We start from the raw sequence: 57671 nt of genomic DNA, 5'->3' as shown, positions 1-57671 counted from the left end.
ACAGCTCCGACGGCACGATGTCGCAGGTGCTGGCCGCCGACGGCCAGCCCATCCAGCCGCTCGAACCGCACACCTGGCTCGCGCGCGACTTCTCGCTGGCCATCGACCGGCGCCCCGAGCAGCTGGTGATCAATAACGACTATCGCGCCACCCCCGGCGATCGCCCGATCCTCCAGGCGCTCGGCGCGGCCGGAATACGCGCCTGCATCCATACGCCGCTGTGGGTCAAGGGCCAGCTGATCGGCGGCTTCAACCTGTTCGCCAGCAGCCCATGCGACTTCACCCACGAGCACGCCGCCATCGCGCAGGAGATCGGCAACATGCTGGCGATCGCGCTCGATAACGCGCGGCTGGTTGCCTCGCTGCAGCAAGAGCTGGCGGCGCGCGCGCGCGCCGAGGCGGCGCTGGTGGCCGAGCACACGCGCGTGCTCCAGCTCAAGAATGAGTTCATGGCGACCATGAGCCACGAGCTGCGCACGCCGCTGGCGGCGGTGCTCGGCTACGCGCAGATGCTGCGCGAGGGTATCTACGGGCCGCTGCGCGTGAACCAGCAGGCTGCGCTCGAGCGCGTCGAGCAGAGTGGGCAGCATTTGCTGGCGCTGATCAACGACATTCTCGATTACAGCAACTTCGAGGCCGGCGTCGCCGGCCTGAGCCGCGCGCTCAGCGCCGTGCGGCCGCTCTGCCTGGCGAGCGTCCAGGCGGTCGCCGCCGCAGCCCAGCATAAGCAGATCGCTATCAGCACCGCGCTCGACGATGCCGTCGCGACGATCGATGCCGACCCCAGGCGCGTGCAGCAGCTCCTGGTGAACCTGCTCTCGAACGCTGTGAAGTTCACGCCGGCCGGCGGCGCGATCGTGCTGGAGCTGCGCGGCGACGCGGCCCGCCAGTGCGCGACATTCAGCGTCGCCGATACTGGCATCGGCATTGCCGCCAACGATCTGCCGAAGCTTTTTCAGCCGTTCATGCAGCTCGACGGGCGGCTGAACCGTATGTACGAGGGCGCGGGGCTGGGGCTGGCGCTGGTGCGTCGGCTGGCCGAGGCCCACGGCGGCAGCGTGGCGGTGGAGAGTACGCCGGGCAAGGGCAGCCGCTTCAGCGTGACGCTGCCGTGGGCGCCAGAGGCTGCAGCGCGCTTGCCGGCGCCGACCGTGGCCGCGCCGGCCACATTGGGGCCTGCGATCGCAGCGCAGCTGCCGCCGCTGATTCTGCTAGTGGAGGATCGCGCCAGCAGCGCCGATATGCTGGCCGACGCGCTGCCGAGTTACGGCTTCGCGCTGAATGTGGCCGCAGATGCCGCCGAGGCGCTTGCGGCGCTGCACAGGCTGCCGCCGGCGCTGATCGTGATGGACATCCAGCTGCCGGGCATGAGCGGGATCGACCTGATCCGGCATATCCGCGCCGACACAAACTTCAGCGCGATTCCGATCATCGCGCTGACGGCGCTGGCAATGCCGGGCGACCGCGAGCGCTGCCTGGCGGCCGGCGCCGACGAGTACCTGGCCAAGCCTGCGCCAATGCCGGCGCTGCTCGCGGCAATCGCCCGGCTGATCGGCCGGCCGTAGGGCGTGCGAGGCTGAAGGTATGCACCTGGCTTACAGTGTCTCGGCCCAGGTAAAGTCTATTCTTCCACAGGCTCGGCCACCAAAACCGGGATGATGCGGTCGGTTTTGGCCTGGTACTCCTGGTACGGCGGGTAGGCTGCCACTGCGAGCGCCCACAGGCGCTGTCGCTCATCCGGATCGCTGACCTCGCGAACCCGCATCGCGTAGACTTCGGTCTTGTCGCGAATTTCAACATTGGGGTCAGCCTTCAGATTGTGGTACCACAAGGGGTGCGTGGGTGCGCCGCCCTGCGAGGCCACCAGAATATAGCTGCGCCCGTCAGTCACCCGCATCAGCGGCGTTTTGCGGATGGCCCCGGTCTTCCAGCCTCGATTGGTCACAATAATCACCGGCAGGCCGGTATCGCGCAGGGTCAGCGCTTCGGTGCCGCCGCTGCTCTCGTAGCGCTCCACCTGTTCCGCCACCCAGGCGCGCGGGCTAGGTTTGTAGTCGCTCACAGTTGTCTCCTTATGCCGTTGGGTTTTTTGACGATCTGCGTAATATCTGCACTGCTGCTGTCAGCCAGTATAACACACCATTTTCTACGCTCATACGCTCTTCGCTTGATCGCTTATAGATTTAGGAGTTACGCACTTGCGTGCTTCGGCTTCCTCTCTGCCGAAGGCTGAGGGCGCCAAGTAAGCCCTAAGAGCCTGTTTGAAAAGGGTGGTTTGGAGGACGAAGTCCTCCAGTATCCACTTTTTCTGGCGGGTGGCGGCCACGAATGTGGCCGCCACCACGCCAGAAGGAAAGTGCGAGGGGCTATGCCCCTCGCGCACCCCCTTTTCAAACAGCTTCTAAGATTGTAATGCCCTACCTGGCGAAGCCGGGCAGGGCATCACAAGAGAAACCGATCAAACAGAGTTGGTATCAATCGCTCTGCGCCCTACTAATAGCGCGGCCTGGCGTGGAGGCTTAGCCGCACTATGGCCTGCCGCATGGAGTATGCGAGCCCCGCAACCCGGCCCTGCACCGCAGCTGGAATGTTCCGGCCAGGCTTCGCGTGCGCGCCGACGCGCAGAGCCGGCTCGGCCAGCTGTACAACTGTGAACGCTTCCGCCAGGGCACACTGCACCCCATTTGCCCGTGCCAGCTGCGCGGCCTGCGACATAGCGGCATACGCCGCTTCCGAGGCATCCCATCCGATCAGCTGGCTTCTGTGAGCTTCCAGCGCCGCCAGCTTGCGCTCGACATCGCGCTGCGCCAGGGGCATCCAGGCCGTCGCGGCGGCCGGGTCGAACAGGTAGACGGTTCCAACATCGTGTGGCGCAAGCCCCTCTGCGGCCAATGCCGGGGCAGCCAGCAGGGTGTTCGCCAGCGGCATAACTGCAGCCAGCGTGCTCGCGCCTACCGCCAGGTGGTCGGGGTGGTTGATGCCGGTGCTATGGTAGTAGCGTTGCGGATCGAACGTCAACACCGCTTCGGGCCGCACCTGCCGAATAGCGCGGGCGATTGCCAGCCGCAGCTCCAGCGACGCCTCGACCTCGGCGTCGCGGTAGCCGAGAAATCTGACCGATGCGACGCCAAGGATCTCGGCTGCCGCGCGCTGCTCGCGCCGCCGCTGGCTACCGAGCGACTCGGCGGTCTGATTGGGATCGCGGCTCCCGCCGCCGCCATCGGTCACGAGCAGGTAGTGCACTTGGGTTCCCTGCTCGATCCAGCTCGCCAGGGTGCCGCCGGCCATAAACTCAATGTCGTCGGGATGCGCTGCCACCACGAGCACACTGTGCGGCGGCGGAGCATGGCGAAGTGATCGCATAACGCTTCTACCTTTCAGGCGGTGGCTAGTTCGGCAGTGCGCCGGCCGCTTCAGGCGCTGCGGCCTCAAGCAGGTCGGCGTGATGGCGGCGCGCCACGTCTGGGTGCGAACGCAGCCGGCTCTTGAGGAAGTTTTTGCCGATCTCGCGGAACATGGGATTGAGCGGATCTTGCGTCACGTTGCGGCCGGCGCTCGCCAGCTCCGGCGGGAGCTTGAGCAGCGGCACGGTCGCGTCAAGTCTTGCGCTAAAGAACGAGGCCACCGACAGGCGATCGGTGTCGGCCGGCGGCGTAACCACGCGGTGCACATTTGCGCGCAGGTAGCCGTTCGAGGCCATTTCAAGCACCTCGCCGACATTGATCACGAATGTGCCGGGAATCGGCGGCGCGCTGATCCAGGCGCCGTCGTACTCAACCTGCAGGCCCTCCTGCACGTCCTGGAGCAGCACGGTCACGAAGCCGCCATCCTTGTGCGCCCCTACGCCCTGGTCGCCCTCGGTGGCATCGCGGCCAGGGTAGCGGATGATCTTAAGCAGCTGATTCGGCGCCGGCGTATAGATCCCCTCGAACACCGCTTCGTCCTGCCCAAGCGCGGCCGCAAAGGCGCGAACCAGCCGGATCGCCAGCTCGGTGGTGGCGGCCTGGTAGCGCAGAATAGTGTCGCGCAGCTCGGGCAGCGCGGCAGGCCACTGGTTCGGCCCCTGGAGGCGCGCCCACGCCGGCGCGGTCGGGTCGGGCGGGAGCGCAGGCCGCTCGGCGCCAATGTCGAGCTGCTCGCGCCAGTCGCGCTGGCCGCGAGTATACTCCATCCCCTTGCGGTTGTAGCCGCGGAAGTGCGGCGAGTTGACCATCTCGATTGCCAGCTTGTCGGCTTCGGGCAGTGCGAAGAAGCGCCGTGCCTGCGCGAGCACCTCGCGCGTCAGCTCGGGGTCAACCCCGTGGCCTGTGACGTAGAAAAACCCCAGCTCGTAGGCTGTGGCCCGCAGCTCTTCCAGAAACGCTGCGCGCTCGGCCGGCTCGCCGTCGAGCCGCGTGAGTTCGAGAACCGGGAGTGCAGTCCACTGCTTTGCGTATGCCACAATCGCTCCTTGTTCGAACGCTAGCCCTGCCTTTTCAGATAGCTAATACTATATATTATTGATGAGAATTGTCAACTACCGGATACGCGCAGCCGCGCTTGGCTGCACGATCTCCGCGCCAGAAACACCCTACATATGGTACGATACGGCCATGATTGAAGCCGATATCGAAACACAGATCGGCGCCATCCACGGCTCGGCGCACAAGCTCGTGCTCGAGTTCGCCGGCGCCGGCAGCATGGCGCTGTTCTGGCTCCACGCCGTGCCGGGCTCATCGCGCACCGTGCTCGAAGCCACCGACCGCTACGCCGCCACGTCGATGGCCGACCTGCTTGGCGCCCCGCCTGGCCAGGCGGTGTCGGAGCCGACGGCCGCCGCGATGGCCGCAGCGGCCTACCGCCGCGCGCGGCGCCTGGCCGAGCCCGGCGTGGCCTGCCTAGGCGTCGGCTGCACCGCCGCGCTAGTGACCGACCGAGCTCGCCGTGGCGAGGATCGCGTGTGGCTGGCGGTGCGCGATGAGCAGAGCATCGCGACCTACGGCCTGGTGCTCGCCAGGGGCCAGCGCGATCGCCTGGGCGAAGAGGCGGTTGTCAGCCGCCTGCTGATCCACGCGATCGCCGAGGCCAGCGGCTGCGCCGCGCCGCTGGCGCTGGGCCTGCTGCCCGGCGAGCAGGTGGCCAGCGCGCGCGCGCCACTGCCCGACCCGATCGGGATGCTGCTGGCCGGCGCCGCGCGCACTGTCGGCGTCGCGCCCGGCGGCGCGCTCGTCGCCGACGCCGCGCCGCCGGGCGCGCTCCTGTCGGGCTCGTTCAACCCGCTGCACGCCGGCCACGAGCGGCTGGCGCAGGCCGCCGGCGCCGCGCTGGGCATACCGATCACATTCGAGCTGCCCATCCTGAACGCCGACAAGGCGCCGCTGAGCTACGCCGAGATCGAGCGCAGGCTCGCGCAGTTCCGCTGGCGCTACCCGGTGGTGCTCTCGCGCGCGGCGCTGTTCGTCGAGAAGGCCGGCCTATACCCTGGCTGCGTGTTTGTGGTGGGCTACGACACCGCCGAGCGCCTGGTCGAGCCGCGCTACTACGGCGGCGAGGCGGCGCGCGACGCCGCGCTGGCGCGCATCCGCGCCCAGGGCTGCCGCTTTCTGGTGGCCGGCCGGCTGGAAGATGGAACGTTTCGCACGCTGCGCGACATCGCCGTGCCGCCCGGCGCGCGCGATTTGTTTGCCGAGCTGCCCGAGGCGGCCTTTCGCGTCGACCTTTCGTCGACCGCCATTCGGCAGGCGCAGGCCAGCTAAAAAAGAAGCACGCCCCGAGCATCATAAGAAGAATGCCGCTCTGCCGAAGGCAAAAAAGGAAACACCATGCTCGAAGCCTACGCCGCGCGCTACCGCCGCGACCTGACCGAGTCGGTCGTTCCGTTCTGGCTGAAGCACTCGCTCGACCGCGAGTACGGTGGCTATTTCACATGCCTCGGCCGCGACGGCAGCGTCTACGACACGCGCAAATATGTCTGGCTGCAGGGCCGCGCGGTGTGGATGTTCGCGCGGCTGTACAATCAGCTCGAGCGCCGGCCCGAGTTTCTCGACGCGGCCCGCCTCGGCGTCGATTTCTTGCGCCGCCACGCGCGCGACGCGCAGGGCCGCGTGTACTTCAGCCTGGCGCGCGAGGGCCAGCCGTTGTTCTTCCAGCGCAAGCCCTACGCCGCCGTGTTCTACCAGATGGGCCTGCTCGAGTACAGCCGCGCCACCGGCGACGCGGGCTGCCTGGCCGAGGCCACCGAGGTGTTCTGGCGGATCGTCGAGTGGATCGCCAACCCGGCGCTGCTCGACCGGCCGGCCTACGCCGGGCAGGTGCCCAGCAGCAGCCTGGCCAACCACCTGGTGCTCGGGCTGCTCGCCGCCGACCTGGCCGAAACCACCGGCGACGCGCGCTACCGCCAGGTGATGCGCGACACGATCGCCGGCGCGCTGCGCCACTACGACCCGGCGCGCCGCGTGTTCCTCGAGCATGTGGCGCTCGACGGCCGCGACTTGCGCGCATGGCCCGAGGGCCGGCTGTTCAACCCCGGCCACTCGATCGAGACCGCCTGGATCCTGCTGCACCTGCTGCGCGATCTGCCCGACCCGGCGGCCCGCCAGATCGCGCTCGATGCGATCGAGGGCTCGCTCGAGCACGGCTGGGACGCCGAGTACGGCGGGATCTTCTACTTCATGGACATCGCCGGCCAGCCCACGCTTCAGCTTGAGGCGACCATGAAGCTGTGGTGGCCGCACGCCGAGGCGATCTACGCGCTTGTGCTGGCCTACACGCTCACCGGCGAAACGCGCTGGCTCGAGTGGCTCGACCGCGTCGACCGTTATGTCTATACGCACTTTGCCGACCCCGAGCACGGCGAGTGGTTCGGCTACTGCGACCGCCGCGGCGACCTGGCGCTCGCGAGCAAGGGCGGCAACTACAAAGGCTTTTTCCACGTGCCGCGCGCGCTGCTGTTCAGCATCCAGGCGATCGAGGGCGCCCGGCAGCCCTAGCCACGGCGCCGGCGCGCCTTAGCCCCAAGAGGCACTTGTGCGCATTGGTCTTCTGCCGCTCGACGAGCGGCCTGTCAACACACGCTACCCGGCAATGATCGCCGCGATCGCCGGGGCGCAGCTAGCCCTGCCGCCCGCGCACCTGCTGAGCGCGCGCCGCCGGCCGGCCAGCTGCGAAGGGCTGATCGCCTGGCTGGGCCAGGCCGCCCCGCAACTCGACGCGCTGATCGTCTCGTGCGAGATGCTGGGCTACGGCGGGCTGATCGCCGCGCGCACCAGCGCCGAGCCGCTAGCGGCGATCGTGGCGCGGCTCGACACACTGCGCGACATCAGGCGCGCCTGCCCGCGCCTGCCGATTCTCGGCTTCAACGTGATCACGCGCGTGTCGAATGCCGACGACAGTGTCGAGGAGCCCGAGTACTGGGCCGAGCACGGCACACGCCTATATCTGCTATCGCAGCTGCTCGACCGCCACGCGCAGGGCCAGGCGGTCGAGGCCGAGCTTGCGCGGATCGAGGCGGCGGTGCCCGCGCGGCTGCGCCACGATTTCCTCGGCCGCCGGCTGCGCAACCACGCCGCCAACCTGGCCGCGCTGCAGCTGCTGGCCGACGGCGCACTCGACCTGCTGGTGCTCAGCTCCGACGACACCAGCCCGTTCGGGCTGCCCTCGCGCGAGAAGCGCTGGCTGGCGGAGTGGGCGCGGCAGCTTGGCTTCGCCGCCGGCGCTGAAGCCTTGCCCGCGCCAACAGCCGCGTATCGCGGCGCGGCGCAGCTGCTGATGTACCCCGGCGCCGACGAGGTGGGCTGCGCGCTGCTGGCGCGGCTGCTGAATGCGCGTTCCGGCGCCGCGCCGCGCGTCGTGGCGAGCTATGCGCCGCCGGCGGGCGCCGCGCAGGTGGCCGCCTACGAAGACGGCCCGGTCGGCGTCACGGTCGAGCGGCAGATCCGCGCGATCGGCGGCACGCTGGCGGGCGATAGTGGCGATGCGAGCGACATCTGGCTTGGCGTGAACGCGCCGCTGGCGCGGCGCGGCGAGTGGCTGCCCGAGCTGGCGGCCGCCGAGCGTGCCGAGCGCTGGCCCGCGCTCCAGGCGCTGGTGGCCGAGGCGCGCCAGCGCCTAGCACGCGGCCAGCCGGTGGCGATCGCCGACGTGGCCTACCCCAACGGCGCCGACCCGGCGCTGATCGAGATCATGCTTGGCGAGATCGAGCTGCCCGCGCTGGCGGCCTACGGCGCCTGGAACACCGCCGGCAACAGCATTGGCGCGGCGCTGGCCCAGGCCAGCGCCGCGCGCCTGATCGACGGCACGGTCGGGCGCGCCGCCCACGAGCTGTTTCTGCTGCACCGCCTGCTTGAAGATTGGGGCTACCAGCAGCTGGCGCGCGCCGAGGTTCGCACCTGGCTGCGCGCCGCCCACGGCCTGGCCGAGCCGGGCCCAGCGCTGCAGAGCGAAACCCGCACGCGCGTCGAGCGGCGATTGGCCGAGCTGATCGAGCAGCTGCCGGGCTTTGCCGGGCGCTACGGCATTGTGCCAGGCAGTGTGCAGCTGCCGTGGGGTCGCACCTTCGAGATCGACTTCGCGCTGGAGCGCCGCTAGGCCGCGCCCGGCGCGTAGTAGCGCTGCACCGCATCCAGCAGATCGGCCAGGTCAAACGGCTTGGCCACCACCGCCGCCGCGTCGATCTCGCGCGCCCAGCGGTGCGCATCGTGCGCCGCCGTAACCACCACAATCGGCACTTTGGCGCCGCGCTCGCGTAGCGCCTTGGCAAAGCCCCAGCCATCGAGAATTGGCATACGCATATCGAGCAGCACCAGCGCGGGGTGCACCTGCTCGAGCACATGCAGCCCATCCGCGCCGTTGGTTGCCGTCGCTACAGAGTAGCCCTCCGACTCCAGCACATCTACCACGGTCAACCGTATCGCATCATCGTCATCGATCACCAGAATCGGCCGTTCAGGCATGCACCGCCTCCATCTCCAACACGAGCGGCAACTCGATCAAAAACGTACTACCCTGGTCGGGCTGGCTGGTGGCCCAGATCCGCCCACCGTGCTGCTCGACAATGCCCCGGCAGATGAACAGGCCCAGGCCCATGCCCGCGAAGCGCCGGTCGTCGACGCGCGTGCCCCGGTAGAAGCGCTCGAAGATATGCGGCAGATCGTCGGGGGTGATGCCGATGCCGTGGTCGGCTATACTCAGCAGCGCGCGGTCGCCCGCGCGGCGCACCTGTACCTCCACCGTGCCGCCGCGTGGGCTGTAGGTGATCGCATTCTCGAGCAAGTTCTCGAGCAGCTGAACCATGCGCACCCGGTCGTACTGCCCGATCACGTGCGCATCGCCGGTGATGCTGCAGGGGTGGCGCTCGTTGCGCAAACGCCCGCAGACTTCGCGCGCCAGCTCGGCCAGATCCACATCGCTCAGGGCGCCCACCAGCCGGCCTTGCTCGACGCGCGCGGCGTCGAGCAGCTCGAGCACCAGCCGGCGCAGGCGCTGGCCCTCCTGCACGATCTGCTGCAGGCTGACGATATCGGCGGGCGCGGAGGGGTGCCGCTGGGCCGTACGCTCCAGCAGCTGGGCGCGCGCGATCAGCGTGGTGAGCGGGGTTTTCAGATCGTGCGCTGCGGCCGAAAGAAAATCCTCCTTGAGCCGCGTCGCCTCGGCCTGCGCCTGCGCGCGCGCCAGCTCGTCGATCAGCGAGCGGATCTCGAGCAGCACCGCGGCCTGGTCGGCCAGCAGCTGGATCAGCGCGAGGTCGTCGTCGGCGAACACCAGCGCGTGCGGCGCATAGACAATGAGCACGCCGAAGCGCCGGTTCACCGCAGTGATCGGCGCGGCCATGATCGCCAGCAGGCCGTACTGGCGGCTCAGCTCGGCGTAGTCGGGCAGGGCGCGCGGCACGTTGTCGGTGAACAGTGCGCGCTGCTCGCGAAATGCCCGCGCCGACGGCACCGGCTCGTTGAGGCTCAGGCGATAGTCCGGGTCGCCGAGCGGAAAAATCAGCGCCTGCTCGGCCTCATTCCACAGCCCGATCCGCGCGACCCGCGCGCCGAGCGAGGTCGAGGCGCCGTGTTCGATCTCGCGCAACATGGCGTTCAGGTCGGTCAGGCGCGGCAGATTGGCGGCGCGCGTCAGAAACGCACGTAGCTCAGGCTCCTGCCAGGCGCGCCGCAGCCAGCGCGGCGGCGCAAAGCCGACCAGGTACATGATCCCAGCCGCCAGCCCGGCCAGGTCGGCGCTGATCTGCCATACATTGCTGAGCGTCGGCGCGAACAGGTTCAGGCTTACCAGCAGAAACAACAGCATCAGCAGCAGCGAGCCGGCCGCCGCCGCCTGCAGGCGCCGCCGCGTCACCCCGCGCGCCACCACCGCCTCGCGCCCGAACGCGAATGCCGAGTAGAACAACGACACCACCAGGTACAGCAGCATCAGCAGCGTCAGCCATAGGGGCAGCTGCGGCGCAAACACAAACGCGCCAACAACCAGCAGCGCCAGGCCAGGCGCCGCCGCCAGCCGCACCCAGCGCGCCACCACCGCAAGATCGTTGGCGAGGCGCAGCAGCACATAGCCCAGCGACAAAAACAGCCCGATCACGATGGCGCTGAGCAGCTGGTTCGGCGCGAGCAGCCCTGCGCTCGTGAGGCCATTGGCCAGAATAATCAATGCCGGGATGCTGAAAAACAGCGCGATATCGAAGGTAACCGGCCGAGGATCGCGCAGCGCATGCGATAGCGCCGTGACAAACAGCACACTGAATACCGCCCAGCTCAGGTATTGAATGAACCGGTCAGCGGTCACAACGTTCTCCAGGCTTTGCACAGTATCGGTAATTTCAGGCAGGCATAATCAGGCGCACGCTGTGCACTGCGCCTATCAGCAGCAAGAAACGTGCCCGCGCTGCTCGGCGCCCGCCTCGGACGCATACTTGACAAACCCTGTGCAGCATGGTAGGATACACGCAGGTTGGGGAGTAGCCACTCGCGCAACGCGAGCCAGCCGGTCGTCAATACAGAGTGCACGCGCGTTGGCGCCACGCTCTCGGCCGGTTGTATGTGATCAGACACTACTGGCGAGACCACCACGACACTTGTTTGCCGTGGGGTCTCGCCTTTTGTATGCCCCACGGTCTAGCTTCACAAGGAGCATAGACCAATGATCTGGATGTGGATCGGCTTCAACCTCTTCGTGCTGGCAATGCTGGCGCTCGACCTCGGCGTGTTTCACCGCAAGGCGCACACAGTATCGGTGAAAGAAGCGACGACCTGGAGCGTGGTGTGGATCAGCCTGGCGATGGTATTCAACCTCGGCATCTACCTGTTCTGGCACCAGCTCGTGCCCGATAGCCCCTACAGCAACGGCGACGCGGCGCTATCGTTCTTCACCGGCTACCTGATCGAAAAATCGCTCAGCGTCGACAACATCTTCGTGTTCGTGCTGATCTTCAGCTACTTCAGCGTGCCGCCGCAGTACCAGCACCGCGTGCTGTTCTGGGGCATCCTGGGCGCGCTGGTAATGCGCGCAGCGCTGATCCTGGTGGGCGCCGCGCTGATCAAAGAGTTCCACTGGATCATCTGGATCTTTGGCGCGTTCCTGATCTTCACCGGCATCCGCATGGCCTTCCACAAAACCGAAGAGCTGCATCCCGAAGACAACCCGCTAATCAAGCTGTTCCGGCGGATCATGCCGGTGACGCAGAGCTACGAGGGCGCGCACTTCTTTGTGCGCCACGCCGGCAAGCTCATGGCCACGCCGCTGTTCCTGGTGCTGCTGATGGTCGAGAGCACCGACCTGGTGTTCGCGGTCGACTCGATCCCGGCGATCTTTGCGGTGACGCAGGAGCCGTTTATCGTCTACACCTCGAACGTCTTCGCCATCCTGGGCCTGCGCTCGCTGTACTTCCTGCTGTCCGGCGTGATGGACAAGTTCCACTACCTGAAGCTCGGCCTGTCGGTGGTGCTGACATTTGTGGGCGTGAAGATGCTGATGCCCGACCTGAGCGCGCTGCTGACGGGCGTGGCCTTTAAGATCCCGACGCTGGTATCGCTGGGCGTGGTGGCCGGCATTCTCGCGGTGGCGGTGATCGCCTCGCTGCTGCGCGCCCGGCGGCTGGCCGCTGCGCCGGCTAAAGCGGCGTAGTTCGCGGCCACGCTGGCGCGCTCGTGCTTTAGCAGAGCGCTACCTGCTATCTTCTGTATGCGTTTTCCGCGCTCCGCGCGGAAAACGCATACAATACACGAGGTAGTACGGCTCTGCCGAAGGCTGAAGGCGGCAACTGCGTAAGCCCTAAAGCCATAGTTAAAGATACGGAGCTACACAATGAACTGGTCGTTTCGCTTCGCGCGTGTCGCGGGCATCGACATCAAAATTCATATCACGTTTTTCTTGATCCTCGGCCTAGGCGCGTGGCAGTGGGGCAGCCGCTTCGGCATGGCCGGCGTGATGTTCGGCATCCTGCTGATGATCCTGCTGTTCGTATGCGTGACACTCCACGAGCTTGGGCACAGCGTAGTGGCCCAGCGCTTTGGCGTGCCGGTGCGCGAGATCGTGCTGCTGCCGCTCGGCGGCGTGGCGCTGATGACGCGCAACCCGTCGCGGCCGCTGCACGAGCTGCTGATCGCCGCCGCTGGGCCGCTGGTGAACGTGGTGATCGCGCTTGTGCTGTTCGTAGCCACCGGCATGGCCAATCCGCTGGCCGTGCTGAATGGCGACGGGCTGGTGGCAAGCCAGCAGCCCGCGCTGTCGTTCGGCCTGCTGCTAGGCTGGCTGCTGGCGGCGAACGTCAGCCTGGTGCTGTTCAACCTCATCCCGGCATTCCCGCTCGACGGCGGCCGGATGCTGCGCGCCGTGCTGGCGATGGTCACCAGCCAGCAGCGCGCCACGCGGATCGCCGCTAGCATTGGCCAGCTGCTGGCGATCGGCCTGGGGGTGTATGGTTTCCTGAGCGGGAATATTGTGCTGATGCTGGTGGCGCTGTTCGTGTTCTTCGGCGCCGGGCAAGAGCAGGTGGCCACCCAGGCGCGCACGGTGCTCGAAACCCGCCGCGTCGGCGACGCCTATAACAAGCACGCGCTGACGCTGCAGGTTGGCGATCGCGTCAGCAAGGTGGCCGATTATATTCTTACCAGCTACCAGCCCGATTTCGCGGTGCTGCAGGGCGGCCAGCTGCTGGGCATCGTAACGCGCGACGACGTACTGCGCGCGCTGGCGAGCACGCCCGCCGACGCGTATGTGACCAGCATTATGCAGCGCGACTTCGTGCGGGTTGAGGCCCAGAACACGCTCGAGGCGGCGCGCACGACCATGGCCGAGCGCGGGGCGCGGGTGGCGGCGGTGTACGCGGCCGGCGATTACCTGGGCCTGGTGAGCCTCGACGACATCGCCGAGGCGTTTGCGATCATCGCCTTTCAGCAGCGGCAAAACCTCGATCGCCAGCCGACGCCGATCGCGTAGGAGCGCTGCCGGCGCAGGGGCACAGCAAGACGGGGGCGGCTCATTGAGCCGCCCCGTCTGCGTCAGCAGGCCAAGGCTGTGAGCTAGCGCCGCGCGCTGCGCCGCTGCAGCGCGATGCCGGCGACGAGCAGGGCCGCGCCTACCAGCAGCAGCCACTCGGTGCTGCGGCTGCGCTCGGCCGGCGCGCCAGTGTTCGGCAGGCTGCGCGGGCGCACCAGCGCCTGGTTGCTCGATGTCAGGCCGTTGTTTGGCGTGGGCTGGCCAGGCGTCACCGCCGCGGGCGGCTGCGGTGTCGGCGTGCCGTCGCTGCCCGGCGCGGGGGTGGCTGTGGTATTGCCACTTGGCGTCGATGTCGGCGAGCCGCCGCCGCCGGGAGGCGAGGTTGGCCGCGGCGTCTTGCTCGTCGTCTGCGTGCTGGTAGGCGTCGGGTCAGGCCCGTTGCCTGGCGTTGCGGTTACCGGCGTGTTGCTCGGCACCGGCGTATTAGTTGAAGCCGGCGTGTTGGTGGCGCCAGGCGGTGTCGTCGGCGTGCTGGTAGAGCCGGGCGGTGTCGTCGGCGTGCTGGTGGAGCCAGGCGGTGTCGTCGGCGTGCTGGTGGAGCCAGGCGGTGTCGTCGGCGTGCTGGTGGCCAGCGGCGTGCTGGTCGGCGTGCTGGTGGCCAGCGGCGTGCTGGTCGGCGTCGCCTGCTGGAACACCGTCTGCGCCTGGGCGGTGGCGGTAAGGCTAATGCCATCGCCCAGCACCAGCCGCTGGGTTGGCGGGTTGCGATCCGAGTCGAACACCGTGCCCTGGTCCATCACATACGGCACCACCGCAGTTATATTCACCGTACCAGCGTTCGCGTTCGTCACGGTGAAGCTTGCCACGCCCTGGTTAAAGGTAAGCGTCGCGGCCTGGGTGCCATTGTCGAGCACGGCGGTGCCATCGACGGTGATATTCACCTGGGTTGCGGCGGTGGCCGGGCTGATCTGCACCGTGTAGGGCACCGGCTGGCCCTGCGGCACCGTCGCAGTCGAAGGCGTAATCGTCAGCGTCGCCAGGCCGGCGTTGGTGCCGGGGCAGCCATTGGTATCGACCTGCGTCTGGGCCTCGGCGGCCAGCGCGAGGGCGCGCGCCTTGATGCCGGCATCCTGGATGGTATTCAGGTCGAGGTTGTCGGAGAAGTGCCAGATCGCCAGCTGGCGCGCCGCGCCTTCGGCCGTCGTCGTCACGCCCGCGGCCGGGTAGTGCGCCAGCAGGTAGCGGATATAGCACCCGCCCTGCAGCGCCGTCACCGGGCCATTGCTGAAGTAGGTATTTCCAGTGCTCACGAGTACAAACAGCTGAATACAAAACACATTCACCAGCGGCCCCTGCCGATCGCCCTTGGTGTTCTTATCGAGCTGTAGGCGCAGTACGCCGGCCCAGTCGCGGTACAGATTCGCCTCGCCGGGCCGCTGAAAAATCACAAATTGCCCGCGCGCATTGTCTTTGCCTGCGAACGTACCAGTCGTCGGCACGTTGGCAAGCGCGATAGAAGTGGCCAGCAACAATGCCAGGATGGCGGCGGCCACGCGGCCGACCCGAAGCCCCCATCGTAAGGATTGCGTCCGTTGTCGTGTTTCCATGAGTCCTCCTGAATCAATAAATTTTTTGGGGACTACGATTCAACCTACAGCAAGATGAAGCGTAGATGTTAGACCGCGCTCGTGGCGGCACAATGTTCCACAGCTGGTGTCGCGAAACGCGCACGATCCCGGCATTTCGCCGCTCAACAACCCAATGCCGATACCTGGGTGGGAATTGGCGGGATTATGACATAGGATCGTATGTACGTCAAGCAAACACCGGGCGTATTTCACACACTAAAAGACACGCTGTAATACTATAATATACAGTATTCTACTGCAATACGTTATTTTACGTATATTAGATGATAAAACTGTTATTTCCGCTATGGAAAGGCGCCTCTATGGCCTGAGGCCGCGCCGCGTCGCAGCGCCGGCCAGCAGCAGCGCGAGCGCCAGCGCCAGCCACACGGCCACACGATCGGCGGGGGCGCCGGTATTGGGCAGCCGGGTGGGTATGCGCGCAAGCGTAGGCGTCGGCACCGATGTCGCAGGCGCGGGCGGCGTGGGCGTATCGAATACCAGGGTAGGCGTACTGGTAGGGGTCTCGGTTGGCGGCGTGCGCTTGCGCGTCGAGGGCGTGCTGGTGGGGGTGCCGGTTGGCGTGTTCGTCGGCGTGGTATCTCCGCCAAAACCGGGTGTTTTCGTCACCGGCGTGTTAGTGGGCGTAGCGGTGGGCGTGGCGGTAGTCTGCTCGAAGAATGTCTGCACCTGGGCAATGGTTGTGAGGTTCAGCGTTTCGCCAAGCACCAGCCGCTGGGTTTGCCGGCCGCCGAGCGGGTCGAATACCGTGCCCTGGTCCATGACGTAGGGCACCTGCGCGGTGACGTTCACCGTGCCGACATTCAGGTTCAACACCGAGAAGTACGCCACGCCCTGGTTAAACGCCAGCGTCGCGGCCTGCTGGCCGTTATTAAGCACGGCGCTGCCGTCGACGCTGACATTCAGCGACACCGCGGCCTCGGGCGGGTCGATTCTGGCGGTGAAGATCACCGGCTGGCCCTCGGGCACGCGGGCGCTAGATGGCGCCAGCGTAAGCGTAGCAACGCCGGTGTTGGTGCCGGGGCAGCCGTTGGTATCGACCTGGAGCTGCGCCTCGGCGGCCAGGGCCTGTGCGCGGGTGCGAATGCCCACGTCCTCAACGGTGCTGAGGTCGAGGTCGTCGGAGAAGTGCCAGATCGCCAGCTGGCGCGCCGCGCCCTCGGCCGGCGTGCCGACGGTTGTGGCCGGGTAGTGGGCCAGCAGGTAACGAATATAGCACCCGCCGTGCAAGGCCGTCACCGACCCATTGGCATAGTACAGGTCGTTCGGGCGCACCACCACGAACAGCTGGATGCAGAACATGCGCGCCAGCGGCCCCAGCCGGTCGCCTTGCGTGTTTTTATCGAGCTGCAGCAGCAGCACGCCGGCCCAATCGTTGACGCGCTTGTTCCGTGGCGTGGTGAAGCGCACAAACTGGCCGTTTGGATCGTCGCGGCCGACAAACGTGCCGGTGGTTCGCGGCGCGGCCTGCGCATGTGCAGTAGCAACAAACAGCAGCACAGCGGCCAGGGCGACGGCCAGCAATAGGCCACGCCGCCAACCGTGTGCACGCGCTGAGCATACGGTATGCATAAAGCCTCCTTGGATCGTCGGCTGCAACGCAGGAGGGCACTTTTTTAGCAACCCAAAGGAATAGGATTATGACATGGGATCGTAGCAGAGTCAAGCATGTTCTTTTTCCCCAACCGGGCCAGCCAAGCGCGTACGATGCTACTATACTGCATCGTGGCCGCAAAGCAATACGGTAAATTGTGTATTGTTCTGTCGGCGGGGGCGCGCGCCGGCCTCGGCACAGGGCGCAAAAGCTGCGTGCAGCAGCACGCTGCGGCGCGCAGAATCGGCCCGTGGGGGTGGGGCAGCGCGTTGGGCAAGCGCGGCTACGAGCGGCCCTTGAGGTGGCGGGCCAGGCCGGTGTAGCGCTCGGCCACACGGTTGTTCTTCACGGCGATCGCGATCGCGCGGCGGTCGCCCAGCAGCACCACCAGCTGCCGCGCCCGCGTGATCGCGGTGTACAGCAGGTTGCGCTGCAGCAGGGTGAAGTGCTGCGTCAGCAGTGGGAGCACAATGCAGGGGTATTCGGCGCCCTGGGCCTTGTGCACCGAGATAGCGTAGGCCAGCGTCAGCTCGTCGAGCAGCCCGAAGTCGTAGGCGACATCGCGCACATCGTCGTAGCGCACCGTCAGCAGCTGCTCCACCGGGTCGATCGCCGCGACGACGCCAATGTCGCCGTTGTAGACCTCGAGGTCGTAGTTATTGCGCAGCTGCAGCACGCGGTCGCCCAGCCGAAACACGCTGGCGCCGAAGCGATGCTCGGCGCGGCCTTCGAGCGGCGGGTTGAGCACGGTTTGCAGCAGGGCATTGAGGCTGGCCACGCCGGCCGGCCCGCGGTGGGTCGGCGTCAGCACCTGGACGTCGCGGCGCGGGTCGAGGCCAAAGCGGCGCGGGATGCGCTCGGCCACCAGCTCGGCCACCAGCTCGGCGCACGGCTCGGGCTCGGGGCGCGGAAAGAAGAAGAAGTCGCCGAGGCCGCGCAGGTGCGGAAAATCGCCGGCGTTGATGCGGTGCGCGTTGGCCACGATGCCGCTGCCCTCGGCCTGGCGAAAAATCGTGTTCAGGTGGATGCTCGGCACCGCCATGCTATCGAGGATGTCGCGCAGCACGCGGCCGGGGCCGACGCTCGGCAGCTGGTCGGCGTCGCCCACCAGCAGCACGTGCGCGTCGGGCGGAATGGCCTTGAACAGATTGTTGGCCAGCAGCACGTCGAGCATGCTGGCCTCGTCGATCACCACCATCGCGGCGTCGAGCGGGTTTTCGGCGTTGCGGCTGAAGTGCGGCCCGCCGATTGGCGAGAACTCGAGCAGGCGGTGGATGGTGCTGGCCTCGGCGCCGGTGGCCTCGCTCAGGCGCTTGGCGGCGCGGCCAGTCGGCGACGCGAGCAGAAACTTCTCGCCGCGCTGCTGCAGCGCCAGGATGATCGTCTTCAGCGAGGTGGTTTTGCCCGTGCCGGGGCCGCCGGTCAGCACGCTGACCTTGTTGGTCAGCGCCATTTTCACGGCTTCCTGCTGCTGCTCGGCCAGCGGCATACCGCGCCTGTCGGCCAGGAACTCGAATACACGATCCCAGTTGGCGGCGCGAAAGAACGGCGCGATCCGCGACGGCGCGCGCAGCAGCTCGTGCAGGCGGTCGGCCAGGCCGTGCTCGGCGCGGTAGAACGGCTGAAGGTAGACCATGCGCTGGCCGTCGAGCGCCTCGATATACACCTCGCGCGTAATCGCAATCGCGCCGAGCGTGGCGTCGACCACGGCCGGATCGACGCCCAGTAGCAGCGCGCCGCGCGCCGCCAGCTCGTCCCACGGCAGGTAGCAGTGGCCTTCGTCGGCGGCCTGGCTGAGGGTATAGCGCAGGCCGGCGCCCACGCGCTGCGGCGAGTCGTGCGGGATGCCGAGCGCTTGGGCGATCTTGTCGGCGGTGAGAAACCCGATGCCGTAGACGTCGTCGGCAAGGCGGTAGGGGGTGGCCTGCACCACACTGAGCGACTGCTCGCCGTACTGCTTGTAGATCCGCACGGCCAGGCCGGGTGCGATCTCAAGATCTTGCAGAAACAGCATGATCGCCTTGATCTGCTGCTGCTCTTCCCACGCGCGCATGATCCGGTCGACGCGCTTGGGGCCAAGGCCGGAAACCTCGCGCAGGCGCAGCGGCTCGTGGTCGAGCACGTGGAGCGTGTAGGTGCCGAAGGTCTCGGCGATGCGCCGCGCCATCACCGGGCCGATGCCCTTGATCAGGCCCGAGCCAAGGTAGCGGCGGATGCCCTCGATCGTGGCGGGCAGCACGGTGCGGTAGCGCTCGACCTCAAACTGGCGGCCGTGCTCGGGGTGATCGACCCAGCGGCCCTCCAGCTCGACCGACTCGCCCACCTGCACGCCCAGCAGCTTGCCGACGATCGTGATCTGGTAGGGCTTATCCTTCGGCAGCACCCGCGCCACGGTGTAGCCATCGGTTTCGCTATGAAAGGTGATACGCTCGAGGATGCCTTCGAGTCTTGGCATACGCTTGTTCGTGACACGGCAAACGCGGCCGCGCCCTGTTGGCGCGGGTAGGCTCAGTATAGCAGCTGCGATCGGCGCGCGCAACGAAATTACGCGCCGGCAGAGATCCAAATTGGCGCGGGCTTCGCAGTGTTGGGTGAAGCCGTATTCCTTCCTCTCCTCCGGCGCCGCGCCGTCTCACTCCGAGGCGGCGCGGCGTTTTGCGCGCGTCAGCCGTACACCTGGCGGCGGCAGGGGTCGCACCAGGCGGCGCGGTTATCCAGCGCCCAGGCCGAGCCGCCGTGGCGCGGCGACAGCAGGTAGAACACGCCGAGGCGCACCCCCGAGGCACCGCAGCGCTCGCAGCGCCCGCCCGCGCGCCGCCACACCCGCCAGTCGAAGTGCAGAAACGGCAGGTCGAGCGCCAGGTGCAGCGTTATGCCGATCGCGATCGGCCGCAGCCCAGGCCAGCGCCGCGCGGCCAGCCATACCAGCGGCAAGGTGATGCGGGCGTGGTGAAATGGCGAGCGCAGCGGCCCGAAGCGCCGGCGCGTATCGTCTGCGCCGCGCGGCAGCAGCCGCCAGCGATCGTAGCGCAGCGCGCTCAGCGGGTTCCAGTTGCCGCTGCGCAGCGCGTACAGCAGGTAGTGGTCGGTGTCGAGCAGCACGCCGCCGGCGAGCAGCAGCGCGGCCTTGCGCGGGGCGCGCGGGTACAGCGCCGCGCCCAGCAGCAGCGAGGAGACAAGGTGAGTTCGCAGTCGCATTCCAGCCTGGCTTTCGTGTACACGAGCTACGCGGCGGCAGGCGCCCTGGGCACCTGCCTGCGGCGGCAATGCGGCCGGGCAGGTGCGGCGCCCCCCGAAATCGCTTGCGCGGCCGCCGGCCACGCGTGGCCGGCAGCCGCCAAAGGTTGTAGGGCTTACGCAGTTGCGCTGTTCGGCTTCCCGAAGCCGTGCATGGTGCCTGCGGCAGCACGGTGCTTTTTGATCGTCGTGTCCAATCTGCCGAAGGCTGAGCACGCCAACTGCGTTTGTCCTAGGTTGGTTTCGCCCCTGTACGGAAACCGACCAGCGCGCCTCGTAGGTACTCTACAGAACAAAGCTGCTCAGGAACATCCGCTCCATCGTGCGGAAGCCCAGCCGCTTGTACGCCGCCAGCGCGGCGACATTGTGCTCGAGCACCATCAGAAACACGCGCGGCGCCAGCCCGAAGGCGGCCTGCGCCAGCGCCGCTGTGCATGCCGAGGCATAGCCCTGGCGGCGATAGTCGGGGTGCGCCGCCACGTGGCCGATCTCGACGATCTCGGCGGTGGCGAAGTGCGTGGCGGCCATGGCCACCAGCTGCGCGCCGTCGAAGCAGCCAAACGCCGGCCCGAGCGCCAGCGCGCTGCTGTGCCACACCGTCAGGCCAGCCGCCTGAGCCAGCGCGCTCATGTGGGGCGCGTCGGCGGGGCCAAGCCGGCGCGGGGCGTGGTTGGCGGGAACGAGCAGCCGCTCGGGCTCGACCACCATCTGAAACTCGATCTCGATTGACTCGAAGCGCGCGTGGCGCGCCAGCTGGCTGTGGCGATCGGCCGGCAGCAGTGCCCAAACCGGGCCCGCGCGCAGGCGCGGGTTGCGGTCGGCAAGCGCGGCCAGCAGGGGCCCGACGGCCGCTCCGGCATCGGCGGCGAACGTCAGGTTGGCGATCGGCAGGTCGTGGTAGGTCGAGGCCACGCCCACAACATGCCCGCGCTCTTCGGCCACCAGCACATCGCACGCGCCGCGCAGCTGGGTCGCATTCGAGAGCGGCAGCGCGTTGCGGTACGGCAGCGCCCGCAGGTATGCCAGCGCGGCCGGCTGGTTGGCGGGGGCGAGCGGCGCGATCATCATGGCGCTACTCGTCATTCGCGAACGGGCCGTGCTGATCGTAACGCTCCCACAGCGGGTGTTTGGCACAGGCCAGCCGCCTGGTGCTGTCGCTGAGCAGCAGCTGGCGCGCCGCGCCGGCCGGCAGGATCTCGGGATCGATCTTGCCGGCGCGATACAGCGCCAGTATCTCGGGGTACAGCTCTTTCACGCCCAGGTTGGCCAGGGCCGAAGCCAGGTACCCGGCGTCGGCGCGATCCTCGGCGGCGGCCAGCCGCTCGCGCAACCCAGCCACGATCAGGTCGTGCGTGTCGGGGGCCACCGCCGTGACATACACCAGCGCCATCATGGCGCTATTGCGCGCGGCCGGCGCCCAGCCCGTGGCGTCGTCGGCAATCGCCCACAGCGGCGCGACCGCCGGCACGCCGAAGTGGCCGATTATCTGCGGCGCCTCTTCGGCCCACACCCGCGGCAGCCGCTCGTCTTCGTACTCAAGCCCGACCGGGAACTCGCGCAGCAGCGGCTCGATGATCGCCGTCGAGCCGACCTCGCCGAGCAGCCGCAGCGCGTGGATCGGCGCGAAGCACTCGGGCGCGTCGCCGTGCAGCAGATCAAGGTCGGTGGCGAGCTCGAGCAGCGGGCCAACCGCCGCGTCGCCCGCGCGCACAATCTGGGCGGCCAGCTTCTCCGAGGGCCGCAGGCCTTCGCGGCGCAGCTGCTTGACTTTATCGGCAATAGCGAGATCTAAAAGCATGCGCGTCTCCTATGCATATACGGCAGCCTCAGGCCCTGGCTCGGCTGCGCGCCTGCGCGCGGGCCAGGCGCCTGTTGCCACGAACTCGGCGATCGGCTGAAAGCTGCGGCGGTGCTGGGGCGAAGGGCCGAGCGCGCGCAGCGCGCGCTCGTGCAGCGCGGTGCCGTAGCCCTTGTGCATGGCGAAACCATAGCGCGGCAGCTGGCGGTCGAGCGCGCACATCATGCGGTCGCGCGCGACCTTCGCGACGATCGAGGCAGCGGCGATCGAGAGGCAGCGCGCGTCGCCTTTGATCAGCGCGCGCTGCGGGCAGCCCCAGAATTCGAGCCGCACCGCGTCGATCAGCAGGGCATCGGCCGGGCGCGCTAGCCGCAGCAGCGCCACCTGCATCGCCAGGCGCGTGGCCGCCAGAATGCCGTGGGTGTCGATCACGTGGGCCGGCACCACGCCCAGCCCCCAATCGTCGGCCAGCGCCAGAATGCGCTCGGCGAGCTGCTCGCGCCGTGCCGCCGCCAGGGCCTTCGAGTCGTCGACGCCGGCCAGCAGCGCAGGCGCCGCCAGCACGGCCGGCGGAAGCACCACGGCGGCGGCCACCACCGGCCCGGCCCAACAGCCGCGGCCTACTTCGTCGACTCCGGCGATGCGCCGGTGGCCTGCGTCGTGCAGGCGCAGCTCTTCTTCAACAGTTGGCGCCATAGACCGCCATTATACTCGCTCGGCCAGCAGCAGGTGCACGGCGTGGCCGCCAGCCGGCTGCCAGCGCTCATCGACGGCGAAGCCGTGCTCGGCAAGCCGCCGCGCCAGCAGCGACGCGGGCTGGTGCTCGGCGGGGCGGCTCGGCGGCCGCTGCAGCGTCAGGCGGTACAGCCAGCCGAGCGCGCGCTGGTACGGGCCATCGCTGCCGAACGCGGCCGCCAGCAGCACAACCGCGCGGCCGCCCGGCCGCAGCACCCGCCGCAGCTCGCGCGCGCTGGCCGGATCGAGGATGTACTCGCTTGGGAAAGTGGCGACGATGGTATCGAACGAGGCGTTGGGGAATGGCAGGGCCTGCGCCACGCCGCGGACAAGCCGGGCGGGCAGCTGCTCGCGCGCCAGCTTGCGCCGGGAGATCGCCAGCATCTGCGGCGACGCGTCGAGCCCAAGCGACCATGGAGCATCGGCGCGGCGCGCGAGCGCGCGCTGGAGGTTGCCAGTGCCACAGCCCAGCTCGAGCGTGCGCCCGGCCAGAAATGGCAGCGCCGCGCGGCCCCACTCGGGCCAGTGCCCGAGCGAAACCAGCGCGGCGACGGTATCGTACGTCCAGGCGAATTCGCGATAGAAGCGCGCAAATGCCCAGCGGATCGCGCGTGTGTACGCGCGCGTGATGAAGTTTGAGCTCAGACTTTGAAGTTTTGAGTTCGGCGCAACCATTGGCACGAGCACAACTCGCAGCTCAAAGCTCAGCACTCATAGCGAACTACCGGCGCTCCTTGATGCGGGCCGCCTTGCCGGTGAGGCCGCGCAGGTAGTACAGCTTCGAGCGGCGCACCTTGCCGCTGCGCACGACCTTGATCGAGTCGAGGCGCGGCGAGTGCAGCAGGAACGTGCGCTCGACGCCAATGCCGTGCGAGGCGATCCGGCGGATGGTGAAGTTCTCGTTGATGCCGCTGCTGCGCCGGCGAATGACCACGCCCTCGAACTCCTGGGTGCGCTCGCGGTTGCCCTCGACCACGCGCACGCCAACGCGCACGGTATCGCCAACGCGGAAAGCCGGCAGGTTGGCCTTAAACTGCCGGGATTCAATCTCGTTCAGGATCTCCTGCGACATATCGCCGCCGCTCCTTTACACATAAAGAGCGGGGACGCACGGCTGACCGTGGCGGCCCCACGAGTGACTGCTGCCCATTTAAAAGCCGGGCAGATTATAGCACAGGGTTGCTGCAAAGGCAAGCCGGCTGGCGCCGGCTTCAGGGCTCGTGCAGCGTCTTTCGTGCCATCACCTCTACCGGGGAGAAGAAAACCACGCTGGCGTGGTGGTGCGGCCGCTTTGCGTGTGGCTATGACGCCATGGGCTCGGCCGCCACGGCCTGCTCGATCACCTCGCAGATATAGTGCAGCACCTGCAGGTGCGCTTCCTGAACGCGCCCCGAGTCGGCGGCAGGCACCACCAGCGCCAGGTCGGCCAGCGCGCGCGCGGCGCCGCCATCCTTGCCGAGCAGCGCGATCGTACCGAGGCCGCGCGCGCGCGCGGCGCGCAGCGCCGCGACGACATTGGGCGAGTTGCCGCTGGTGCTGAAGCATACGAGCAGATCGCCCGGCTTGCCCAGGCCCTCGACCTGGCGCGCAAACACGGCTTCGTAGCCGAAGTCGTTGGCGATGCATGTGAGCGCCGAGATGTCGGCCGCGAGCGACACCGCCGGCAGGGCGCGGCGATTCCCACGGTAGCGGCCGATCAGCTCCTCGGCTAGATGCTGCGCGTCGGTGGCGCTCCCGCCGTTGCCGCAGGTCAGCAGCAGGCCGCCGGCCAGCACGGTATCGCGCACCCGCGCCGCGATGGCCTCGGCCAGCGCGGCCTGGCGGCCAAGCGCGGCCAGCACGCCCAGGCTGGCATCGAGCTGGGCCTGAAATGATGGTTGCATAGTGTTTCCTTTTATACACTGGTAGATCGTGCGGCGTATCTTCGCAGCGCCGCGCCCGGCACACCGGCAATACTAGCATAGCTGGCGCGCCGCCGTGTTATGGGGCGGCCCCTGCCATGGTCGCAATTGGCGCGGCGCGGCCCTGGTATACTTCTTGCATGAGCCTTCGCGGCATCAGGGCGCGCGCAATCGGGGCAGGCCGCGGAGCAGAAAGAGAGCGTCATGACCGACCAGACCGACTCACACCCACCCGAGAGCGAGCCGCCACAGCTGCCGCGCGGCTTGCCCGGCCAGGCCGAGCAGGCGGCCGAGGTGGCCGCCGCCGTGGCCGAAGTAGCCGCCGCCGACGCCACCAGGCAGGCGCGCCAGCCGCGCCCGCTCGAGATCGTGCTGATCGTGCTGCTCGGCGCCTCGCTGCTGCTGCACGCGCTGACGATCGCCCGCCTGCTGAGCGTGCGCAACACCCTGCGCAGCGAGATCGGCACCCTGGCCGAGGGCGTGGCGCAGGCCAAGAGCAGCCAGCTCGAGTACACGCTGCCGATCGACCAGCAGCTGCCGATCGCCATCGATGTGCCGATCCAGCGCTCGCTGCAGGTGCCGATCAACACAGCGGTGCGCATCCAGCAGACGATCGATGTGCCGGTGCAGACGGCGCTTGGCAGCTTTAGCATCCCGGTGCCGATCGACACCACCGTGCCGATCAGCACCACCGTGCCGATCGAGTTCAACCAGACCGTCGCTATCAACACCAACGTGCCGATCCGGCTCAACGTGCCGATCCGGCTCGATCTTGGCTCGGCGCAGGTGGCGCCGCTGCTCGACCGGCTGCGCCAGAAGCTGATCGAGCTGCGCGATGCGCTTTAATTAGTTTTTAGGACAAACGCAGTTGGCGCGCTCAGCCTTCGGCAGAGCGGTACTTTACATCTTGAGGTGTCCAATTTCCGCGCTCCGCGCGGAAATTGGACACACAATGCTGCCGCAGGCGAAATGCGCTGCTTCGAAAGCCAAACAACGCAACTGTGTAAGTCCCAATTTTTATTCAAGCGAGAGTATATGGAAATACCCCAGGCGCCCCGGCAGGCCAGCGCAGGGCGCGCGCGCCAGAGCGACCTAACGGCGCTGACGATCAAGGCCGACCAGGTTGAGAAGGTGTTTGGCGGCGACACCGGCGTGTTCGACCTCAACTTCGAGGTGCCTGCCGGCGCGATCTTTGGCATGATCGGGCCGAGCGGCTGCGGCAAAACCACCACCGTGCGGCTGCTGACCGGGCTGTACCGCCGCGACAAGGGCAAGCTGTGGGTGCTCGGCCGCGACCCGGACCGCTTCAGCCTGCGCACTCGCGAGCGGATCGGCTACATGCCGCAGCACTTCGTGCTATACCCAAACCTAACGGTGTGGGAGAACCTGAACTTCGTGGCCTCGCTGTACGGCATGGGCTACCTGAGCCGGCGCAAGTGGCTGGCTCAGGCGCTCGATTTCGTCGAGCTGAGCGACGCGCGCCACCGCCTGGGCAGCCAGCTCTCGGGCGGGATGCAGCGCCGGCTCGAGCTGGCCTGCACGCTGGTGCACAACCCGCTGCTGATCTTCGCCGACGAGCCGACCGCCGGCATCGACCCGGTGCTGCGCGGCAAGTTCTGGGATCACTTCCGCAACCTGCGCGACGGCGGGCGCACGCTGTTCATCACCACCCAGTATGTCGGCGAGGCCGCCTACTGCGATATGGTGGGCGTCATGCGCGCCGGCCGGCTGCTGCATGTCGACACGCCCGAGAACCTGCGGCGCAAGGCGTTCAGCGGCGAGCAGATCCAGCTGGTGGTGCCGCCCGCGCAGGTCTACGCCGCCGCCAAGATCCTAATGAGCCAGCCGTACGTGGCCGACGTGCGCCGCTCGAACGACCAGCCTGGGCTGCTGGTGCTGCACGTGGCCGACGCAAGCGACGCGCTGCCGCTGATCTTCAACACCATGAGCGACCACCCCGAGATCAGCGTGCAGCAGGCGGATCGGTATGTGCCGCCGTTCGACGATGTATTTATTCGGCTGATGGAGCAAGCGGAAGAAGGGCATGTTTAAACCAATTATTCGCCTGCTGTCGTTTTTCAGCAAAGAGGTGAACGAGATCCGGCGCCAGCCCAAGCTGGTGCTGAGCCTGCTGCTGGGGCCGTTTCTGATCTTGCTGCTGTTTGGCGTGGGCTACCAGGGCGAGCGGCCGCGGCTGCGCACGGTGCTGGTGCTGCCGCCGCAGGGCCTCGGCCTGGTAAACCTCGACGACCTGAAGCGCGCGATCGACGCAAACTTCGAGCTGCTGAAAACCACCGCCGACGCAAACGAGGCCGCGGCGATGCTTCAGTCGGGTGAGGCCGAGGTTGTCGAAACGCTCCCCGCCGATATCGAGCAGGTGCTGGCCAGCGGCAAGCAGGCCACCGTCACGTTCACCTACAACGAGATCAACCCGCTGAACGAGCAGTGGATCCAGTACCTGGCCTACGCGCAGGTGAACGAGATCAACCGCGCGGTGCAGACCAAGGCGGTGCAGCAGCTGCAGGGCGAGGTGCAGCGCGCCGGGGTGCAGACGACCTACCCGCCCGAGGTGCTGGTATCGCCGGTGCGCTTCGAGTACAGCAATGTGCGCGGCAAGGCGCTCGACTTTATGACGTACTATGCGCCGGGGGTGCTCGCGCTGATCATCCAGCATATCGCCGTGACGCTGGGCGCGCTCTCGCTGGTGCGCGAGCGGCTGCTCGGCGCGATCGAGCTGTTTCGCGTGGCGCCGGTGTCGATCAACCAGCTGCTGCTTGGCAAGTACCTGGGGTTTACGCTGTTTATCGGCATTATTCTGGCCGCGCTGGTGGCGCTGCTGGTGTTTACGCCGCTGGCCGTGCCGTTCGCCGGCGATGTGACGACGTTTGTGGCGTTCTCGCTGCTGTTCACGCTGGCGTCGCTCGGCATTGGCTTCGTGATCTCGGCCTGGGCTTCGTCGGACAGCCAGGCGGTGCAGATGTCGATGCTGGTGCTGCTGATGTCGATCTTTTTCAGCGGCTTTTTCCTGCCGCTCGAAAATTTCGCCTCGCCGGTGCGCGAGATCGGCTATGCGCTGCCGCTGACGCACGCGATCAGCGGCTACCAGGCGCTGATGCTGCGCGGCCATTCGCCTAGCCAGTTTGCGTGGGAGGTGATGGGGATCATCGTGGTGGCGGCATTCCTGGTTGTGTCGATGCTGGCGCGCTGGCGCTTCCGCCAGCTGGCCTAGCGCGCCGCGCGGGCTACTCGAGCGCCAGCTCGAGATCCGGCCCGGTCGGCTCGGCGATCAGCTCGAACGGCACGCCGCTGATGCTGGCGTTGCCGTTGGCGTCGAAGCGCGCGCGGGCCTCGAATGTGCCGAGCGTGAGCACCAGCTCTTCGGCAGGCGGCGGCACCAGGTGCACGTTGAAGCGGCACAGGCCGTGGCGCTGGCTGGTGATCGAGACGGTCAGCCAGCGGTCGCCAACTTGCTTGTCGCAGAACTCGATCGTCGCGCCGGGCAGGCTGGAGCTGCGGTAGGCCCGGGCCGCGGCGCCGCGCTTGTCGTGCTGGCTCATCAGCGGCAGTGCCAGCTCGTGGTAGAGGAATTCGTGGCCGTGGCGCGAAAGCGCGCTGCGCGGGCGCGCGGGCACGGCCGGATCGAGCAGCATCAGCGGCCTGAGCAGCGCGGCAGGCGCCTGCTCAAGCAGATCGCGCGTCATCTGGTACTTCTCGGTACAGCTCGCGCACGACCACAGGTGCCACCACGCCTCGGGGTAGTGCTGCGCGACGGCCGCCCGGCCCTCGGCCAGCATCAGCTCGACGATCGCCGGGATGTCTTGCTGGCAGCGGCTGCAGCTGATCGCGCGCGGCGGTTTTGCGGCGCCCAGCGTGCTGGCGAGCAGCACGGCCAATGTACCGCGGCAGAGCGAGCATTCAGCAATATGCGCGCTGGCGTGTATGCTGGGCAGTGCCGGGCTGTGGCTTTCGAAAAGCTCGAGCAGCTCGAAGCGAACCCGCTTGCACATGCTATTGTCCACTAGCCCCTCCATATCAGCCATCTCGGCTTGCATAGTGCCGTATCTCGCTTGCATATTGAACGCACGAGTCGCAGTTTTTAGGATACCAACGGCATGGCAATTCAGGCGCGGCTGTCGGCGTTGACTGCCACCTCGCCGAGCGCGCCATCCGGGCCGCCCAGCCGGGCCTGCAGCGCGCGCGTGTCGGCAAGCTCGCGCCGCATGCCCATGCGCTCGAACAGGTCGGCCGCCGCTTCGAGGCTCGCCTGCGCCGCCTCAGCATCGCCACGCAGCGCCTGCAGCCGCGCCGCCAGCTGGTGGTACTCGCCCAGCCGCCGCCGGTCGCGCAGCCGCTCGGCGCCCTCGCGGCACTCGTCCAGCGCCACGGCGGCGGCCGCCAGATCGCCCTGCTCCAGCGCAATCGCCGCGATCTTGAGCGTGTTGCCCAGCACCGAGCGCACATCGCCGCAGGCCCGCGCGTCGGCCAGCGACTCGCGGAACAGCGCCTGGGCGCCGGCCACGTCGCCCTGCTCGTAGCGGCAGGTCGCCAGCCAGCGCCGGTTCACCACCGACTTTTGCGCCGCCAGCGTGGCCGAGATCGGCAGCATCGCGCGCCAGGTCGCCTCGGCGGCGGCGTAGTCGCCGTGGGCGCGGGCGTAGAGCGCGCGGGCGTGGCCGATCTCAAAGCGCACATCGCCCGAGAACTGCGGCGTGTCGGCCAGCTCGAGCAGGCGCGGCAGCAATGCGCCCGCCGCGTCGAGCGTGCCCTGCTTGCTCAGCACCTCGATATCGAACGCCAGACCCAGCGCCTCGTTTGCCGCGTCGCCCAGCCGCCGGGCGGCCGCAGCGCGCATGGCGTGGATCGACTGGCGCTCGTCCCAGATGCCACGTACATTGTAATAGTAGCGCACGCCTTCGATCAAGTCGATCGCCGCAGCGTCGTGCCCGGCGCCGAGCGCCCACTCGATCGCGGCGTATAGCGTCTCATGCTCGGGGTCGAGCCAGTCGAGCCGCGCGAGGTCGTTCCAGCAGAAGCCGACCTGCGCGGCCAGCGCGCGGTACCAGCCGAGCCAGCGCAGCCGCGCGGCCTGCTCGAACGCGGGCTGGCCGGCCAGGCGGGCCTGGGCAAAGGCGCGCACCAGCGGGTGCTGCGTGAAGCGGATGGGGGCGCTGAGCCCGGCCTGGTGCACGTGCAGCAGCGTCAGATCGGCCAGCAGCTCGGTCGCGCGCTCGAAATCGGCCGCGCGCACGCCGGCGGTTTCGGCCAGCGCGTCGGCGGCGGCGCCGCTGGCGAACAGCGGCAGCGCCAGCAGCACGTCGCGCGCGGGGCCGTCGAGCAGCGCCCACGCGCGCTCAAACAGGTCGTCGAACAGCGTGCCGCGCGCCGTCTGCAGATCGCCCAGCAGCTGCGCCAGCGGACGGTGCTCGTACTTCATCAGGCCGAGCGCCAGCTCGAGCGCCTTGGGGTTGCCGCCGGCTGCGGCGATCAGCGGCGCGAGCTGCTCGGTGTCGATGCCGGCGCGGTCGAGCTTGAGCACGCGCAGCCGCTCGGCGATCAGCGCGCGCGCCTCGGCGTCGGTCATGCCGCCCAGGTCGATCGGCCAGCTGCTGCGGAAGGCGCGGCGGTACTCGCGGGTGGTGATGATCGCCTTGCTCGGCTCGGGTAGGCGCAGCAGCCAGTCGGCCAGCGCGGCGTCGGTCACGGTCTCGAAGTTGTCGAGCACCACCAGCACGCGCATGCGCCGCAGCAGCTGCTCGGCCTCGCGGCGCTTCTCGTCGAAGGCGAACTGCGCCAGGCCGGGGTAGTCGAGCGTGCGGGCGATCTCGTCGAGCACCAGGCTGAGGTTGGTGGCGCCGGGGCGGTCTTTATCGCTCACCCACACCGCCGCGTCGAAGTGCGGGTTGGCGCCGGGCAGCAGGCAGGCGGCGGCCACCTCGCGCGCCAGGCTGGTTTTGCCCATGCCGCCCAGGCTGGCGATCAGGATCACCGCCGAGCGCTGGCGCAGGCCGTCGAGCACGTCGGCGTAGGCGTCGGGGCGCATGATGAACTGGCTGTAGGTGGGCGCGGGCAGGTTGGCGTAGACGCGCTCGGCGCGCGGCTGGGCCGGACCAGGCGGGCAAAGCTCGTCGATCAGCGCGTGGCTGTGGGGGTAGCGCGCGGCCTGCAGGAAGCTCGCGAGCCAGGTGCGGTTGAGAAAGCCGCGCCGCACGCAGGCTTCGGCCAGAATGCGCACCGCGCCCGGCTCGGGCGGCACGTAGCCGGCCTTGTAGCGCTGAATGGTGTAGCCGGCCACGCCGATCAGCGCGCCAAGCTCGTCTTCGATCGCCGGCGCGGTGCGGCCCTCGCAGTTGGCAATGCTGCTGATGCCGGCCTTGAGCAGCCGGCCAAATGTGTCGCTGCGCGATGCCATTGGTTTGCCTTTGCTACGCTCAGAGCCAAGCCAGCCACGCGACGCCTTGTGAGCCGGGGCTGTACGAATCGTGATTTTAATCGCGCAGAAGAAAAACTGGTATGTTTAGCGGATTTGCTCGTTAGGCAACCTCATTATACCACCACTTCGCTAAAATTCTAGCCTGATTCTAGCATCTATTCAGCACTCTGAAATTCAGTCTACCTTGGCAGACTCTCAGGATGCTGAAATTTCAGCACTTCACCCGCCGAACATTCAGCGCGCGCCGCCGACTTTTCAGTGCCGATTCGGGCTGTACTAAGGCCACACAGCCATTCGCACCGAAATGAGGCCGCCTGATGTTCAACAGCGCCGAGATCAGTCGCCTGCCAGCCCGCCGCCTTGCGGTGTGGAGTCTCTTTGGCGCGCGCGCGCCGCGCCGGAACGCAGCCGACACGCTGCACCTGGCGATCGAGCGCACGCCGGAGTCTGCGCCGGTCGGCTACCCGGCGGTGCAGGCCCTGCGCCACGAGTATGCCTGCCGGCTGCGCGCGCTACGCCGCCTGGCCGCCGCAGGCGTAGCCGCGCCGCCGCCCGACGACGGCGACCTGCTGGAGCTAGGGCGCGCTGTGGCGGGGCTGCTGCCCGCCGACATGCGCGCGGCCCTACTCCAGGCGCTGTGGCGCGCGCGCGCCAGCGGACGTGGGCTGCGGATCGTGCTGGAGGTAGCGCCTGCTGCGCGCGCCGCGCTCGGCATCCCGTGGGAGCTGCTGGCGCTGCCGATCGGCTGGGGCGCGCCGGGCGGGCCGGGCCACGACGACTTTCTGCTGCTCAGCCCGGATATTACGCTGACGCGCCAGGTGCGCGGGCTGGGCCGCGCGCCCGACCGAGCGCTGGCGCAGCCGCTGCGGCTGCAGGCCTTCGCCGCCGCCCCGACCGACGCCCAATCGATCGACCTGGAGGCCGCGCGCGCCGCGCTGGCGCCGGGCGACTGGTACGCCGGCTCCGGCACGCTCAGCGCGCTGCACGAGCGCGCCAGCAGCGGCGCGCCCGAGATCGTGCACCTGTTGTGCCACGGCGAGCAGGCCGACACCGGCCGGGGCGTGCCGCGCAGCCGCCTGCTGCTGACCCACGCCGATGGCCGGGCCGAGCGAGTAGACGCGCGCGACCTGGCGCGCGTGCTGGTGGCCAGCCCCGCGCTGCGGCTGGTGCTGCTTCAGGCCTGCCATAGCGGCTCGGTCGGGCTTGGCGACGGCACAGCGGTCGAGAGCGCGGCGCTCACCCTGCTGCAGTATGGCGTGCCGGCGGTGGTGGCGATGCAGGGCGAGGTTGGCCAGGCCGAGGCCAACGAGTTTGCGCGGGCGTGCTACCGGCTGCTGGGGCGCGGCGAAACGATCGACTGCGCGGTGGCGGCCGGGCGCGTGGCAATGCGCGCGGCCGGCGGCATCGCCGACTGGAGCCTGCCGGTGCTGTATGCCGGCGCGCCTACGCCACGCCGCGCCACGTACCGGCGCTTGTTTGGCACCTAGCTGCGAGGGCCTCGGGAACTGGTAATCCTCCAACGGATGCCTTTGGCAGAGCGCGAAAAACGGATCTGCAGGGGCGGCAAAGCCCGCCCCTCCGCGCCCTACCAAGCGGGATGTTCGAGACTTCCCAAATATCTTAGGGCTGGCCTACATCCGGCCAAAGCGTGCTACAATAACTGGCCATGCAGCAGAATCAGTACCACATGCCGATCGAATGCGCGCGCATTCTGTCGCTTGCCGAGCGCGACCCCGACATGGCGGTGCGCGAGGCCGAGCGCGAGCTAGGCGCCGCCCCCACAAGCGCGTGGTGGCGCTTTACGCTCGGCTGGGCGCTGTTGCGCTGGGAGCGGCTTGACGGTGCGCAGGCGTGGCTCGAGGCCGCCCGCGCCGAGTTCGCCGCGCTCGGCATGGCCCAGCCCGAGCTGCAGGCGGCGTTTGGCCTCCTGCTGGTCGAGTTCAATCGCTCGGCGACATCCGAGCTCGGCGCCAGGTTCGAAGCGCTGGCCGAGCAGTTCGAGCAGCTAGGCGCCGGCGCTGGCGCATTCCGCGCCCGCGTGCAGGCCGCGCTGCTGCACGACAACCACGGCTCGGCCGCCGAGGCCCTCCAGCTGCTCGACCAGATCGCGCCTGCCGCCGGCGGTGTCGAGCCGAGCGACCACGCGCGCTGGCTGCTGGCGCGCGGCGCCGTGGCCGGGTCGCTCCGGCAATTCGAAATTGCCGAGCAGCACCTTGCTGCGGCCGAGCAGGTCTTTGCCGCCGAGCAGGCCACGATCGAGCAGGCCAAGTGCTGGTTTCAGCACGCATACCTGCTGCTGCTGCGCGGGCAGCTCGAGCGCGCGCGCGAGCAGTATGGCCGCGCCGACGCGGTATTCCGCAGGCTCGATCTGCCGATCCGCCGCGCGCTGCTCGACCGCACATTTGGCCTTCTGTTCAGCCGCACCGGCGAATACGACCAGGCGCTGCGCCACATGCTGAGCGCGCTCGACGCTTTCGCCAAGCTCGACCGCACCGCCGATATGGCCACGTGCCAGACGAATCTCGGTAATATCTACTTCTACGCCGGCTGGTGGCCGATCGCCGATGCCTATTACCGCCGCGCCGATCAGCTACTCGCGCTCGCCGGGGCCGACGAGCGGCGCCTGACTGCCCAGCGCAACCGTGGTCTGGTGGCCCAGCGCACTGGCAAGCTCGGCACGGCGCTCGCAATCTTGCAGGGCGTATACGAGCGCGCCAACACGCTGAAAGTCGCCTCCGATGCCGCCGAGACACTGGCGAATATCGCCGAGGTGCTGGGCGATATGGGCCGCTACGACGCGGCGATCGAGCTGTACGAGCGCGCGCGTGCGCAGTGCCTCGAGCTTGGGCAGGATTTCACTGCGGCTGACGCCGCCATGGATCAGGCCCGGCTCATGCTACGCCACGGCGATTACGCCCGCGCCGCCGAGCTGTTCGCCTTCGCCGAGCCACACGTCGCGCAGTATCCCGCCAACGCCTGGCGCCTGCAGCACGGCCTGGCTCGCTGCGCCGAGGCCGGCGACGATCTGGCGCGCGCGCTCGATCACTACCACCAGGCCCAGCGCACCGTCGCCCAGCTGCGCGGCACGCTGGCGCTCGAAACCGCCTCAAGCGCAATCTTCGCGCAGGCCGCCGAGCTGCACGCCGACTCGCTGCGCTGCGCGATCGAGGTCGGCGACATCGAGGCGCTGCTGCAATTCAGCGAGCTCCAGCGCGCGCTGGTGCTCCAGCGCGCCGCCTCCAGCCGGCCGCTCGCCGCGCCCGAGGGCGACGCCAGGCTCGCGCAACAGCAGCAGCACATTATCGAACTGCAGCACGACGACGAGCTATCCGACGAAGAGCTGGCCGAGCAGCTCGACGCGGCGCTGGCACGCTATGGCGAGCTGCTGCTCCAGGCGCGCCACCGCCTGCCCGAGCACTCCGCCGACACGGCGATCACCAGCATAAGCTTCGACCTTGCGCGTCTGCGCGAGCAGCTGAATGGCGCATACCACGGCGACTGGACCGCGCTCTCGTATCTGCGCGTCGGCGATACGCTGCGCTGCGTGATGATCACGCCCGATCAGCTCGTGCTCGCCGAGCTGCCGCGCGGCGATCTGCCAGCCTTGATCGACCAGGCAACCATCCCGGCGAAGCAGCGACGCACGTTCCGCGATTTCGAGTATCGCTACGACCACACCACCAGCGTGCGCTGGGAAAAGCTCGTTCGCCTTGCCGAGCGCCTGATTCCCGCCGAGGCGCGCGCGCGGCTGCATCCCCAGCACCGGCTGCTGATCGCGCCTACCGAGCAGCTGCATATGCTGCCGTGGGCCGCCTTGCGCCTGGGTGAACGCTGGCTGGCCGAGCAGGCGATTGTCCAGCTGACGCCGGCCCTTACGGTGTGGCAGGCGCTGGCCGCCCGCGCCGCACCGCCTGGCGCACGTGCGCTGCTCGTCGGCTGCCATACGTTTGGCGACCGCGCCGCGCCCCTGCCGCACGTTGCCGATGAGCTTGCCATGGTCGCCAGCACCTGGCAAGGCCCCTGCGACCGCCTGCTCGACGACGAGGCTACCTGCGCGGCGGTACGCGAGCGCTCGGCGAGCGGCGGGCTGGCTCAGTACCGCCTGCTGCACATCGCCACGCACGCCGCGCTGGTGCCCGAGCAGGCGTTTAGCGCACACATCCGGCTATGGGACGACGAGCTGTGGCTGGCCGAGGTGGCGAGCCTGCGCCTGGGCAAGGCGCTGGTGGTGCTTTCGGCCTGCGAGGGCGCGAGCGCCGGCCTGCTGCAGGGCGACGAGACGCTGAGCCTGAGCTGGGCGCTGCTGGCGGCTGGCGCGAGTGCGGTGCTGGCGCACTTCTGGAAGATCGACGACGCGGCGACACTGCGCTTCATGCACAGCTTCTACATGCACCTGGCGGCTCACGGCGACGCCGCGCGCGCCCTAGCCGAAGCCCAGCGCGCCACGATCGATCAGAGTGCCAACACCCCCGCCGAGTTCGACGAGCTGCTGATCTGGGCCGGCTTTATTCTGACCGGCGCCACGCCCACCTAGCGCGGCGCCACACAAAGCAGCGGCGCCGATGGGATTCTACCCATCGGCGCCGGCTGCGGCTTGCGGTGCGGCGGTTAGTGGCCGCCACCATGGCCGCCGGGGTTGCTGTTGTTGATCGGCGTGGGGGTTGGGTCGGCCGCGTAGCTCACCGGCGCCTGCGCGCCGCCGCTCGCCAACACACCCGCGCCGATCGCCAACCCCAGCAGCAGCGCGGCCATCCATCGCGCCATTCGGTTCCGCATGTCCTTGCCTCCTCTTCGGTACTATCGCCAGGTGGCGAAAACACCTAAGAAGAGGCGTGCGTGCGCGAAACGTATCGGCGGGCGCGCCGAATACTACGATGGTGCGTCGTTTTTGGGGAAGTTGGCAGGGGTTGTGCAGCTACGCGCTGCGGGGTACTACCTGGCCGGCAGCGCGTCGAACGCGGCGGCGAGCACGCCTGGCGCTATGCCGTAGTGCGCGCTGAGCGCCGCCACCACGTCGCCTTCGATCGGGTGATCGGAGCGCTGACCGGCGTGAAATGTCTGCAGGTGATACGGCTTGGCATCGCTGTCGAAGCGCCAGATCTGCTCGCCCACAATCTTGCGGATGATGATGCGGTTGAGGAACAGCCCGCCCTCGCCGTAATCGTCGGCGGTGGCCCGGCAGTACTCGGCCGGGTCGACCGGCTGGTCGATCAGGTTGAACAGGTAGGGGGTTGGGTGCGGCACGCCTTCGATCAGGTACTCGTCGGTGGCCACCGGGCGCGCGCTATAGTGGAAGAACGGCGTCTCGCGCCCGGTGGCGCGGTGCGTGTCGAGCGGCACGGCGGCATACAGCGGGTAGCCGGCGTCGGCCAGCCAGCGCCGGCCGTGCAGCAGCACGACGATCGCGGTATGGCAGCCGCGCGTCTCGCCCATGTTGTTGATCGTGAGGTAGCTCTCGAAGCCCAGCTGCTTAAGCAGCGCCAGAAACGCGAGGTTGCTCTCGAAGCAGGTGCCGCCGGTGCCTTGCGCGATTGCCTGGCGCCAGAACTCGCCGGCCCAGCGCGGGCGCTCGTTCAGGCCGGCAGTGCCCCAGCGCCGGGCGATGCGCGAGGCGCTTTCCCAGGGCACGCGCCGGCCATAGGCGCCGAGCAGCCGGTCGAGCAGCGCAAGATCGGGCGGGCCCTGCGCGACGCCCAGGAATTCGAGCACTGCGCCGGCGAGCTCGGCAGGAAGTATCGTCATCGCTGGTTCGAAGGGTGGCGCCATATCCAGCATAATAAAACATCTGTGCTGGTATGTCAACGGGCCAGCGCCGGCAGAATAAAGACATCGGCCAGCATCGAGATCATGGTGAGCGTGTGCAGCGCCACCGAGGCCCAGGTATTGCGCGTGCGCAGCACCAGGTAGCCGCCCACCAGCCCGATCGGCAGCGCCATTACCGCCATCAGGCCGCGCTCGGCCATGCCCACTGGCGCCACCGCGTAGTGATTGGCCATATACAGCAGCGTGGTGACGATCACCACCACGTGCCGGTTGACGCCGCGCGCCAGCAGCCCGGCGAAGAGCATGCCGCGCCAGAGCCACTCCTCGGCCAGCACCAGCAGCGGGAATAGGTAGGCCATGCGCATCCCCACCAGGATGCGCTCCATCTCGGCAAGCGGAACGCCGCCATTACGGTAGTAGATAAACGTATTGCCCATGTCCAGCAGCATCAGCGCGCCGCCGATCAGCCCGCCCCACAGCAGCGCGGCGCGCAGGTTGCGGCGCGTCAGGCCGATCGCCGCCCAGGCGTCGTAGCGCCGGCAGTACCACAGCGTCAGCGCAATGCTGCCAAGCACATACACCACCAGCGCGGGCCACTCGCGCACCACGGTGAAGTGGCCCAGCAGGCCAAGCGCCCACACCAGGCCGATCAGGCCGGCCGCTAGCCGCGCCGGGCGCCGCGAATCCGCCGCCGCCGGCGCTGCCGCCGCCGGCACAAGCCATACGCTCATGGTATCATCGCTCCTTTCTGTGTTCCGGCTCGTGGGCTGCGCGCAGCACGCGAACGCAGCCGGCACAATCGCACGCCAGCTGCAGCATGCCCATACTACTCTGCCGCCCTCGTCCCTACGCTTTCCGGGCGCAGAGGCGAAAGCGGCAGAGCAACACCCGAAGCCCTAGAAGCCACTACGCTAGCATGAGTCTAGCGGCCGGCGCGCCCTGGGCAACACATATGCCGCAATCACACGTAATACTTTCGCAACCAAGAAACGCTTGACATCGCATGAATTGCAACTATAATCGGCGGTAGACTTTCAGGCCATTAGGAAGCGATATACTATGGCTAGTAAAAATACCCACCTGCGAGGTTGTGTCGCCGCTTGCGCGCTGATACTGTGCCTGGCGGCGCTGTGGCCGGCTGGCGCGCGCGCCCAAGGCGGCGGGCCGCTCTACTTCCCGGCCACCGGGCACCACCTCGACGACGAGCACGGCTTTCTGGCGTTCTGGCGCGATCACGACGGCGAGCGGCGGCTGGGCTTCCCGATCAGCGAGGCGCTGCCGCTCGATGGCGCCACAGCCCAGTATTTCGAGCGCGGCCGCCTCGAGCAGCAGGCCGCCGCCGATGGCACGAGCCGCGTGGTGACCGGGCGTGTAGGCAGCGAATACGCCGAGGCGCTGTGGAAGCGCTTCGCGCCTGCGCCGCCGCACAAGCCGATCGCAGGCGAGCAGCTGTTTGAAAGCACCAGCCATACCACGCGCGGCGTGTTTCTGAGCTTCTGGAAGGGCGCGGGCGGCCTTGACTTCTTTGGCGCGCCGATCAGCGAGATCAGCTGGGAGCTGGTGGGCGGCAGCCGGCGCCAAGTTCAATACTTCGAGCGCGCGCGGCTCGAGCGCGACCCCGAGCAGTCGGGCACGGCCGACGAAGTTCGCGTGAGCGACCTGGGGCGGGCGCTGGCGGCGCTACGCGGCATCGACATCACGCCGGTGGCGAATGTGGGCTACGAGAGCTACGGCCCGTCCGCGCCGCTCGCCCCTGATATGGCGCCGCTCGGCGGGCCGCCGCGCGTAGCCGAGCCGCCGGTAGCCGTGCCTGTGCCCCAAGCGGCCGCGCCGACCCGGCCACGCCGCACGCTCGAGCAGATCAATAGCCCCGGCGGCGAGAAATCGATCCTGGTGAACCTCAGCAGCCAGTGGCTTTACGCCTACGAAGGCGACAAGCAGGTGTTCGACGCGCCGGTATCGACTGGGCGCGACGGCATGGAGACGCCCACTGGCAACTACGCGGTCTATGCCAAGCTAAAGGTGCAAACGATGGACGGCGTGCTCGACGGGCAGTACTGGGTGGTGCCGAACGTGCCGAATGTGATGTATATCAACGGCGGCGTGGCGCTGCACGGCACCTATTGGCACAACCGCTTCGGCAGCGGCGCGCGGCTCTCGCACGGCTGCGTGAACCTGCCCCTCGGCGCGGCGGCCTGGCTCTACGATTGGGCGCCAATGGGCACGCCGGTGCGGGTGACATACTAGAAAAAGCATCTGCGGCTGCGGCTTTGCCGCACCCGCGCGCCCACCAAGCGGGATGAGGGGGCTTTCCAGATCCCTACGCTGCCTGCACGATCGGAAGAACCGTGCTATACTTGCTTACGAACATTGCTCCACCACCTTCGTAATGTGACGCATCACCTGGCGCCTGATCGCATCAAGCGGTTTGTGATACAAAGGAACCGCAGTGACAACCCTTGCAATCGGCGACAGCGGCGATGTACGGCTGACGTTACGCGGCGCCGACGAGAACCGCATCCTGGCCACGATACGGCGTTGGCCGCATTGGCGAGAGATCGCGCTCGAGCGCCATCCCGACGACACTGCACGCTATGTGTCGGTGACGCTGGTGGCCGACCAAGCCTACGAGGCGACGGTGCGCGAGATCCTGAAGCGTAGCTTTGGCCTGACGTTCCCCAAGTCCGGGGGTAGCTGCGATCTACCGCCCGCTCCGCCGGTCACCAGCCGCCGCCGCAGCCGCTAGGCACACTCCTACAGCTAGGCACACAAAAAAAGCCGGGGGCGCGAGGTATTCACTACCTCGCGCCCCCGGCCTATTCGCGTGCTTACCAGCGGCTGCTGGTGGTGCGCCGCTGCTGCTGGAAGCAGTCCGAGCAGTACACCGGCTTGTCGCCGCGCGGCACGAACGGCACCTGCGCCTCGCGGCCGCACGACGCGCAGACCGCGGTGTGCATCTCGCGCTGGCCGCCGCCGCTGCTATAGCTGCTGCGCCCGCCGTAGCTCTCGCGCTCGCCATAGCCACCGCGCCCGCCGTAGCTCTCGCGCTCGCCATAGCCACCGCGCCCGCCACCGCTGGCCTTGCGCTGCTGCCGGCACGCCGGGCAGCGCGTCGGCTCGTTGGTGAAGCCCTTCTGCGCGTAAAACTCCTGCTCGCCCGCCGTAAAAACGAAGTCCGTCCCACAATCACGGCACGTGATTGTCTTGTCTGCGTAGCTCATCGCTCGCCAACTCCTTGAATATAGAAAGTAACACTGTGCCCATGGGCTTGGGAAACGATGAGCGGGGAAGAACATCCTGGGGAACAGGGAGTTCGGAGCACTCGCAAGCACCAAACCAATTGAACATAGGCATAGTATACACGATGGCGGCAAATTGTGCAAACGCGTTTACCCAACCGCCACGGCTCGTGCAACTGCGGTTCTCACATTCCCCTCTTCTCCCACGCGCGGGAGAAGAGGATTATTGTTGGCGTCGTGATGCAGTCGCAAAGCGACCGCATCACGACGCCAACGTTGTTTCCTCGCCCCCTGGTAGGGGCGAGGGCAGGGAGTGGGGTCGAAAGACATTACACGAGCCCTAATCTAACCGCCGATCGCGCGAATATAGCGCTCGGCCGAGGCGTGCACCGTATGCTTGGCGTCGTGGCCGACGACTGTCTCCCACCACGCGCCGTAGATCCGGTCGTAGGCGTATGGCTCGACCGCGCCGACGATCGCGCGTACCGCCGCGGCCGGCAGCGGGATAAGGTTCGGGTAGCTGCGCATGAAGCTGACGTAGCGCCGATCCTGCACCACCTGAATGATGTCGCCCGACAGCAGCGCGCCGCGGCCCTGCGCGCCGGCCGCCCAATGCAGCACCGTACCACCCTCGAAGTGCCCGCCGCAGCGGATCAGCGTCACGCCGTCGAATAGCGGCCGGGTTTCACCTTGCCAGAACACAATCGCCGGGTCGGGCCGCATCACCCATTGCCGATCGGCGGCGTGCAGATAGATCGGCACAGCGCCAAACGCCTGGCTCCATTCGACCATGCTCGAGTAGTAGTGCGGGTGCGAGATCGCGATTGCGCTGATGCCGCCCAGCGCGCGCACCGCATCGATGGTGGCCTGATCGATCAGGCTAATGCAGTCCCACAGGATATTGCCGCCGGGCGTTTGCAGCAGCAGCGCGCGCTGGCCGATCGCGAACTTCGGCTCGCTGCCGATGCCAACCAGCCCCGGCTCGTGCGCCTCGACGCGGTTGCGGTGGCCGGCTTGCAGCTCGGGCAGCGTAAGCCAGCGCTGGCCCGCGCTGCCAATGTATTGGCGCTCGTCGTTGCAGATCGGGCAGCTCGCGGGCGCGCCGTCGGACGGCGTGAATTGCGTACCGCAGGTGGCGCAGAGATATGCTGGCATCGCAGATCCTTTTTGTTATGTCGACTAGAAACACTCTGGACGGTTTCGCCTTGCTGCTGCAGGCAAGGGATAGTATCAGCGATGCGCGGGCTGGGCGTATCGTGCGTGGGGCTGAAGAGGGGCTGCCCATGGGGTCAGGATATACGCAGTAGGGCAGCTCAGGCTTTGGCAGATGTGTAGCTATGTGCGGTTTTTCCGCGCCCCGCGCAGAAAAACCGCACACAAAAGAACGTCTGTGCAATTCCTAATTATGTCAAATAATCAACGACATAATCGGCGGCGTGGCGCGCGCTCTGCACCGCGCCCTCCATCGAGGCCATATAGTCCTGGGCCGTCCAGTCGCCGGCCAGGAACAGGTTGGCCACCGGCGAGCGCTGGATTGGCCGGTAGCGATCGGCGCCGGGCTCCTCGCGGTAGAGCGAGTTGGGGATGCGCGCGGTAGTGCCCTTGAGCAGCCGGGCATCGCGCGCGGATGGCCACAGCCGCGCCAGATCGCGCCGGCACATCTCGACGATCTCGGCATCGCTCAGGTGCCAGAACGGCGCGGCCGGCGCGACGCACATCTCGACCATCGAGCCGCCGTGGCGATTGTACTGCAGCGGGCTGGTGAGCGCCAGGTCGCCAAACACCGAGAAGCAGGCGTCGGCGGTGAACCAGAAGTTATCGACATCGGTGACGTAGCGATCAAACCACAGCTGCACATTGATCGTCGGCACCGAGCGGATCTTCCACAGGTTATCGAAGTACGCCACGCCGCGCAGGCTGCGGGGCAGCAGCTGGCGGGCGCTGTGCACCGGCGCGGCCAGCACATATGCGTCGCCGCGCGCCAGGCTGCCGTCGGCCAGGCGCACGCCGGCCACGCCGCCGTTCTCAAGCTCCAGCGCCTCGGCCTTCACGCTGGTGTGCAGGCAGCCGCCGCGGTCGGCGATCCAGCGCGCAATCGGCTTGAAGATCCGCTCGTTGGGCGCGCCGTCGAGCGTGCCGAACTGCGACGCATCGGCGACAGTGGCGAAGTAGTGAAAGATCGTCGCCATAGGGCGGGCGCTCATATCCTCGGCGCCGATAAAGCCCAGCGAAAGGCAGATCGCGTTCCAGAGCTTGCGCTCGACGCCCTCGGCGATGCGGTGCTGGACACGCCACTCGCGAAAGCTTATGTCGTCGAGCGTCTTGATGTAGTCGAGCGTGCCGATCCAGGTAGTGGCCAGGCCCAGCAGGTTGCTGAGCTTCTCCCAGGGCGTGAACAGGTCGTTGTTGGTGAAGGCGACCATGCCGTTGAGCGGCGCGGGAATGCGCGGGAAGTGCAGCCGCGCGTGGTTGCCGCCCGGCCGCGCGATCAGGAAGGTATGCTCTTTCCAGCGAATGTTTTCGTACACGCCGACGTGCCTGAAGAATGGCAGTAGCTCTTTGTAGCAGCGAAAGTAGCAGTGCAGGCCGCTCTCGATATGGTCGCCGTCGGCGTCGACCCACGACGAAGTTTTGCCGCCCAGCACATCGCGCTTCTCTATCAGCTCGACGTCGATGCCCGCGTCGAGCAGCTTGACAGCGGTGGCCAGGCCGGCCAGCCCGCCGCCAACAATGATTGTTTTTGGCATATCTTTCTCTGTTAGAGCCGGTTTAGAAAGGCGGGGTGCAGGGGCGATGCCCCTCGGGCATCCCTTTTGCGAATAGCTGCTGCACGTGCCTTAGCGGCCGGCGCCAAGCTCAAATATCTGCACACTCTGGTCGCCCAGGCCCACCGCCAGGCGCTGGCCGTCGGGGCTGAACGCGGCAGCGTACACGCCATTGCGATTCAGATCGAAGGCGGGCAGCGCCCCGGCCGCCGCGCCGCTCTGGGCATCCCAGAATGCCACATCGCTGGCGGGCGAGCCGGTCATCAGCAGCGTGCCGTCGGGCGAGAACGCCAGCGCCGAGAAGCGGCCGCCCTGGCGCGGCGCCTGGATGGTGGTGCCGAGCGTGCCGGCGCGGGCGTCCCAGAGCGTCAGCTTGCCATCGAGCGTAGCAATCGCCAGGCGGCCGCCGCGCGGCTGGAAGGCCATGCTGGCGATCGCCGTGTCGGAGCCGCTGAGCGTCTGCAGCAGCTTGCCGGCCGCCACGTCCCAGATCTCGACGCGCGGGTCGTCGGGTGGGCCGCCGGCCGCCAGCAGTGCGCCGTCGGGGCTGAGCGCCAGCGCGTAGATCGCGCCAAGGCCGCTGCGCAGCTCGGGCTGAGGGCGGGCGCTGGCGCCATCCCAGCGGCCGATCGCGCCGCTGCTGCTGCCCGCCACCAGCACGCGGCCATCGGCCGAGGCGGCGATGTTCAGCGCGCGCCCGGCGAGGCCAGGCAGGGCCTGGCTGCTGCCGCTCTTCAGATCGAGCAGCGTCACCGTGCCTTCGTCGGAAATCGAGGCCAGCCGGCTGTCCGACAGAAACGCCAGCGAGTTGACGGCGGCCGGCGAGCCAGGAAGCACGCGGTAGCGCTGCTGCTCCAGCAGGTGCAGCCGGCTAATGCCATTGTAGCCCACCACGCCGAGGGTAGTGCCGTCGGGCGAGAACTGCAGCGCGGTGATCAGCCCCTGGCCGATCTGCAAGCTGCGCTCGGCGCTGCGGCCCGCTACGTCCCACAGCACTAGCTGGCCACCCTGGTCGCTGGTCGAGGCCAGGTGCGTGCCGTCGGGGCTGAACGCCAGCGCGAGCACGCGCAGGCCATGCTCGCGCAGCTCGGCCGTTTCGGTGGCGCTGGTCGTATCCCACAGCCGGATGCTGCCGTCGAAGCTTGCGCTGGCGAGCGTCTTCCCGTCGGGCGCGAACAGCAAGCCGCGGCTTACCACAATGCCGGTGTGGCCCATAAGCGCGCGCGCGCCTTTGCCGGTAGCCGCGTCCACCAGCACGATCGAGCCATCTTCCGAGCCAATCGCCAAAATTTTGCCATCGCCCGAGAAGGCCAGCCCGGTGGCCCACAGCGGCGCGCCGGTGGCCAGGTTTGGCGCCGGCTCAAAGGCAAAGCTGCTCAGCTGGCTGCCGCTGGCCACGTCCCACAGCAGCACCTTGCCGTCGGCCGAGCTGGTGGCCAGGCGCGCGCTATCGGGCGAGAACGCGACCGTGCTGATAAAGTCGCTGTGGCCGCTGAGCGTGTGCAAAAGCGCGCCGGTGTCGACATTCCACAGCTTGACGGTATGGTCGAAGCTGCCCGAGGCCAGCAGTGTGCCGTCGGGCGAGAACGCGACAGCGCGCACCCAGCCGCGGTGATCGGCCAGCATGCGCACCTGGCGGCCGTCGGCAGTGCTCCAGATGCGAACTGCATTCTCGTCGATTGCGCCCGAGGCCAGCAGCGTGCCGTCGGGCGAGTAGGCCAGCGTGAACAGGCGGCCGGTGTGGCCTTGGAGCTGGCGCGGCGGGCTAAATGGCTCGAGCGTGGCGGCGTTGCGCAGCTGGATGACCGAGCTGACGCCAACCGCCAGCGTGGTGCCGTCGGGCGAGAACGCCACCGGCCCGATTTCGGGGTTAGTGAAGCTGCTGGTGCTGGTGATCTGCGCGGCGTTCTGCAGCGTGATCGCGCGTGGCCCCAGGTTGGCCGGCGCGAGCGTGGGCTGCGGCGCGGCGGCGGTTGCGGCGGCCGGCACCTCCGGCGTGGCGGCTATCGCGGGGGCGGGCGCCGCGCCGGCCGGCGCGGGTGCCTGGCCGAACAGGCGCGGCAGCGGGCTGCCGGGAACAAACCAGGCCAGCGCGGCGCAGACGGCAATTGCCGCGAGCGCGAGCGCGAGCGCCACCGCCACCAGGCAGCCGGTGCGCATGCTGCGGCGCGGCGCGGGCGCCGCACCAATACCGGTGGGGTAGGGCGGCTCGGCCAGCGGCGTGGTGGCGCCAGTGATCGGCGGCGGGTAGGCCGGGGCGTAGGCCGGCTGAGGCGGCGCGGGCGGGCGCTCGCTGGGCGTCGGCGGCACGAGCAGCGGCGGTGGCGCGGCGGCAGCCGCAGGCGCGATGTCCGGGCCAATCCCCAGCGAGCGCCCGCCCATCATCTGCACCATGTCGATCGACATGCGCATCTCGCGCGGCAGCTGGTAGCGGTTCTCGGGCTTGAGCTGCAAGCCGCGCAGCAGCACCTGCTCGGTCAGCGTCGAGATCCGCGAGTTGAGCGAGCGCGGGCCATTCAGCGGCGCGCCGGCCTGGCGCTGCGCGGTGGTTGGCGGGGCCCAGCCGGTGAGCGCGTGGTACAGCAGCGCGGTGAGCGAGTACAGGTCGCCGGCCGGCGCAGGCTCGGCGTCGGGCAGATCGAGCTCGGGCGCGCGGTAGGGCGAGGGCGCGTGCGCGATCGGGCGGATCAGCGTGAACGGCACCAGGTGCCAGGCGCCGCGGTCGTCGATTAGCACATCGGTGGCCAGCGGGTCGCCCACAAACAGCGCCGGCTTCTGGCTGTGCAGCTGCTCGAGCGCGTCGAGCAGCTTGCGCGCCTGCACCAGTGTATCGGCCTCGGCGAACGGCTCGCCGCGCGCGCGCAGCGTACGCTCGAGATCCTGGCCGCTTACATCCTCGCACACGACGTAGTAGCGATCGCCCTCGGCGAAGTGGTCGAGCACCGCCAGAATCATCTCCTGGCGCACTGTCGCAACCTGGCGCACCAGCAGCTGCAGATCCTCGCGCTCGTCGGGCGCGGGCGCGAGCGCGGCCATGAGCATCAGCCGGTTGGTCTGCTCGTCGCGCACGCGGCTCAGCGTGTAGCCGGGGCGCTCATCGACGGTATAAATCAGCCGGTAGCGATTGTGGATAACCGAGTCTGTAGGCAGCATGCATTCAACCTTCCGATTGGCGGCAAACCCGCGCGTCAGGATGCGACCGAGAGCTGCTGCGCGGCGGCAAACTGGTCGACGCGCTCGACCACGCGCCGCGCGCTGCGGATCGCGCCCTCGATCGAGGCCATGAACTCCTGGCGCGTGTAGTCGCCAGCCAGGAAGAAATTCGGCACGGGCGTGGCCTGGTCGGGCCGGTAGCGATCGACGCCGGGCCGTGCCGAGTAGACCGAGTTGGGGATGCGCACCAGGTGGTGCTTGAGCAGGGTGGCCTGGCGCGCGGCCGGGTGCAGCTGGTAGAAGTCGGCCAGCACCGCCGCCAGCAGCTCGTCGTCGGGCGCGCCAATCAGCTCGCCGGCCGGCGCCACCACCAGCTCGACGATCGACCCGCGGCCGGTGTGGTAGTCGGGCGAGACGCGCGGCAGGTCGGCGTAGACGCTGAGCCGGGTGCCGGCGCTGAACATCAGGTTGTTCACCTCGGTCACCATCCGGTCGAAGAACAGCACCGCCGTCACCACCGGCTGGCCTTTCAGGTAGCTCAGGTTGCCAAGCTCGGGGAACTGCCGCATAGCCGGCGGCAGGCGCTTGCGCAGGTTGTGCACCGGCATGGCCGAGATGTAGATATCGCCCTCGATCGTGCTGCCGTCGTCGAGCACAAAGCCGCTCACGCGGTTCTCGAGCGCGTCGTAGGTAATGCGCTCGACCGCGCGGCCGATCAGCACGCGCGCGCCGCGGCCCTCGAGCAGCCGGGTGAGCGGCGCCCACAGGCGATCGTGCGGCGAGCCCTTCACCAGGCCCATCTTGGGCGCGTTGGTTTCCTGAGCGAAATGCAGCAGCGCGGTGAGCACCAGCTTGGCCGAAACCTGGTCGGCGCGCTGGAAGTTGAGCGCCAGCGCCATGGTGTGCATCACGTCGTCGAGCGTGCGCTGGCCCATGCCGTGGCGCAGGTGCCATGCGGCGTAGGTCTGGTCGTCCTGGGCGTCGATATACGCCTGCGACCCAAAGATCGGCCGCAGAAGCCCAAGCGCCATGCGCAGCTTGTCGCCGGTGGTCATCAGCGGGCTGATCGCCACGCCGGCCAGGCCGTTGAGCGGCGCCGGCAGCCCCGGCACGAAGCGGATCGGCGCCAGCCGGTGGCCCGGCGAGATGAACACCATCTCGGCCGGCTTCCAGTCGAAGCTATCCTCCAGGCCGCACTCGGCCAGAAAGTTCAGCAGGTTATGGTAGGCCCCAAAAAACGCGTGCAGCCCGCTCTCGACCCAGTCGCCGTCGGCGTCGCGCCAGGCCGATACCTTGCCGCCCGGCACGGCACGCTTTTCGAGCAGCACTACCTCGTAGCCACGGTCGTTCAACCATTTCGCCGTCGCGAAGCCGGCCGGGCCAGCCCCGGCGATTATCGCACGCATGCAGCACCCTCATTCTGTTCTACGAAAACAAGCGCACCACCGCCGGAAAGCCAGCGGGCGCTTGTGAGAGTACGCACAGGCATCGCCGCGTGGATGCTCCAGCATGGGCCGCTCGGGTGAGCCGGCGCTATTATACCACCGGGCGCCTGGTTCGCATCACGCCCGCGCCCGGCTCGCAGCGCCCGCGTGCTGTTCCTACGCAACCGCGTACATCTCGCTGCCGTATCGCAACAATCAGGTATGCTATACTTTTAATGACTTACGCATTTGCCTTGTTCGGCTCCTTCAATCGGGCGCTTTTGCCTGCGGCAGCATGGTACTCAGCCATCGTTGTGTCCATCCGCGCAGAGCGCGGAAAATGGACACCTACGGAGAATCAGGTACCGCTCTGCCGAAGGTTGAGCCCGCCAACTGCGTAGGTCCTAACTTTTTTTGAAATACCACGAGCAGCGCGCTACCGGCGCGATCTATTGCGCCCCTACGCCCGCGGGGCAACAGCTCGCCGGTGTATGTGCCGCTAACAGGCGTAACATTGCGCCCCTACGCCCGCGGGGCAACGAACTGGAACGCTGGTTGAACCACTCAATTCGGACAAGCCAGGCAGCGCGGCGCGGCGCCGGCATCACGCTCGACCACGTGTGGCTCGCGGCGGCGCTGCTGCTGATCGCGCTGCGCCCGCTGCTGACGCCCATCCCGCCGAATGATTTTTGGTGGCACCTGGCCACAGGCCGGATCATCGCGACCAGCGGCGCCATCCCGGTGCTCGACAGCTTCTCGTACACTCGCGCCGGCCAGCCGTTCTTCAACCAGGGCTGGCTGGCCCAGCTGCTGATGTACGCGCTGTACCAGCTTGGCGGCATCCCGCTGATCCTGCTGGTGCAAGCGCTGGTGATCACGCTGGCCTACGGCCTGCTGCTGCGGCTGTGCATACGCCGCACTGGCCGGCCGCGCCTGAGCGTCGGGCTGCTGCTGCTCACCACGCTGCCGCTCTCGTTCACCAACTGGATCGTGCGGCCGCAGAGCTACGCGCTGCCGCTGTTTGCGGCCTTTCTGCTGATCCTGACCGAGTACCGCCTCGGGCTCGGCCGGCGCCTGTGGCTGCTGCCGCCGATCATGGCGCTGTGGGTGAACATCCACGGCACGTTTGTGCTCGGCCTGGCCCTGGTTGCGGTTACATTTGCGAGCATGGCCGTAGGCCGAGCCGAGAGCCAAGAATCAACAGCCGGCGCCAGCTTTGCTCCCCGGCCGCGGTTCTCGGCTCTTGGCCCTCTGGCGCTGTGGGGCGCGCTCACCGGCGCCGCCGTGCTGCTGAACCCGCGCGGCCTGGGCGTGCTGGCGTATGTGCGCAACCTGCTCGGCAGCAGCGCGGTCACCACGCTGGTGACCGAGTGGGCGCCGCCGACCACGCGCGACCTCGAGGGCACGATCTTCTTCCTGTTCGTCTTGCTGTGCGGCGCGGTGCTGGCCTACTCGCGCCGCCCGGCCTTGGCCGACATGCTGCTGTTCGGCGCGTTTCTGTGGCTGGCGCTCGGCGCGAGCCGCAACGTCGTGTGGTTCGGCATGGTCGCCACGCCGCTGCTGATCTCGCAGGCCGCCGGGCTGCTGGGCGAGCGCGGCCGGGCGAGCAGCGCGGGGTCGCCGCTGCTGAACGGCACACTGATCGGCATGCTAGGGCTGCTGGTGATCCTGGCGCTGCCGTGGGTCAAGCCCGCGCTGGGCCTGCCGCCGCCGGTGGGCGCGCTGCTGGCCGAAGACACGCCAGTTGCGGCGGTGGCGTTTCTGCGCGCCCAGCCCGAGCGCCCGCGCCACCTGTTTCACAGCGAGGCGTACGGCTCGTACCTGATCTGGGCCGCGCCCGAGCAGCCAGTGTTCGTCGATACGCGCATCGAGCTGTACCCGTTCGAGCAGTGGCGCGACTACATCAACCTCGGCCAGGGCAACAACGTCGGCGCGCTGCTGGCGAAATACGGCATCGACGGGCTGCTGCTGAGCGTCAAGCAGCAGTCGCCGCTGATCGACGCCATCCGCATCGCAGGCGGCTGGCACGAGCGCTACCGCGACGCGCAGACGGTGTACTTCATGCGCGACGGCGGGCAGTGAGCCGCGAACGGCCGGAGGCCCAGCGCCCGCCGCCGGCCAGCCGCCGCAGTGTGGTATGATACAACCCCTTCCGTAAACCGCAAGCCGGAGGCAGGCCATGTTTCGGCGCATGTTCGGCAAAAAGCAGCTCGTCCCAGGCGCGCAGCTCGGGCGCGAGTTCAGCGTGGGCGATGTTGTCGAGCAGCGCTACGAGATCGAAAAGACACGCCGCGGCTACATGGGCATCGTCTACATTGCCTACGACCGCCAGCGCCGCCGCCAGGTGGTGCTCAAAACCTTCCAGAACAAATTTCTGTGGGATGAAGAGGCGATCAATCGCTTCAAGACCGAGGCCGAGCTGTGGATGCGGATCGGCGGCCACCCAAACATCGTGCGCGCCTACGACCTGCGCACCTTCATGGGCAAGCCGCACGTGATCGCGGAATACGTGCACGGCGGGCCGCTGCGCACCCTGATCGGCCACCTCGAGATGCGCGAGGCGCTCGACTACGCCGTCCAGATCTGCCGCGGCATGACCCACGCCGTCGAGCAGGTCGGCATTCTGCACCGCGACCTCAAGCCCGACAATATCATGGTGACGCTCGACGGCCAGGCCAAGGTTACCGACTTCGGGCTGGCGCGCGTGATGCCGAACGTGCTGCAGTGGGCCGCGCGCGACCGCGCCCGCCAGCGCCCGACGCTGCGCGTGCGCACCGCCGCCGCCAAGGATGTGGTGGCCGGCACGCTGCCCTACATGGCCCCCGAGCTGTTCGACGACACCAACTTCGTCGGGATCTGGACGGACATCTACGCCTTTGGCGTGATGCTGTACGAGTTCTTCACCGGGCGGCTGCCCTTCGACGCCAAGCGCGACGAGTCGGTGATCCGCATGCACCGCAGCACCAGCCCGCCCGACCCGCGGCAGCTCAGCGGGAGCCTGGCGCCCGAGGCGGCGCAGATCGTGCTGCGCTGCCTGGCGAAACGCCCGGCCGACCGGCCGCAGAGCTTTGCCGAGATCGAGGACGAGCTGCAGGCGCTGCGCCTGAGCCTGTTCGGCAGCCACTACAGCAAAACCTGGCCCGAGCAAGACACCGCCGCGCGCGACCGCTGCCTCGAGCGCGGGCAGGCGCACATGGACATGGGCGAGTACAGCGAGGCGCTCAGCAGCTTCCGCCAGGCCGCCGCGCTCGACCCCGACCCGGCCGAGTGCTGGCTGAACATGGCCCGCGCGCGCCTCAGGCTCTGGCAGTACAACGAGGCCCTGCAAGACGCGCAAGAGGGCCTGCGCCGCGCCGTGCGCCGCGACGAGTTCGGCCAGCTCTACAGCGTCTGCGGCGAGATCTACACCGCCATGCTGCTGCTGCCCAAGGCCATGGAATCGTTCGACCAGGGGCTTTCGTACACGCCGAAGGCGCCGTACCTGTGGCGCGCCCGCGGCCAGCTGATCGACAAGATGGGCCTGCCGCGCGAGGCCCAGGAGTGCTTCGAGAAGGCGATCGAGTACGACAAGCTCGACTCGCTGGCCTGGCAGCTGCTCGGCGACTCGCTGCGCCGCGAGGAGCGCTACAAGCGCGCCTACGACACCTACGCCGAGGCGCTGAAGCTCGACCCGCGCTCGGCCGAGACGTGGGTGCACTACGGGCAGTGCCAGCTCGAGCTCGGGCGCGTGAAAGAGGCGCTGCTGTCGTTCGAGGCCGCGCTCAAGCTCAACCCCGACCTCAACGAAGCCCTAGCCGGCGCGCGCGTGGCGCGCCAGCGCCTCAAGCTAGGATGAAACTCCTCGCAGATCTGCTATAATTGCCCGAACGCAAACGCACTATCGAGGAGGCCAGGCCGATGGAACGGCGTGTCGTGGTAACCGGCATGGGCGCGGTGAGCCCGTTGGGGCTGGATGTGCCAACGCTATGGCAGGGAGTCAAAGAAGCGCGCAGCGGCGTAGGCCCGGTGACGCTTTGCGACGCCAGCGCGCTTGAGTCGCGCATTGCCGGCGAGGTCAAGGGCTTCGACGCCCAGAAGTATATGGATCGCAAAGAGGTGCGCCGCAACGACCGGTTCATCCACTTCGCGATCGCCGCCACGCACGAGGCGCTGGCCTCGGCCGAGCTAACGATCACCCCCGAGAACGCCGAAGACATTGGCGTGATCATCGGCAGCGGCATCGGCGGGATCGAGACATTCGCCGACGGGCTGCACACCCTGCGCGACAAAGGGCCTGGCCGCGTCAGCCCGTTTCTGGTGCCGGCCATGATCACGAACATGGCGGCGGGCCAGGTGTCGATCCAGTTCGGCCTGCAGGGCCCCAGCTTCTGCCCGACATCGGCATGCGCCACTGCGGCGCACGCGATCGGCGAGGCGGTCGAGACGATCCGGCGCGGCTGGGCCAAGGCGATCATCGCCGGCGGCAGCGAGGCGCCAATTACGCCGATCGGCATCGCCGCGTTCGTGAGCGCCCGCGCGATCTCGACGAACAACGCCGAGCCGGCCACGGCCTCGCGCCCGTTCGACATTACGCGCGACGGCTTTGTGCTTTCCGAGGGCTGCGCGCTGCTGCTGCTCGAGGATCTTGAGCACGCCCAGGCGCGCGGCGCGCGCATTCTGGCCGAGGTTGTCGGCTATGGCGCGTCGTCCGACGCCTTCCACATCACGCAGCCGTGCGCTGGCGGCGCGGGCGCGCTGCGGGCCATGCGGCTGGCGCTCAAGCACGCCGGCCTCGCGCCCGGCGACGTCGACTACATCAACGCCCACGGCACCAGCACGCTGGCCGGCGACATCGCCGAGACCCAGGCGATCAAGACGCTGCTGGGCGAGCGCGCCTACCAGGTGCCGGTCAGCTCAAGCAAATCGCAGCTCGGCCACCTGATCGGCGCCGCAGGCTCGATCGAGGCGGTGATCACCGTGCTGGCGCTGCAGAATGGCATCCTGCCGCCGACGATCAACCTGCGCACGCCCGACCCAGAGTGCGACCTCGACTATGTGCCGAACGCCGCGCGCCCGGCCGCGATCAATGTGGCCATCAGCAACTCGTTTGGCTTCGGCGGCCATAATGTGTCGCTGGTGTTCCGGCGCCACGCCGAGTAGTTTTGGGCTTTGAGTGCTTGATGCCGTAGCTCAAAACTCAGAACGTTTATGCCTTCACTCGACCGACTACAAGAGCAGATCGGGCTATACTTTCGCGATCCTCGGCTGCTGCAGAGCGCGCTGATGCACCGCTCGTTTCTGCACGAGCACCCCGACCAGGGCGCCGGCCTGATCGACAACGAGCGGCTTGAGTTCCTCGGCGACGCGATTCTGAACTACCTGAGCGCGACGCTGCTGTTCGAGCGCTACCCCGAGCGCGGCGAGGGCGGCCTGACGGCGCTGCGCTCGGCGCTGGTGAAAACTACCACGCTGGCGAGCTTCGCGCGCGCGATCAGCCTGGGCACGTATATTCGCCTCAGCAAGGGCGAAGATCAGGGCGGCGCGCGCGCGCGCGACGGGCTGCTCGCCGACATGTTCGAGGCGCTGCTGGCCGCTGTGTACCTCGACGGCGGCATCGACGCCGCGACCGAATTCGCCGGGCGGTTTCTGGAGCCGCAGCTCGACCAGATCGAGATGAACGGGCTGGCGCTCGACTACAAAAGCCAGCTGCAGCAGCGCATTCAGGCCGAGCGCAATATTACGCCGCGCTACCGCGTGCTCGCCGAAACCGGGCAAGACCCACGGCGCGAGTATACGATCGAAGTGCTGGCCGGCGACCAGCAGCTTGGCACCGGGATCGGCCCCAGCAAGCAGTCGGCGGCCCAGGCTGCCGCGCGCAGCGCACTCGAGCGGCTGGCCGGCGGCGAATAGTATCGGCATCCTCATGAAACGCTTACTGATCACTGGCGGCTCGGGGTACCTCGGCGAAGCGCTGGCCGATCGCGCGTCGGCGGCCGGCTGGCAGGTAGCCGCAACATTCTTCAGCCGCCAGCCCGCGCGCGCCGGCATCGCCTGGCACCAGCTCGACGTACGCGATGCCGACGCGACCGCGCGGCTGTTCGCCGCTCTGCGGCCCGACGTGGCCATCCACACCGCGTACCGGCTGAGCGGCCCCGACCTATGGCCGATCACCGCGCAGGGCGCCGAGCACGTAGCGCTCGCGGCGAGCGCCGCCGGCACGCGCCTGATCCATATGTCGAGCGACGCGCTGTTCGACGGCAATCTGCCGCCGGGCCAGCGCTACAGCGAAGCCGACGACCCAAGCCCGATTACGCCCTACGGCGAGGCAAAGGCCGCAGCCGAGCGCGCCGTCGAGCGGCTGGCGCCGGGAGCGCTGGTGGTGCGCACCTCGCTGATCTATGGCGGCGCCCTGCCGGGCCAGCACGAGCGCCTGGTTCTCGAGGCGCTGGCCGAGCGCGCCGACATCGCGTTTTTCACCGACGAGCTGCGCTGCCCGGTGGCGGTGGGCGACCTGGCGGCGGCGCTGGTCGAGCTGGCCGCAGGCGATCGCGCCGGGCGGCTGCACATCGCCGGCCCCGACGTGCAGAGCCGCTACAGCTTCGCGCAGGCGGTGGCCAGGGCCTACGGCCACGACCCCGCGCGACTGCGCGGCGGGCTGAGCGCCGCCAGCGGCACGCGCAGGCCACGCAACTGCGCGCTCGACAGCAGCGTGGCCTACGGGCTGCTGCGCACGCGCATTCGCGGCGTGGCCGAGGTGCTCGGGCTCGAAACACGCGCGGGCTAGGGCCACATACCTTTCGGGAAAGCCGAAACTCGCGTCAAGGAGGCAGCGATGAATCGCACACCCGAGATGGTCGCGCAGCTGATCAACGACCTGCAGGACGACGACGAGTTTGAGCGCGCGCAGGCGGCATTCGCGTTGGGCATGCTCGGCGAGCCGGCGGTAGCGCCACTGGTGAAGCTGCTGGCCCACCCCGAGCGCGACGTGCGCATGCGCGCGGCCTGGTCGCTTGGCGTCATCGGGCAGCCGGCCATCGAGCCGCTGCTGGCGCTAGCCGATGGCCCGGACTCGGCCGCGCGGATCGAGGCGATACGCGTGCTTGGCGTGATCGGCGAGGGCCGCGCGCTCAACCAGCTGTTTCACGGCCTGGCCGACAGCGACCCGCACGTGGCACACCGCGCCGCCAGCGCGCTTGGCAAGATCGGCGATCCGCGCGCGTTTCATCCGCTGCTCACTGCGATGCTGCACCCCTCGCCCGACGTGCGCTACGCCGCGTGCAGCGCGCTCGGCCACCTGCACATCGCCGACGCGGTCGCGCCGCTCGAGGCGCTGGCCGCCAGCGACACCAGCCACACCAGCTGGGGCGCAACGGTGGCCGACGCCGCGCGCCGCGCCGCCGAAGAGATCGCCGCCGCCCGCCCGCGCGAGCGCGACGACACGTTCGAGCGCATCAGCGCGCTGCTTCAGCAAGAGAACGACGGCGCCTAGCTCACTTGCAAAGATCCTGGGCCTATGCTATAATCCGCCGCGTTGTGAGACGGGCCGCTAGCTCAATTGGTAGAGCAGCTGACTCTTAATCAGCGGGTTGTAGGTTCGAGTCCTACGCGGCTCACCAAGCATTCTAATCAGGTACAGTGCAGCTGGCACTGTACCTGATTTTTTGTGCTTGAGAGTTATGTTGACACGAGTTATACCAACTCCGTTTGATTACTTGTGTTTTCTTGTGCGGCGAAGCCGCCCCCGAACCCCCACCATAATCCAAGCGATCAGCCGGATTTGGTATTATACGCTGTTCGCTTGATCACGTATAGATTGTGTTGCACGACGTGGCTTTGCACGTCGTGCAACACAATACGAAAATGGGGGCGGCGAAACCGCCCCCAAACCCCCACCAAAGTGTCAGTAATCAAGCGAATTTGGTATCAGCGCTACAAGCGTCTGCTCTGCAGAGGCAACAATAGCTACCACACGAGTGGAGAAAACAGCGAGCTGCGGTCGCCCTCCGAAGAGTTTCCGAACACTTTGCGAACAGTAGGCGTGTACTCTAACTACCATTCACCAAAGGGAACGTGAGGCTCAAAATTTCGCTGCGACTACGGGCTTGAAGCAGCCGTGGCAGCCGTTGGTATCACTCAGGCTCGCCGCGCGGCTCTTCTTGCGCCGGACCGGGCGCCTCAGCTGTGCCGTTCGTAGAGTCCAGCGCGCTAACAGCACGGTCCAGGAAATCGGCCAGCGCGGCGATGGAGGTGAAACCGAAGCGCTCGCGCGCGTTCGGGCTTTCGAGGCTGAAGCGCCAGAGTCTGCTTCCATCGTGGCGCGCGCCTGCCTCGCGCCACAGGCGCAGCAGGTAGACATGATAGTGTGGCCGACGATCGCGATGTGCCATGAATTTCGCTCGGCTAATCGCAAGATGGGCCATCGCACGTGCCATATACACTGGCTGCATTGAGAGCTGTGGCGACAGCCCCTAGGCCCGTTAGTTCTTGCAGTTTACCGACACAGCATAGCATACCGAGCGTTAGGAAAACGTTTAGGAGCCGCCGGGGGCGCACGCCAGCTGTGGGTACCGTAACCTTCACCGGGAGGTAGTTGTGGCCGAAGAGCTCCGCTTGGCCTTGCTGGGTCTGCCCAGCATCGCCCACGATGGATTGGCGGTGTCCGGATTCATCTCTAGCAAAGCCCAGGCGCTGCTCTACTACCTCGCAGTGACCGGCCGACCCCACTCGCGCGAGTCGCTCGCCGCGCTGTTCTGGGGCGAGATGCCCGACAGCAACGCGCGGGCTAATCTTCGCGTCACCCTGTGTAACCTGCGCCAACTCTTCCCTAACCATTTGCTGGCCGGGCGCGACACGCTGGCCTTCAACCGAGCCGCGCCATACTGGCTGGATGTCGAGGTCTTTCAGGCCGCGCTAGGCCAGCTTGAGCCGTCGCCGGGCGCGACCGCGGAGACGTTGGTGCGCGAGGCCGTCGCGCTGTATTGCGGCGAGTTTCTCGAGGGTTTCAGCGTCGACGGCGCGCCGGAATTCGAGGCCTGGGCGCTGCTGCAGCGCGAGCAGCTGCGCCAGGCTGCGCTGCAGGCCCTGCACGCGCTGACGATCTACGCGACCGAGCAGGGCGCGTATAAGCGGGGGATCGCGTATGCCATGCAGCTGCTCGCGCTCGACCCCTGGCGCGAAGAGGCTCACCGCCAGCTGATGCTGTTGCTGGCGTTCAGTGGGCAGCGCGGCGCGGCCCTAGCGCAGTATGAAACCTGCCGGCGCATCCTCGCCGCCGAGCTGGGCATCGAGCCGCTGGAGGAGACGACCCAGCTCTACGAGCGCATCCGGGCGGCTGATCTGGGCGCGCCGGCTGCGGAGGCCCCGCAGCTGCTGCCGCTCCCGTTCGCCGGCCGCGGCGACGAGCACGCCTGGCTGCTGCACGAGTGGAAGTCGGCACACACCAGTGCTAAGGCAATCGCGCTGATCGAGGGCGAGGCCGGGATCGGCAAGACCCGGCTGGCCGAGGAGATGCTGCAGCACGCGCGCAGCGAGAGCGCGATCGTGCTGCAGGCGCGCTGCTATGAATTCTGCGACGGCGTGCCCTACCAGCCGATCGCCGATCTTCTGCAGCAGGCGCTCCCAATCGCCGTCGCCAATCTCCATGCCCTGCCCGAGGTCTGGCTGTCCGAGCTGGCCAGGCTGCTGCCGGAGCTTCATGAGACTGCGGCGCGGGAGCGCGAGCTGCCGGCTGCCGGCGACGAGACCGCGCGCTGGCGGTTGTTTGAGGCTGTCACACGCCTGGTGCAGGCGATCGGCGACAGCGCGCAGCGGCAAGGGCGCGCGCTGATCTTCTTTCTCGACGATCTGCACTGGTGCGACCGCCCGACCGTGGACTTGCTGCGCTACCTGATCTATCACCTGCGCGGCTCGCATGTGTGGATCCTGGGCGCCTACCGGCCCGAGGAGCTGGCCAGCAGCCACCCGCTGCGGATGCTGCGGCATATGCTGGGCCGCGAAGACCGCCTGTCGCTGCTGCAGCTTGGGCCGCTGCCGGATGCGGCGATCGAAGCAATCGCGTGCGCGTGTGCCGGGGCCTCCAGGCGGCAGGCGCGCCAGCTAGCGACATACCTGAGTCGTCACGCGGGCGGCAACCCGTTCTTTCTCAGCCAGCTAGTCGATACGCTCGCGGCGCACGGGCTGGTGCGACGGGTCGAGCGCGGCTGGGAGCTTGCCGGCGACTGGGCGGCGGAGCTTGCCGCCGGGCAGGAGCGCCGGCTGAATGTGCCTTGCGGAGTGCAGGCGATGATACTGGAGCGGTTCGAGCGCTTGCAGCCAGCCGCGCAGCGAATCTTGCAGATCGCTTCGCTCGCTACGCCGCGCCTGGATGCCGAGCTGATTGATGCGTATTTTGAGGATCACCGCCTGGCGGCCGACAGCCTGGCGAGCTGCCTCGAAAGCCGGCTGCTGATTTGCCCGCAGCCGAATAACTATGAGCTCGCGCTCGATCTGATCAGCACGGTTATCTACACCAGCATCTTACCAGGCCTGCGCCAGCAGCTCCAGTCCAATCTGCTACGCGCCTCCGAGCCGCTGGCGCAACGCAGGAACG

At 68.0% G+C, this 57671-nt stretch carries 46 protein-coding genes and 1 tRNA gene (2 of these 47 cut by a window edge); 21 read left to right on the top strand and 26 right to left on the bottom strand.

Annotated features, from left to right (window positions below; all coding sequences use genetic code 11):
• Positions 1-1565, top strand: partial view of an ATP-binding protein gene (locus U0177_RS16385; protein ID WP_409571725.1) — the 3' portion only. Its footprint begins 637 nt before the window's first position; the window shows 1565 of its 2202 coding nt (coding positions 638-2202); the start codon falls outside the window, past its left edge; it ends in the stop codon at positions 1563-1565.
• Between the two features lie 56 nt (positions 1566-1621).
• On the opposite strand, the gene U0177_RS16380 is transcribed toward U0177_RS16385, so the two are convergent.
• The 3 genes from U0177_RS16380 to U0177_RS16370 all read right to left on the bottom strand — a co-directional run bounded on the left by U0177_RS16380 (position 1622) and on the right by U0177_RS16370 (position 4441).
• The gene (locus U0177_RS16380; RefSeq protein WP_409571724.1) at positions 1622-2062 is read right to left on the bottom strand and encodes a nitroreductase family deazaflavin-dependent oxidoreductase; all 441 of its coding nucleotides are present in this window, start codon (positions 2060-2062) and stop codon (positions 1622-1624) included.
• A gap of 431 nt (positions 2063-2493) precedes the next feature.
• On the bottom strand, positions 2494-3363 hold the full coding sequence (locus U0177_RS16375; RefSeq protein WP_409571723.1) for a PIG-L deacetylase family protein: 870 nt from the start codon (positions 3361-3363) through the stop codon (positions 2494-2496).
• A 25-nt stretch (positions 3364-3388) separates the two neighbouring features.
• Positions 3389-4441: an isopenicillin N synthase family dioxygenase gene (locus U0177_RS16370; RefSeq protein WP_409571722.1), complete on the bottom strand. Its 1053-nt coding sequence runs from the start codon at positions 4439-4441 to the stop codon at positions 3389-3391.
• A 151-nt stretch (positions 4442-4592) separates the two neighbouring features.
• On the opposite strand from U0177_RS16370, the gene U0177_RS16365 reads away from it, so the two are divergent.
• From U0177_RS16365 to U0177_RS16355, 3 genes are all read left to right on the top strand, one after another.
• Entirely contained in the window at positions 4593-5735 is a 1143-nt protein-coding gene (locus U0177_RS16365; RefSeq protein ID WP_409571721.1) for a hypothetical protein, read from the top strand.
• 66 nt (positions 5736-5801) lie between these two features.
• Positions 5802-6968, top strand: a complete 1167-nt coding sequence (locus U0177_RS16360; protein ID WP_409571720.1) for an AGE family epimerase/isomerase — start codon at positions 5802-5804, stop codon at positions 6966-6968.
• A gap of 37 nt (positions 6969-7005) precedes the next feature.
• On the top strand, positions 7006-8565 hold the full coding sequence (locus tag U0177_RS16355; RefSeq protein ID WP_409571719.1) for a DUF4127 family protein: 1560 nt from the start codon (positions 7006-7008) through the stop codon (positions 8563-8565).
• Here the strand turns inward: U0177_RS16355 and U0177_RS16350 are convergent.
• Together U0177_RS16350 and U0177_RS16345 are read right to left on the bottom strand one after the other, a co-directional pair.
• Positions 8562-8930: a response regulator gene (locus U0177_RS16350; protein ID WP_409571718.1), complete on the bottom strand. Its 369-nt coding sequence runs from the start codon at positions 8928-8930 to the stop codon at positions 8562-8564. The two genes, U0177_RS16355 and U0177_RS16350, sit on opposite strands and share 4 nt — an antisense overlap.
• Positions 8923-10764: an ATP-binding protein gene (locus tag U0177_RS16345; protein ID WP_409571717.1), complete on the bottom strand. Its 1842-nt coding sequence runs from the start codon at positions 10762-10764 to the stop codon at positions 8923-8925. The genes U0177_RS16350 and U0177_RS16345 overlap by 8 nt, the downstream gene beginning before the upstream one ends.
• A 354-nt stretch (positions 10765-11118) precedes the next feature.
• On the opposite strand from U0177_RS16345, the gene U0177_RS16340 reads away from it, so the two are divergent.
• Positions 11119-12102 carry a TerC family protein gene (locus tag U0177_RS16340; protein WP_409571716.1) on the top strand — a complete coding sequence of 328 codons (984 nt, stop codon included), beginning with the start codon at positions 11119-11121 and terminating at the stop codon, positions 12100-12102.
• 180 nt (positions 12103-12282) lie between these two features.
• A complete protein-coding gene (locus U0177_RS16335; RefSeq protein ID WP_409571715.1) occupies positions 12283-13416 on the top strand; it encodes a site-2 protease family protein in 1134 nt (377 codons plus the stop codon).
• 83 nt (positions 13417-13499) lie between these two features.
• On the opposite strand, the gene U0177_RS16330 is transcribed toward U0177_RS16335, so the two are convergent.
• The 10 genes from U0177_RS16330 to U0177_RS16285 all read right to left on the bottom strand — a co-directional run bounded on the left by U0177_RS16330 (position 13500) and on the right by U0177_RS16285 (position 24312).
• The gene (locus U0177_RS16330) at positions 13500-15023 is read right to left on the bottom strand and encodes a hypothetical protein (RefSeq protein WP_409571714.1); all 1524 of its coding nucleotides are present in this window, start codon (positions 15021-15023) and stop codon (positions 13500-13502) included.
• A gap of 342 nt (positions 15024-15365) precedes the next feature.
• Positions 15366-16589, bottom strand: a complete 1224-nt coding sequence (locus U0177_RS16325; RefSeq protein ID WP_409571713.1) for a thioester domain-containing protein — start codon at positions 16587-16589, stop codon at positions 15366-15368.
• 353 nt (positions 16590-16942) lie between these two features.
• Positions 16943-19114 carry an ATP-dependent RecD-like DNA helicase gene (locus tag U0177_RS16320; RefSeq protein ID WP_409571712.1) on the bottom strand — a complete coding sequence of 724 codons (2172 nt, stop codon included), beginning with the start codon at positions 19112-19114 and terminating at the stop codon, positions 16943-16945.
• 209 nt (positions 19115-19323) lie between these two features.
• Positions 19324-19857 carry a hypothetical protein gene (locus U0177_RS16315; RefSeq protein WP_409571711.1) on the bottom strand — a complete coding sequence of 178 codons (534 nt, stop codon included), beginning with the start codon at positions 19855-19857 and terminating at the stop codon, positions 19324-19326.
• Between the two features lie 324 nt (positions 19858-20181).
• Entirely contained in the window at positions 20182-20964 is a 783-nt protein-coding gene (locus U0177_RS16310) for a GNAT family N-acetyltransferase (protein WP_409571710.1), read from the bottom strand.
• 4 nt (positions 20965-20968) lie between these two features.
• Complete coding sequence (locus U0177_RS16305) at positions 20969-21694, bottom strand: hypothetical protein (protein ID WP_409571709.1); 726 nt, start codon at positions 21692-21694, stop codon at positions 20969-20971.
• 9 nt (positions 21695-21703) lie between these two features.
• A complete protein-coding gene (locus U0177_RS16300) occupies positions 21704-22390 on the bottom strand; it encodes a ribonuclease HII (RefSeq protein ID WP_409571708.1) in 687 nt (228 codons plus the stop codon).
• 9 nt (positions 22391-22399) lie between these two features.
• The gene (locus U0177_RS16295) at positions 22400-23116 is read right to left on the bottom strand and encodes a class I SAM-dependent methyltransferase (RefSeq protein ID WP_409571707.1); all 717 of its coding nucleotides are present in this window, start codon (positions 23114-23116) and stop codon (positions 22400-22402) included.
• Positions 23117-23150: 34 nt separating this feature from the next.
• Complete coding sequence (gene rplS / locus U0177_RS16290; protein ID WP_409571706.1) at positions 23151-23501, bottom strand: 50S ribosomal protein L19; 351 nt, start codon at positions 23499-23501, stop codon at positions 23151-23153.
• Positions 23502-23730: 229 nt separating this feature from the next.
• On the bottom strand, positions 23731-24312 hold the full coding sequence (locus tag U0177_RS16285) for an SIS domain-containing protein (protein WP_409571705.1): 582 nt from the start codon (positions 24310-24312) through the stop codon (positions 23731-23733).
• 222 nt (positions 24313-24534) lie between these two features.
• Between U0177_RS16285 and U0177_RS16280 the strand changes: the two genes are divergently transcribed.
• From U0177_RS16280 to U0177_RS16270, 3 genes are all read left to right on the top strand, one after another.
• On the top strand, positions 24535-25176 hold the full coding sequence (locus U0177_RS16280; RefSeq protein ID WP_409571704.1) for a hypothetical protein: 642 nt from the start codon (positions 24535-24537) through the stop codon (positions 25174-25176).
• A gap of 189 nt (positions 25177-25365) precedes the next feature.
• Positions 25366-26382 (top strand): ABC transporter ATP-binding protein, encoded by a 1017-nt coding sequence (locus U0177_RS16275; RefSeq protein WP_409571703.1) that lies wholly within the window; start codon positions 25366-25368, stop codon positions 26380-26382.
• Complete coding sequence (locus U0177_RS16270) at positions 26375-27559, top strand: ABC transporter permease (RefSeq protein ID WP_409571702.1); 1185 nt, start codon at positions 26375-26377, stop codon at positions 27557-27559. The genes U0177_RS16275 and U0177_RS16270 overlap by 8 nt, the downstream gene beginning before the upstream one ends.
• 13 nt (positions 27560-27572) lie before the next feature.
• Here U0177_RS16270 and U0177_RS16265 read toward each other — a convergent pair whose 3' ends face one another.
• Together U0177_RS16265 and U0177_RS16260 are read right to left on the bottom strand one after the other, a co-directional pair.
• A complete protein-coding gene (locus U0177_RS16265; RefSeq protein ID WP_409571701.1) occupies positions 27573-28337 on the bottom strand; it encodes a hypothetical protein in 765 nt (254 codons plus the stop codon).
• 113 nt (positions 28338-28450) lie between these two features.
• Complete coding sequence (locus U0177_RS16260; protein ID WP_409571700.1) at positions 28451-30739, bottom strand: NB-ARC domain-containing protein; 2289 nt, start codon at positions 30737-30739, stop codon at positions 28451-28453.
• 338 nt (positions 30740-31077) lie between these two features.
• On the opposite strand from U0177_RS16260, the gene U0177_RS16255 reads away from it, so the two are divergent.
• Together U0177_RS16255 and U0177_RS16250 are read left to right on the top strand one after the other, a co-directional pair.
• A complete protein-coding gene (locus U0177_RS16255; RefSeq protein WP_409571699.1) occupies positions 31078-32247 on the top strand; it encodes a CHAT domain-containing protein in 1170 nt (389 codons plus the stop codon).
• A 200-nt stretch (positions 32248-32447) separates the two neighbouring features.
• On the top strand, positions 32448-35294 hold the full coding sequence (locus U0177_RS16250; RefSeq protein ID WP_409571698.1) for a CHAT domain-containing protein: 2847 nt from the start codon (positions 32448-32450) through the stop codon (positions 35292-35294).
• A gap of 74 nt (positions 35295-35368) precedes the next feature.
• Here the strand turns inward: U0177_RS16250 and U0177_RS16245 are convergent, their stop codons facing one another.
• From U0177_RS16245 to U0177_RS16235, 3 genes are all read right to left on the bottom strand, one after another.
• Complete coding sequence (locus U0177_RS16245) at positions 35369-35536, bottom strand: hypothetical protein (RefSeq protein WP_409571697.1); 168 nt, start codon at positions 35534-35536, stop codon at positions 35369-35371.
• A gap of 156 nt (positions 35537-35692) precedes the next feature.
• Entirely contained in the window at positions 35693-36502 is an 810-nt protein-coding gene (locus U0177_RS16240; protein ID WP_409571696.1) for an arylamine N-acetyltransferase, read from the bottom strand.
• Between the two features lie 56 nt (positions 36503-36558).
• Positions 36559-37254: a type II CAAX prenyl endopeptidase Rce1 family protein gene (locus U0177_RS16235; RefSeq protein ID WP_409571695.1), complete on the bottom strand. Its 696-nt coding sequence runs from the start codon at positions 37252-37254 to the stop codon at positions 36559-36561.
• 328 nt (positions 37255-37582) lie between these two features.
• Here U0177_RS16235 and U0177_RS16230 point away from each other — a divergent pair, with 328 nt between their 5' ends.
• Both U0177_RS16230 and U0177_RS16225 read left to right on the top strand, forming a co-directional pair.
• Positions 37583-38770, top strand: coding sequence for a L,D-transpeptidase (locus tag U0177_RS16230; protein WP_409571694.1), 1188 nt, complete (start codon positions 37583-37585; stop codon positions 38768-38770).
• Between the two features lie 202 nt (positions 38771-38972).
• Positions 38973-39269, top strand: a complete 297-nt coding sequence (locus U0177_RS16225) for a hypothetical protein (RefSeq protein ID WP_409571693.1) — start codon at positions 38973-38975, stop codon at positions 39267-39269.
• 82 nt (positions 39270-39351) lie between these two features.
• On the opposite strand, the gene U0177_RS16220 is transcribed toward U0177_RS16225, so the two are convergent.
• From U0177_RS16220 to U0177_RS16200, 5 genes are all read right to left on the bottom strand, one after another.
• Positions 39352-39744 (bottom strand): zinc-ribbon domain containing protein, encoded by a 393-nt coding sequence (locus tag U0177_RS16220; protein WP_409571692.1) that lies wholly within the window; start codon positions 39742-39744, stop codon positions 39352-39354.
• 363 nt (positions 39745-40107) lie between these two features.
• Complete coding sequence (locus U0177_RS16215; protein ID WP_409571691.1) at positions 40108-40917, bottom strand: MBL fold metallo-hydrolase; 810 nt, start codon at positions 40915-40917, stop codon at positions 40108-40110.
• 248 nt (positions 40918-41165) lie between these two features.
• Positions 41166-42509, bottom strand: a complete 1344-nt coding sequence (locus U0177_RS16210) for an FAD-dependent oxidoreductase (protein ID WP_409571690.1) — start codon at positions 42507-42509, stop codon at positions 41166-41168.
• 90 nt (positions 42510-42599) lie between these two features.
• Complete coding sequence (locus tag U0177_RS16205) at positions 42600-45680, bottom strand: protein kinase family protein (RefSeq protein WP_409571689.1); 3081 nt, start codon at positions 45678-45680, stop codon at positions 42600-42602.
• A gap of 35 nt (positions 45681-45715) precedes the next feature.
• Positions 45716-47086, bottom strand: a complete 1371-nt coding sequence (locus U0177_RS16200; RefSeq protein ID WP_409571688.1) for an FAD-dependent oxidoreductase — start codon at positions 47084-47086, stop codon at positions 45716-45718.
• A 573-nt stretch (positions 47087-47659) separates the two neighbouring features.
• Here U0177_RS16200 and U0177_RS16195 point away from each other — a divergent pair.
• From U0177_RS16195 to U0177_RS16165, 7 genes are all read left to right on the top strand, one after another.
• Positions 47660-49186 (top strand): hypothetical protein, encoded by a 1527-nt coding sequence (locus U0177_RS16195; RefSeq protein ID WP_409571687.1) that lies wholly within the window; start codon positions 47660-47662, stop codon positions 49184-49186.
• Between the two features lie 97 nt (positions 49187-49283).
• Complete coding sequence (locus U0177_RS16190) at positions 49284-50939, top strand: protein kinase domain-containing protein (protein ID WP_409571686.1); 1656 nt, start codon at positions 49284-49286, stop codon at positions 50937-50939.
• A gap of 62 nt (positions 50940-51001) precedes the next feature.
• Complete coding sequence (gene fabF, locus U0177_RS16185) at positions 51002-52243, top strand: beta-ketoacyl-ACP synthase II (RefSeq protein WP_409571685.1); 1242 nt, start codon at positions 51002-51004, stop codon at positions 52241-52243.
• 48 nt (positions 52244-52291) lie between these two features.
• A complete protein-coding gene (gene rnc, locus U0177_RS16180) occupies positions 52292-52993 on the top strand; it encodes a ribonuclease III (protein WP_409571684.1) in 702 nt (233 codons plus the stop codon).
• Positions 52994-53006: 13 nt separating this feature from the next.
• Positions 53007-53867 carry an SDR family oxidoreductase gene (locus U0177_RS16175; protein ID WP_409571683.1) on the top strand — a complete coding sequence of 287 codons (861 nt, stop codon included), beginning with the start codon at positions 53007-53009 and terminating at the stop codon, positions 53865-53867.
• A 48-nt stretch (positions 53868-53915) separates the two neighbouring features.
• Positions 53916-54572, top strand: a complete 657-nt coding sequence (locus U0177_RS16170; protein ID WP_409571682.1) for a HEAT repeat domain-containing protein — start codon at positions 53916-53918, stop codon at positions 54570-54572.
• 51 nt (positions 54573-54623) lie between these two features.
• Positions 54624-54699 (top strand) — tRNA-Lys (locus tag U0177_RS16165).
• A gap of 513 nt (positions 54700-55212) precedes the next feature.
• On the opposite strand, the gene U0177_RS16160 is transcribed toward U0177_RS16165, so the two are convergent.
• The gene (locus U0177_RS16160; protein WP_409571681.1) at positions 55213-55515 is read right to left on the bottom strand and encodes a hypothetical protein; all 303 of its coding nucleotides are present in this window, start codon (positions 55513-55515) and stop codon (positions 55213-55215) included.
• A 160-nt stretch (positions 55516-55675) separates the two neighbouring features.
• On the opposite strand from U0177_RS16160, the gene U0177_RS16155 reads away from it, so the two are divergent.
• Positions 55676-57671: the 5' portion of a BTAD domain-containing putative transcriptional regulator gene (locus U0177_RS16155; RefSeq protein WP_409571680.1), read on the top strand. 38 nt of this gene lie beyond the right edge of the window; 1996 of the gene's 2034 nt are visible here — the first part of the coding sequence; the start codon lies at positions 55676-55678; the stop codon falls past the right edge of the window.

Origin of the sequence: Kouleothrix sp., from assembly GCF_046328425.1 — a bacterium.
Lineage (GTDB): Bacteria > Chloroflexota > Chloroflexia > Chloroflexales > Roseiflexaceae > Kouleothrix.
This window is presented reverse-complemented; position numbering and strand designations above follow the sequence as displayed.

Coding starts and splice junctions, on each gene's coding strand:
- U0177_RS16360 (WP_409571720.1), top strand. CDS start 5,802: ATGCTCGAAGCCTACGCCGCGCGCTACCGCCGCGACCTGACCGAGTCG.
- U0177_RS16230 (WP_409571694.1), top strand. CDS start 37,583: ATGGCTAGTAAAAATACCCACCTGCGAGGTTGTGTCGCCGCTTGCGCG.
- U0177_RS16200 (WP_409571688.1), bottom strand. CDS start 47,086: ATGCGTGCGATAATCGCCGGGGCTGGCCCGGCCGGCTTCGCGACGGCG.
- U0177_RS16280 (WP_409571704.1), top strand. CDS start 24,535: ATGACCGACCAGACCGACTCACACCCACCCGAGAGCGAGCCGCCACAG.
- U0177_RS16305 (WP_409571709.1), bottom strand. CDS start 21,694: ATGCTTTTAGATCTCGCTATTGCCGATAAAGTCAAGCAGCTGCGCCGC.
- U0177_RS16240 (WP_409571696.1), bottom strand. CDS start 36,502: ATGACGATACTTCCTGCCGAGCTCGCCGGCGCAGTGCTCGAATTCCTG.
- U0177_RS16235 (WP_409571695.1), bottom strand. CDS start 37,254: ATGAGCGTATGGCTTGTGCCGGCGGCGGCAGCGCCGGCGGCGGCGGAT.
- U0177_RS16160 (WP_409571681.1), bottom strand. CDS start 55,515: ATGGCACGTGCGATGGCCCATCTTGCGATTAGCCGAGCGAAATTCATG.
- U0177_RS16350 (WP_409571718.1), bottom strand. CDS start 8,930: ATGCCTGAACGGCCGATTCTGGTGATCGATGACGATGATGCGATACGG.
- U0177_RS16320 (WP_409571712.1), bottom strand. CDS start 19,114: ATGCCAAGACTCGAAGGCATCCTCGAGCGTATCACCTTTCATAGCGAA.
- rnc (WP_409571684.1), top strand. CDS start 52,292: ATGCCTTCACTCGACCGACTACAAGAGCAGATCGGGCTATACTTTCGC.
- U0177_RS16175 (WP_409571683.1), top strand. CDS start 53,007: ATGAAACGCTTACTGATCACTGGCGGCTCGGGGTACCTCGGCGAAGCG.
- U0177_RS16300 (WP_409571708.1), bottom strand. CDS start 22,390: ATGGCGCCAACTGTTGAAGAAGAGCTGCGCCTGCACGACGCAGGCCAC.
- U0177_RS16190 (WP_409571686.1), top strand. CDS start 49,284: ATGTTTCGGCGCATGTTCGGCAAAAAGCAGCTCGTCCCAGGCGCGCAG.
- U0177_RS16365 (WP_409571721.1), top strand. CDS start 4,593: ATGATTGAAGCCGATATCGAAACACAGATCGGCGCCATCCACGGCTCG.
- fabF (WP_409571685.1), top strand. CDS start 51,002: ATGGAACGGCGTGTCGTGGTAACCGGCATGGGCGCGGTGAGCCCGTTG.
- U0177_RS16170 (WP_409571682.1), top strand. CDS start 53,916: ATGAATCGCACACCCGAGATGGTCGCGCAGCTGATCAACGACCTGCAG.
- U0177_RS16335 (WP_409571715.1), top strand. CDS start 12,283: ATGAACTGGTCGTTTCGCTTCGCGCGTGTCGCGGGCATCGACATCAAA.
- U0177_RS16205 (WP_409571689.1), bottom strand. CDS start 45,680: ATGCTGCCTACAGACTCGGTTATCCACAATCGCTACCGGCTGATTTAT.
- U0177_RS16375 (WP_409571723.1), bottom strand. CDS start 3,363: ATGCGATCACTTCGCCATGCTCCGCCGCCGCACAGTGTGCTCGTGGTG.
- U0177_RS16215 (WP_409571691.1), bottom strand. CDS start 40,917: ATGCCAGCATATCTCTGCGCCACCTGCGGTACGCAATTCACGCCGTCC.
- U0177_RS16340 (WP_409571716.1), top strand. CDS start 11,119: ATGATCTGGATGTGGATCGGCTTCAACCTCTTCGTGCTGGCAATGCTG.
- U0177_RS16285 (WP_409571705.1), bottom strand. CDS start 24,312: ATGCAACCATCATTTCAGGCCCAGCTCGATGCCAGCCTGGGCGTGCTG.
- U0177_RS16220 (WP_409571692.1), bottom strand. CDS start 39,744: ATGAGCTACGCAGACAAGACAATCACGTGCCGTGATTGTGGGACGGAC.
- U0177_RS16250 (WP_409571698.1), top strand. CDS start 32,448: ATGCCGATCGAATGCGCGCGCATTCTGTCGCTTGCCGAGCGCGACCCC.
- U0177_RS16210 (WP_409571690.1), bottom strand. CDS start 42,509: ATGCCAAAAACAATCATTGTTGGCGGCGGGCTGGCCGGCCTGGCCACC.
- U0177_RS16315 (WP_409571711.1), bottom strand. CDS start 19,857: ATGCGACTGCGAACTCACCTTGTCTCCTCGCTGCTGCTGGGCGCGGCG.
- rplS (WP_409571706.1), bottom strand. CDS start 23,501: ATGTCGCAGGAGATCCTGAACGAGATTGAATCCCGGCAGTTTAAGGCC.
- U0177_RS16265 (WP_409571701.1), bottom strand. CDS start 28,337: ATGTGCAAGCGGGTTCGCTTCGAGCTGCTCGAGCTTTTCGAAAGCCAC.
- U0177_RS16330 (WP_409571714.1), bottom strand. CDS start 15,023: ATGGAAACACGACAACGGACGCAATCCTTACGATGGGGGCTTCGGGTC.
- U0177_RS16245 (WP_409571697.1), bottom strand. CDS start 35,536: ATGCGGAACCGAATGGCGCGATGGATGGCCGCGCTGCTGCTGGGGTTG.
- U0177_RS16275 (WP_409571703.1), top strand. CDS start 25,366: ATGGAAATACCCCAGGCGCCCCGGCAGGCCAGCGCAGGGCGCGCGCGC.
- U0177_RS16260 (WP_409571700.1), bottom strand. CDS start 30,739: ATGGCATCGCGCAGCGACACATTTGGCCGGCTGCTCAAGGCCGGCATC.
- U0177_RS16310 (WP_409571710.1), bottom strand. CDS start 20,964: ATGATGATCGCGCCGCTCGCCCCCGCCAACCAGCCGGCCGCGCTGGCA.
- U0177_RS16255 (WP_409571699.1), top strand. CDS start 31,078: ATGTTCAACAGCGCCGAGATCAGTCGCCTGCCAGCCCGCCGCCTTGCG.
- U0177_RS16270 (WP_409571702.1), top strand. CDS start 26,375: ATGTTTAAACCAATTATTCGCCTGCTGTCGTTTTTCAGCAAAGAGGTG.